Source organism: Pseudomonas sp. N-137 (genome assembly GCF_034555295.1).
In the GTDB taxonomy this organism is placed as follows: domain Bacteria; phylum Pseudomonadota; class Gammaproteobacteria; order Pseudomonadales; family Pseudomonadaceae; genus Aquipseudomonas; species Aquipseudomonas rhizophila.
This window is the reverse complement of sequence record NZ_JAXUDQ010000009.1, coordinates 109234-165173: the sequence shown is the minus strand read 5'-3', so window position 1 is coordinate 165173 and position 55940 is coordinate 109234. Positions and strand designations below refer to the sequence as shown.

54 protein-coding genes, 4 tRNA genes and 1 pseudogene (2 of these 59 only partly in view) are annotated in these 55940 nt (G+C 61.3%); 45 read left to right on the top strand and 14 right to left on the bottom strand.

Annotated elements, in window-relative coordinates; all coding sequences use genetic code 11:
- The 4 genes from T3A99_RS09520 to T3A99_RS09505 all read left to right on the top strand — a co-directional run.
- Positions 1–158, top strand: partial view of an alpha/beta fold hydrolase gene (locus T3A99_RS09520; protein WP_047230345.1) — the 3' portion only. Its footprint begins 637 nt before the window's first position; the window shows 158 of its 795 coding nt (coding positions 638–795); its start codon lies beyond the left edge, outside the window; its stop codon occupies positions 156–158.
- Entirely contained in the window at positions 155–1006 is an 852-nt protein-coding gene (locus T3A99_RS09515; RefSeq protein WP_047230346.1) for an alpha/beta hydrolase, read from the top strand. The genes T3A99_RS09520 and T3A99_RS09515 overlap by 4 nt, the downstream gene beginning before the upstream one ends.
- Before the next feature lie 143 nt (positions 1007–1149).
- Entirely contained in the window at positions 1150–1956 is an 807-nt protein-coding gene (locus tag T3A99_RS09510; protein WP_047230358.1) for a DUF4892 domain-containing protein, read from the top strand.
- Between the two features lie 62 nt (positions 1957–2018).
- Positions 2019–3056, top strand: coding sequence for an AI-2E family transporter (locus T3A99_RS09505; protein WP_047230347.1), 1038 nt, complete (start codon positions 2019–2021; stop codon positions 3054–3056).
- A gap of 117 nt (positions 3057–3173) precedes the next feature.
- Here the strand turns inward: T3A99_RS09505 and xopAW are convergent, their stop codons facing one another.
- The 3 genes from xopAW to T3A99_RS09490 all read right to left on the bottom strand — a co-directional run bounded on the left by xopAW (position 3174) and on the right by T3A99_RS09490 (position 5846).
- Positions 3174–3899, bottom strand: a complete 726-nt coding sequence (xopAW, locus tag T3A99_RS09500; RefSeq protein WP_139049443.1) for an EF-hand domain-containing protein — start codon at positions 3897–3899, stop codon at positions 3174–3176.
- Between the two features lie 145 nt (positions 3900–4044).
- Positions 4045–5088: a sensor histidine kinase gene (locus tag T3A99_RS09495; protein WP_173406682.1), complete on the bottom strand. Its 1044-nt coding sequence runs from the start codon at positions 5086–5088 to the stop codon at positions 4045–4047.
- On the bottom strand, positions 5088–5846 hold the full coding sequence (locus T3A99_RS09490) for a response regulator (RefSeq protein WP_047230350.1): 759 nt from the start codon (positions 5844–5846) through the stop codon (positions 5088–5090). The genes T3A99_RS09495 and T3A99_RS09490 overlap by 1 nt, the downstream gene beginning before the upstream one ends.
- Positions 5847–6137: 291 nt before the next feature.
- On the opposite strand from T3A99_RS09490, the gene pyrF reads away from it, so the two are divergent.
- The gene (gene pyrF, locus T3A99_RS09485; RefSeq protein ID WP_160893102.1) at positions 6138–6836 is read left to right on the top strand and encodes an orotidine-5'-phosphate decarboxylase; all 699 of its coding nucleotides are present in this window, start codon (positions 6138–6140) and stop codon (positions 6834–6836) included.
- Between the two features lie 121 nt (positions 6837–6957).
- Here the strand turns inward: pyrF and T3A99_RS09480 are convergent, their stop codons facing one another.
- Entirely contained in the window at positions 6958–7962 is a 1005-nt protein-coding gene (locus T3A99_RS09480) for an NADP-dependent oxidoreductase (protein ID WP_047230351.1), read from the bottom strand.
- 226 nt (positions 7963–8188) lie between these two features.
- Between T3A99_RS09480 and T3A99_RS09475 the strand changes: the two genes are divergently transcribed.
- The 4 genes and pseudogenes from T3A99_RS09475 (at position 8189) to T3A99_RS27850 (ending at position 12629) form a co-directional block, all read left to right on the top strand.
- Positions 8189–8950 carry an SDR family oxidoreductase gene (locus T3A99_RS09475; protein WP_160893097.1) on the top strand — a complete coding sequence of 254 codons (762 nt, stop codon included), beginning with the start codon at positions 8189–8191 and terminating at the stop codon, positions 8948–8950.
- Between the two features lie 206 nt (positions 8951–9156).
- Positions 9157–10554: a PLP-dependent aminotransferase family protein gene (locus T3A99_RS09470; protein WP_173406683.1), complete on the top strand. Its 1398-nt coding sequence runs from the start codon at positions 9157–9159 to the stop codon at positions 10552–10554.
- A 110-nt stretch (positions 10555–10664) separates the two neighbouring features.
- Positions 10665–11768 (top strand): annotated as a pseudogene (locus tag T3A99_RS27855) (HAMP domain-containing protein); the annotation flags it as partial.
- Positions 11748–12629 carry a methyl-accepting chemotaxis protein gene (locus T3A99_RS27850; protein ID WP_370695205.1) on the top strand — a complete coding sequence of 294 codons (882 nt, stop codon included), beginning with the start codon at positions 11748–11750 and terminating at the stop codon, positions 12627–12629. The pseudogene T3A99_RS27855 and the gene T3A99_RS27850, both read left to right, overlap by 21 nt.
- A 79-nt stretch (positions 12630–12708) precedes the next feature.
- Here the strand turns inward: T3A99_RS27850 and T3A99_RS09460 are convergent, their stop codons facing one another.
- Positions 12709–13467: a hypothetical protein gene (locus tag T3A99_RS09460; protein WP_076383820.1), complete on the bottom strand. Its 759-nt coding sequence runs from the start codon at positions 13465–13467 to the stop codon at positions 12709–12711.
- A 371-nt stretch (positions 13468–13838) separates the two neighbouring features.
- On the opposite strand from T3A99_RS09460, the gene T3A99_RS09455 reads away from it, so the two are divergent.
- The 4 genes from T3A99_RS09455 to T3A99_RS09440 all read left to right on the top strand — a co-directional run bounded on the left by T3A99_RS09455 (position 13839) and on the right by T3A99_RS09440 (position 14252).
- Positions 13839–13914, top strand: a tRNA-Glu gene (locus T3A99_RS09455).
- Positions 13915–13916: 2 nt separating this feature from the next.
- Positions 13917–13992: transfer RNA gene (locus T3A99_RS09450), tRNA-Gly, on the top strand.
- 105 nt (positions 13993–14097) lie between these two features.
- Positions 14098–14173 (top strand) — tRNA-Glu (locus T3A99_RS09445).
- Between the two features lie 3 nt (positions 14174–14176).
- Positions 14177–14252, top strand: a tRNA-Gly gene (locus T3A99_RS09440).
- Between the two features lie 59 nt (positions 14253–14311).
- Here the strand turns inward: T3A99_RS09440 and T3A99_RS09435 are convergent.
- Positions 14312–15181 (bottom strand): DNA-binding response regulator, encoded by an 870-nt coding sequence (locus tag T3A99_RS09435; RefSeq protein ID WP_047228158.1) that lies wholly within the window; start codon positions 15179–15181, stop codon positions 14312–14314.
- Between the two features lie 292 nt (positions 15182–15473).
- Here T3A99_RS09435 and T3A99_RS09430 point away from each other — a divergent pair, with 292 nt between their 5' ends.
- The 12 genes from T3A99_RS09430 to T3A99_RS09375 all read left to right on the top strand — a co-directional run bounded on the left by T3A99_RS09430 (position 15474) and on the right by T3A99_RS09375 (position 25758).
- Positions 15474–15668, top strand: coding sequence for a Flp family type IVb pilin (locus T3A99_RS09430; RefSeq protein WP_008070254.1), 195 nt, complete (start codon positions 15474–15476; stop codon positions 15666–15668).
- A 156-nt stretch (positions 15669–15824) separates the two neighbouring features.
- Positions 15825–16019, top strand: coding sequence for a Flp family type IVb pilin (locus T3A99_RS09425; RefSeq protein ID WP_047228300.1), 195 nt, complete (start codon positions 15825–15827; stop codon positions 16017–16019).
- Positions 16020–16045: 26 nt separating this feature from the next.
- Positions 16046–16576 carry an A24 family peptidase gene (locus T3A99_RS09420; protein ID WP_047228159.1) on the top strand — a complete coding sequence of 177 codons (531 nt, stop codon included), beginning with the start codon at positions 16046–16048 and terminating at the stop codon, positions 16574–16576.
- A 2-nt stretch (positions 16577–16578) separates the two neighbouring features.
- Positions 16579–17907, top strand: a complete 1329-nt coding sequence (locus T3A99_RS09415; RefSeq protein ID WP_047228160.1) for an ATPase AAA — start codon at positions 16579–16581, stop codon at positions 17905–17907.
- Between the two features lie 15 nt (positions 17908–17922).
- Positions 17923–18735, top strand: a complete 813-nt coding sequence (gene cpaB, locus T3A99_RS09410; RefSeq protein WP_047228161.1) for a Flp pilus assembly protein CpaB — start codon at positions 17923–17925, stop codon at positions 18733–18735.
- Positions 18736–18811: 76 nt separating this feature from the next.
- Positions 18812–20149 (top strand): TadE/TadG family type IV pilus assembly protein, encoded by a 1338-nt coding sequence (locus T3A99_RS09405; protein ID WP_416221548.1) that lies wholly within the window; start codon positions 18812–18814, stop codon positions 20147–20149.
- 8 nt (positions 20150–20157) lie between these two features.
- Positions 20158–20637 carry a TadE/TadG family type IV pilus assembly protein gene (locus tag T3A99_RS09400; protein WP_047228162.1) on the top strand — a complete coding sequence of 160 codons (480 nt, stop codon included), beginning with the start codon at positions 20158–20160 and terminating at the stop codon, positions 20635–20637.
- Complete coding sequence (locus T3A99_RS09395) at positions 20637–21131, top strand: TadE family protein (protein ID WP_322834242.1); 495 nt, start codon at positions 20637–20639, stop codon at positions 21129–21131. Before T3A99_RS09400 ends, T3A99_RS09395 begins: the two co-directional genes overlap by 1 nt.
- Positions 21125–22345 carry an AAA family ATPase gene (locus tag T3A99_RS09390; protein WP_047228164.1) on the top strand — a complete coding sequence of 407 codons (1221 nt, stop codon included), beginning with the start codon at positions 21125–21127 and terminating at the stop codon, positions 22343–22345. Before T3A99_RS09395 ends, T3A99_RS09390 begins: the two co-directional genes overlap by 7 nt.
- A 3-nt stretch (positions 22346–22348) precedes the next feature.
- A complete protein-coding gene (locus T3A99_RS09385; RefSeq protein WP_047228165.1) occupies positions 22349–23782 on the top strand; it encodes a CpaF family protein in 1434 nt (477 codons plus the stop codon).
- A complete protein-coding gene (locus T3A99_RS09380; RefSeq protein WP_047228166.1) occupies positions 23779–24765 on the top strand; it encodes a type II secretion system F family protein in 987 nt (328 codons plus the stop codon). The genes T3A99_RS09385 and T3A99_RS09380 overlap by 4 nt, the downstream gene beginning before the upstream one ends.
- A gap of 27 nt (positions 24766–24792) precedes the next feature.
- A complete protein-coding gene (locus T3A99_RS09375) occupies positions 24793–25758 on the top strand; it encodes a type II secretion system F family protein (RefSeq protein ID WP_047228167.1) in 966 nt (321 codons plus the stop codon).
- Between the two features lie 584 nt (positions 25759–26342).
- On the opposite strand, the gene T3A99_RS09370 is transcribed toward T3A99_RS09375, so the two are convergent.
- The 4 genes from T3A99_RS09370 to T3A99_RS09355 all read right to left on the bottom strand — a co-directional run bounded on the left by T3A99_RS09370 (position 26343) and on the right by T3A99_RS09355 (position 29673).
- Entirely contained in the window at positions 26343–26612 is a 270-nt protein-coding gene (locus T3A99_RS09370) for a DUF3613 domain-containing protein (RefSeq protein WP_047228168.1), read from the bottom strand.
- Positions 26613–26634: 22 nt separating this feature from the next.
- Positions 26635–27345, bottom strand: a complete 711-nt coding sequence (locus tag T3A99_RS09365) for a tetratricopeptide repeat protein (protein WP_047228169.1) — start codon at positions 27343–27345, stop codon at positions 26635–26637.
- 56 nt (positions 27346–27401) lie between these two features.
- Positions 27402–28625, bottom strand: coding sequence for a type II and III secretion system protein family protein (locus tag T3A99_RS09360; RefSeq protein ID WP_047228170.1), 1224 nt, complete (start codon positions 28623–28625; stop codon positions 27402–27404).
- 409 nt (positions 28626–29034) lie between these two features.
- Complete coding sequence (locus T3A99_RS09355; RefSeq protein WP_173406688.1) at positions 29035–29673, bottom strand: LysE family translocator; 639 nt, start codon at positions 29671–29673, stop codon at positions 29035–29037.
- Between the two features lie 163 nt (positions 29674–29836).
- Here T3A99_RS09355 and T3A99_RS09350 point away from each other — a divergent pair, with 163 nt between their 5' ends.
- Positions 29837–30793, top strand: a complete 957-nt coding sequence (locus T3A99_RS09350; RefSeq protein ID WP_322834241.1) for a LysR family transcriptional regulator — start codon at positions 29837–29839, stop codon at positions 30791–30793.
- Positions 30794–30823: 30 nt separating this feature from the next.
- Here T3A99_RS09350 and T3A99_RS09345 read toward each other — a convergent pair whose 3' ends face one another.
- Positions 30824–31231 (bottom strand): PA2817 family protein, encoded by a 408-nt coding sequence (locus tag T3A99_RS09345; RefSeq protein ID WP_047228173.1) that lies wholly within the window; start codon positions 31229–31231, stop codon positions 30824–30826.
- 88 nt (positions 31232–31319) lie between these two features.
- A complete protein-coding gene (locus T3A99_RS09340; RefSeq protein WP_322834240.1) occupies positions 31320–33767 on the bottom strand; it encodes an acyl-CoA dehydrogenase in 2448 nt (815 codons plus the stop codon).
- A 382-nt stretch (positions 33768–34149) separates the two neighbouring features.
- On the opposite strand from T3A99_RS09340, the gene T3A99_RS09335 reads away from it, so the two are divergent.
- The 4 genes from T3A99_RS09335 (at position 34150) to T3A99_RS09320 (ending at position 37320) form a co-directional block, all read left to right on the top strand.
- Complete coding sequence (locus T3A99_RS09335; protein ID WP_076383822.1) at positions 34150–34809, top strand: transglutaminase-like domain-containing protein; 660 nt, start codon at positions 34150–34152, stop codon at positions 34807–34809.
- A gap of 45 nt (positions 34810–34854) precedes the next feature.
- Positions 34855–35478: a glutathione S-transferase family protein gene (locus T3A99_RS09330; protein WP_047228176.1), complete on the top strand. Its 624-nt coding sequence runs from the start codon at positions 34855–34857 to the stop codon at positions 35476–35478.
- 133 nt (positions 35479–35611) lie between these two features.
- Entirely contained in the window at positions 35612–36544 is a 933-nt protein-coding gene (locus tag T3A99_RS09325) for an ABC transporter ATP-binding protein (RefSeq protein WP_047228177.1), read from the top strand.
- On the top strand, positions 36541–37320 hold the full coding sequence (locus T3A99_RS09320) for an ABC transporter permease (protein ID WP_047228178.1): 780 nt from the start codon (positions 36541–36543) through the stop codon (positions 37318–37320). The genes T3A99_RS09325 and T3A99_RS09320 overlap by 4 nt, the downstream gene beginning before the upstream one ends.
- Before the next feature lie 100 nt (positions 37321–37420).
- On the opposite strand, the gene T3A99_RS09315 is transcribed toward T3A99_RS09320, so the two are convergent.
- Positions 37421–37936: a DUF2062 domain-containing protein gene (locus T3A99_RS09315; protein WP_047228179.1), complete on the bottom strand. Its 516-nt coding sequence runs from the start codon at positions 37934–37936 to the stop codon at positions 37421–37423.
- 145 nt (positions 37937–38081) lie between these two features.
- Here T3A99_RS09315 and T3A99_RS09310 point away from each other — a divergent pair, with 145 nt between their 5' ends.
- The 12 genes from T3A99_RS09310 (at position 38082) to T3A99_RS09255 (ending at position 49566) form a co-directional block, all read left to right on the top strand.
- Complete coding sequence (locus T3A99_RS09310) at positions 38082–40322, top strand: DNA internalization-related competence protein ComEC/Rec2 (protein WP_322834239.1); 2241 nt, start codon at positions 38082–38084, stop codon at positions 40320–40322.
- Positions 40323–40424: 102 nt separating this feature from the next.
- Entirely contained in the window at positions 40425–41060 is a 636-nt protein-coding gene (locus T3A99_RS09305; RefSeq protein WP_177513903.1) for a MotA/TolQ/ExbB proton channel family protein, read from the top strand.
- Positions 41057–41485 (top strand): ExbD/TolR family protein, encoded by a 429-nt coding sequence (locus tag T3A99_RS09300; protein WP_047228182.1) that lies wholly within the window; start codon positions 41057–41059, stop codon positions 41483–41485. Before T3A99_RS09305 ends, T3A99_RS09300 begins: the two co-directional genes overlap by 4 nt.
- Positions 41485–42495 (top strand): tetraacyldisaccharide 4'-kinase, encoded by a 1011-nt coding sequence (gene lpxK, locus T3A99_RS09295; protein WP_076383825.1) that lies wholly within the window; start codon positions 41485–41487, stop codon positions 42493–42495. Before T3A99_RS09300 ends, lpxK begins: the two co-directional genes overlap by 1 nt.
- Before the next feature lie 23 nt (positions 42496–42518).
- The gene (locus T3A99_RS09290; RefSeq protein ID WP_003179363.1) at positions 42519–42704 is read left to right on the top strand and encodes a Trm112 family protein; all 186 of its coding nucleotides are present in this window, start codon (positions 42519–42521) and stop codon (positions 42702–42704) included.
- Positions 42701–43465 carry a 3-deoxy-manno-octulosonate cytidylyltransferase gene (gene kdsB, locus T3A99_RS09285; protein ID WP_076383826.1) on the top strand — a complete coding sequence of 255 codons (765 nt, stop codon included), beginning with the start codon at positions 42701–42703 and terminating at the stop codon, positions 43463–43465. Before T3A99_RS09290 ends, kdsB begins: the two co-directional genes overlap by 4 nt.
- Complete coding sequence (locus T3A99_RS09280; protein WP_092400061.1) at positions 43465–43929, top strand: low molecular weight protein-tyrosine-phosphatase; 465 nt, start codon at positions 43465–43467, stop codon at positions 43927–43929. The genes kdsB and T3A99_RS09280 overlap by 1 nt, the downstream gene beginning before the upstream one ends.
- Positions 43926–44945: a UDP-N-acetylmuramate dehydrogenase gene (gene murB, locus T3A99_RS09275; protein ID WP_047228186.1), complete on the top strand. Its 1020-nt coding sequence runs from the start codon at positions 43926–43928 to the stop codon at positions 44943–44945. The genes T3A99_RS09280 and murB overlap by 4 nt, the downstream gene beginning before the upstream one ends.
- Before the next feature lie 256 nt (positions 44946–45201).
- A complete protein-coding gene (locus T3A99_RS09270) occupies positions 45202–45672 on the top strand; it encodes a (2Fe-2S)-binding protein (protein WP_322834238.1) in 471 nt (156 codons plus the stop codon).
- Entirely contained in the window at positions 45669–47984 is a 2316-nt protein-coding gene (locus tag T3A99_RS09265) for a xanthine dehydrogenase family protein molybdopterin-binding subunit (protein WP_322834237.1), read from the top strand. The genes T3A99_RS09270 and T3A99_RS09265 overlap by 4 nt, the downstream gene beginning before the upstream one ends.
- Positions 47984–48955, top strand: coding sequence for an XdhC family protein (locus T3A99_RS09260; protein ID WP_322834236.1), 972 nt, complete (start codon positions 47984–47986; stop codon positions 48953–48955). The genes T3A99_RS09265 and T3A99_RS09260 overlap by 1 nt, the downstream gene beginning before the upstream one ends.
- A gap of 20 nt (positions 48956–48975) precedes the next feature.
- Entirely contained in the window at positions 48976–49566 is a 591-nt protein-coding gene (locus T3A99_RS09255) for a nucleotidyltransferase family protein (RefSeq protein WP_322834235.1), read from the top strand.
- A 308-nt stretch (positions 49567–49874) separates the two neighbouring features.
- Here T3A99_RS09255 and rne read toward each other — a convergent pair whose 3' ends face one another.
- Positions 49875–53069 carry a ribonuclease E gene (gene rne, locus T3A99_RS09250; RefSeq protein WP_173406694.1) on the bottom strand — a complete coding sequence of 1065 codons (3195 nt, stop codon included), beginning with the start codon at positions 53067–53069 and terminating at the stop codon, positions 49875–49877.
- Between the two features lie 699 nt (positions 53070–53768).
- On the opposite strand from rne, the gene rluC reads away from it, so the two are divergent.
- The 3 genes in view from rluC to T3A99_RS09235 are tightly spaced (at most 21 nt apart) and all read left to right on the top strand, a layout consistent with a single transcriptional unit that may run on beyond the window.
- Positions 53769–54725, top strand: a complete 957-nt coding sequence (gene rluC, locus T3A99_RS09245) for a 23S rRNA pseudouridine(955/2504/2580) synthase RluC (protein ID WP_047228192.1) — start codon at positions 53769–53771, stop codon at positions 54723–54725.
- On the top strand, positions 54715–55377 hold the full coding sequence (locus T3A99_RS09240) for an HAD-IA family hydrolase (protein ID WP_047228193.1): 663 nt from the start codon (positions 54715–54717) through the stop codon (positions 55375–55377). The genes rluC and T3A99_RS09240 overlap by 11 nt, the downstream gene beginning before the upstream one ends.
- A gap of 21 nt (positions 55378–55398) precedes the next feature.
- Positions 55399–55940: the 5' portion of a S49 family peptidase gene (locus T3A99_RS09235; protein ID WP_047228194.1), read on the top strand. Its footprint extends 448 nt past the window's final position; 542 of the gene's 990 nt are visible here — the first part of the coding sequence; the start codon lies at positions 55399–55401; its stop codon lies beyond the right edge, outside the window.

Below are 55940 nucleotides of genomic sequence, written 5' to 3'. Positions count from 1 at the left end.
GCGTGGTGATGCGCCATCACACCCGTTCGGTGGGTCGAATGCCCCATGGTGAATCCCTGAGCATGCCCGGCGGCCACATGTTTCCCCTGGAACGTCCGCAGGACACGGCCAGGTTGCTCAAGGATCTCTTTCAGCGCTGGGAAGGGCGCAGCTTATGAGTGGGGTTGAAGAAGTCCGTCTGAGCCTGCCCCACATTGAACTGGCGGCCCACCTGTTCGGGCCGGAGGATGGCCGGCCGGTGATCGCCTTGCACGGTTGGCTGGACAATGCGAACAGCTTCGCCCGGCTGGCTCCACGGCTTGAGGGCCTGCGGGTCATTGCACTGGACATGGCCGGTCACGGTCACTCCGGGCATCGCCCACCCGGTGCTGGCTATGCCCTGTGGGACTATGCCCATGATGTGCTGCAAGTCGCCGAACAACTGGGCCTGGCGCGTTTCGCCCTGCTGGGGCATTCCATGGGCGCCATCGTCTCGCTGGTGCTCGCCGGAGCCTTGCCCGACCGGGTCACGCACCTGGGGCTGATCGACGGGGTGATCCCTCCCACGGACAAAGGCGACAACGCCGCCGAGCGCATGGGCATGGCCCTGCAGGCGCAGCTGGATTTGCAACAAAAACGAAAACCGGTCTACAAAACCCTCGACCGGGCCATTGAGGCCCGGATGAAAGGCCTGGTGGCGGTCAGTCGCGAAGCCGCCGAATTGCTGGCCCAGCGCGGCCTGATGCCGGTGCCGGGAGGGTACACCTGGCGCACCGACAATCGCCTGACCTTGCCATCGCCGCTTCGCCTGACCGATGAGCAGGCCATGGCCTTCGTGGCGCGGGTCGCTTGCCCCGCGCATCTGGTGGTGGCTGCTGACGGCATGCTTGCCCGACACCCCGAGTTGCTGGAGCGTCTACCCTTCAGTCATGAACGGTTGCCCGGCGGTCATCATTTGCACCTGAACGACGAGGCTGGCGCCGCGCTTGTAGCAGACTGTTTCAATCGGTTCTTCACCGTTTCTTGACTTGCGCCTGGCAACTGTCGAGGCTGGGCGGGTTGAAAAAGGGAGACAACCATGACAGATCTCTGTTTAGCGGCCTCGCAGTGCATCGATGACACCGGCCTCACCCCAGAGACCCAGGCCATGCCGATCCGATGAAATTATCCATTCATTCACTCGCCTTGCTTACGCTGGCCTGCTTCAGCCCGGCATCGTTTGCCGCCGATGTTCCCGGCAGCCGGGACCTGGAGCGGGTGCCCCGCATGCCCGACGCGCAAATTGTCGATTACCGGCAAACCACTGACCTGGAACGAATTTATCCCCTGGGTTCGATCCGCAAGATCAGCGGCCAGTTGCGCTTCGATGGGCAGGTCGATGCCCGTGGCAACACCACGTCGGTGACTTACGAACTGCCGCCGGAACACTCCGCCATCCAGGCCTTTACCGCTGCCCGCGAAGCCTTGCAGAAGCAGGACGCGCAACTGTTGTTCTGGTGCCAGGCTCGTGATTGCGGCGAAAGCAGCCTGTGGGCCAACGAAGTGTTCGGCAATGCCAAGCTCTATGGTGCCGATAACGGTCAGTCTTATCTGCTGCTGCGCCTGGCGCCGCCCGCGGACAACACGCTGATTGCGCTGTATGGCATTACTCGCGGCAATCGCAAGGCCTACCTGCATGTCGAACAGTTCGAGGCAAACGCCTCGCTGGGGAACCTGCTGCCCACATCGGCCACGCTGTTGCGCCAGCTCAAGGACACCGGCGTGCTGGACTTGCCGCGTCTGGTCGGCGAACCGGACGAAACCTGGTTGCGCCTGCTATCCCGGGCGCTGAACCTGGACACGGGTCTTCGAGTCACTGTCGCCGGACCCCAGGCCGAGGCCTGGCGGCAAGCATTGATCGATCAGGGTGTCCGGGCGGCGCGAATGGAGGCCGCCAGGGGCGATGCGGCGGGCCTGCATCTTGAGCTGCTGCGTTAAGCTGTCTCGGGTGACGTGCTTCACGCCGTCAGCCCGGCCCTGTTTTTATTTCGAGACCTGACATGCTCAATAACGATCGGCTGTTGGTGCAGATCCTGCTCCTGGTGTTGTTCGGTGCAAGCTTCTGGGTGATGGCTCCGTTCTGGTCGGCGCTGTTCTGGGGCGCGGTGCTGGCGTTTGCCAGTTGGCCGCTGATGCGCCTGTTGACCCGCTGGGTCAATGGTCGTGAGTCGCTGGCGGCGGCTTTGCTGACCGTAGGCTGGATGGTGCTGGTGGCGGTGCCGCTGGTGTGGCTGGGCTTCAACCTGGCTGATCATGTACGCGACGCCACGGCATTTATCAAGAACGTGCAGGTCGATGGCCTGCCTGATCCCCCGGTATGGCTGGCGGGCTTACCGCTGGTGGGGGGGCGGTTGGTGGGCATCTGGAACAGCATCGATCAGCAAGGTGCAGCCATGATGGTGTCCGTCAGGCCGTACCTGGGTCAGGTCGGCAACTGGCTGCTGGCTCGCAGTGCCCAAATCGGCGGTGGCATTCTCGAACTGACCCTGAGCATTGTGTTCGTGTTCTTTTTTTACCGTGACGGCCCGCGCCTGGCGGTGTTCGTGCACGGGTTGCTGGAGCGTCTGATCGGCGACCGTGCCGGTTACTACATCGAACTGGTGGCCGGTACGGTGCAGCGTGTGGTCAACGGCGTGATCGGCACCGCGGCGGCCCAGGCGGTGCTGGCGCTGATTGGTTTCCTGATCGCTGGCGTACCGGGGGCATTGGTGCTGGGCATCGTCACCTTCCTGCTCAGCCTGATTCCCATGGGGCCGCCCCTGGTCTGGATCCCCGCCACGGCGTGGCTGGTGTGGAAGGGCGAATACGGGATGGCGGTGTTCCTGGGGATCTGGGGCACCTTCATCATCAGCGGTGTGGACAACGTGCTCAAACCCTACCTGATCAGCCGTGGCGGAAACCTGCCGTTGGTGATCGTATTGCTGGGGGTGTTCGGTGGCTTGATTGCCTTCGGCTTCATCGGACTGTTCATTGGCCCGACCCTGCTGGCGGTGGCCTACAGCTTGCTGACGGACTGGAGCAAGAGCCAGGCGCGATAACCTCACTCCTGAGACCAGCACCAACCTTTTTGTAGTGAGGGGATAGATCCCCTCGCCACCAATGGGCTTCGATCCAGCAGGCAAGCCTGGCTCTGAAAAACCAGGCTTGCCGGTCAATCACGTCGCCACGTTCAGGTATTTCCCCACGGGGGCGACATCATCCAGCGAGTATTGTCGACTGAGGTTGGCGATCATCCTGTTCAGCGCTTCACTGACATTGGTCTGGTCGGTGGAGCTGTCGCTGGTGCGGTTGGCCTGTACCGCGCTGGTCAGTTCGCTGGTGCCGGTGTTGCTCTGACCATCGGCGTCGAGCTGGCTGAACAACGCCTCACTGGAGGCCTGTTGTGGCGGTGGCGGGGGGAGGCTGGCGGCGAGTTCGTCGAGGCTGACGGTACCGTCTTCATTCTCGTCCAGGGCCGAGAACAGTTCCTGGCTGTCGGCAGTGCTGCCGGCGCTCGCCAGACCATTGCTCAGCTCCTCGCTACTTACCTCGCCATCACCGTCGGCGTCCAGTGCGCTGAGCAGCGCATCGGCCAGTTCGGTCGTCGGCGCCTGGTCCCGTGGCGGCGGAGGCGGTGGCGCCATCGCGGCTATCTCATCACTGCTCAGGTCGCCGCTACTGTCGCTGTCCAGGTCGCTGAAATTGTCGCTCAGGCTGACCAGGATGCCGTCGTCACTCTTCTGCGACAGGGCCGTGCTCAATTCTTCCTGATCGACCGAGCCGTCGGCGTTGCTGTCGAGTTTGCTGAGCAGCTCCTTTTGAAACTGCTGGCTGCGGGCACTGCTGGTCGCGGTACTGCTGGTGCTGGTATAGGGCGAGTAACTGCTGACGCTACCGATCATGGGCGCTCTCCTTGGGCTGGAATGCCGGTGGGTGCACCGGCTTATGCAGCGTCGGCGGGGCAGTTGTCGTGGGTGTGTGGAGTTTGTACCGGCGGGTGTACAAACTCAGCCCCCGACGCGGCTCCCACATGGGATTGAGGTGGTTTCAGGCGCGGGGCAAACGGATCACCGCCGTCAATCCGCCCCCTGGCGTTTCTTCCAGGCTCAATTGCCCGCCCAAGCGTTCGGCGGCTTCCCTGGCGATGGTCATGCCCAGGCCGACACCGCCGGAGTTGCGATTGCGTGAGCCTTCCAGGCGATAGAAGGGCTCGAACACTGCTTCGCGTTTATCCGCCGCAATCCCGGGGCCGTGGTCAATCACCCGAATCACTACCTGGTCGCGCTGGTCTTGCAGCGTAATCAACGCATGTCCGGCGTAGCGCAAGGCATTGTCCATGAGGTTGTTGATACACGAGCGCAACGCCATCGGCTGCACCTGTAACGGCGCGCAACCACCGCTGGCTTGCACGTCGGCACCCTGGTCCTGGGCGTTTTCGCTCAGCGATTCCACCAACGCCTGCACGTCCATCCATTGCAGCGCTTCGCTGGTGCGTTGCTCGTGCAGGTAGGTGAGGGTGGCGTCGAGCATGCCAATCATATCGTTCAGGTCCTGACGCATCTGGCCCTGCAGCTTGATGTCATCGATCTGTTCCAGGCGCAGCTTGAGCCGTGAAAGCGGAGTGCGCAGGTCATGGGATACCGCACCGAGCATGCGCGAACGCTGCTGCACCTGCTCGCGAATTCGCTGTTGCATGAGGTTGAACGTATGGGCAGCCTGGCGGGCCTCCCTAGGGCCGGTTTCTTCCAACGGTGGGCTGTCGAGGTTTTCGCTCAGGCGTTCGGCGGCATCGCTCAGGCGCTGGATAGGCAGGGTCAGCAGTTTGGCGCCGTACCAGGCGGCGACGATCAGGCACACAAACTGAAACGTCAGCGGTACCACCGGCCCACCGAACCATGGGCGCGCAGGGCGGTTGGGTGGGGGCCCCGTGGGCCCAGGGTGCTGGCCTTGCCGGGAAAATTCGGGGGGTGGCCCCAAAGGCGGTTTGTCGTATTGAGAAAACCAGACAAAGGCCAACAGGTGCGCCAGGACGATCGCCAGTAACAGCACGCCAAACAGGCGGCCGAACAAGGTGTCGAGGCGCAAGCGCATCAGCCGATGTCCCGGGCGTCGAACAGGTAGCCTTCGCCGCGCACGGTCTTGATCAGTTGCGGCGCCTTGGGGTCGTCACCCAGCTTTTGGCGCAGGCGCGAAACCAGCAGATCGATGCTGCGGTCGAACGCCTCGATGGAGCGCCCACGGGCGGCGTCCAGCAACTGTTCGCGGCTCAGTACCCGGCGCGGTCGTTCGATGAACACCCACAACAGCCGGAACTCGGCGTTGGACAGCGGCACCACCAGTCCGTCGGCGGAGATCAACTGGCGCAGTACGCTGTTGAGTCGCCAGTTATCGAAGCGAATATTGGCCCGTTGCTCGGTGCGGTCGTCGCGTACCCGGCGCAGGATCGTCTGGATCCGCGCCACCAGTTCCCTGGGTTCGAACGGCTTGGCCATGTAATCGTCGGCGCCCAGTTCCAGGCCGATGATGCGGTCGGTGGGCTCGCACCGGGCGGTGAGCATCAGGATCGGGATGTCCGATTCGGCGCGCAGCCAGCGACACAATTGCAAGCCGTCTTCGCCCGGCAGCATCAGGTCGAGCACAACCACGTCGAAATGCTCGGCCTGCATCGCCCGACGCATGGCCGCGCCATCGTTCACGCCGCTGGCGCGTATGTTGAAACGGGCCAGGTAATCGATCAGCAGCTCGCGGATCGGCACATCGTCATCGACGATCAACGCCCGGGTACTCCAGCGCTTGTCATCGTCGGGCGCTTTTTGATCGTCAGAATTTGCAACAGGGGTGTTCTGCATGGATGCATCATCTGCCAGATAGGCTGCCAACCGCAAAGAAGGCGGCGAGGTTGAGGCTTCAGCATAGGCTTCGTGCCGCTAGGCGTGAAGCGCTGAAAGGACGGGGGTGCGGCGCCAGACGGTAGCGTGCCGGCGTGTTGTGCGCGTGTCATGAGTGTATCGACTTCGACACAAAGGCCGGCATCGTCCATGCTGTCCGGGCGCGATGAGGATTTACCGATCATCGGGTCCCGCACGGGCGCTGGTTCCGCTACAATGCGCGCCGATTTCGACTTGCCTGAGAGCCCACTCATGTCCGCCTGCCAGACGCCCATCATCGTTGCCTTGGATTTCCCTACCCGTGACGCCGCCCTGAAGCTGGCCGACCAGTTGGACCCCAAGCTGTGCCGGGTCAAAGTCGGCAAGGAGCTGTTCACCAGTTGCGCTTCGGAAATTGTCGGGACCCTGCGTGACAAGGGTTTTGAAGTATTCCTGGATTTGAAATTCCACGATATTCCCAATACCACCGCCATGGCCGTCAAGGCGGCCGCCGAAATGGGGGTGTGGATGGTCAACGTGCATTGCTCCGGCGGCCTGCGCATGATGGCGGCCTGCCGTGAAGTGCTGGATCAGCGCAGCGGGCCGAAGCCGTTGCTGATCGGCGTGACCGTGCTGACCAGCATGGAGCGCGAGGACTTGGCCGGTATCGGCCTGGATATCGAGCCTCAGGAACAGGTGCTGCGCCTGGCGGCGCTGGCGCAGAAGGCTGGCCTGGACGGTCTGGTCTGCTCGGCCCTGGAGGCCAGCGCCCTGAAAGCGGCGCACCCGTCGCTGCAACTGGTGACGCCGGGGATTCGTCCGGCGGGCAGCGCCCAGGACGATCAACGCCGCATCCTGACCCCGCGTCAGGCACTGGATGCCGGTTCCGACTACCTGGTGATCGGCCGACCGATCAGCCAGGCGGCTGATCCGGCCAAGGCACTGGCGGCGGTAGTCGCCGAACTGGCCTGATCAGACCTGAAGATCCCTTGTGGGAGCGGGCTTGCTCGCGAAAGCGGTGTGTCAGTTGGCAAAAATGGCGCCTGACAATCCGCCTTCGCGAGCAAGCCCGCTCCCACAGGTGTTTTTGTGACTAGACCTTCAATACCAACTTCCCGAAATTCTCCCCACTGAACAATTTGGTCAGCGTCTCGGGGAATGTCTCCAGTCCTTCAACGATGTCTTCCTTGCTCTTGAGCTGCCCCTTGGCCATCCAGCCGGCCATTTCCTGCCCGGCGGCGGCGAACTGAGAGGCGTAGTCCATGACCACGAAGCCTTCCATGCGCGCCCGGTTGACCAGCAGCGACAGGTAGTTGGCCGGGCCTTTCACCGCTTCTTTGTTGTTGTACTGGCTGATCGCACCGCAGATCACTACGCGGGCCTTGAGGTTCAAGCGGCTGAGCACCGCATCGAGGATGTCGCCGCCGACGTTATCGAAGTACACATCCACGCCTTTGGGGCATTCGCGCTTGAGACCGGCATGGACGTCTTCATTCTTGTAGTCGATGGCACCATCGAAGCCCAGTTCATCGATCAGGAATTTGCATTTGTCGGCCCCGCCGGCGATGCCCACCACGCGGCAACCTTTGATCTTGGCGATCTGCCCGGCGATGCTGCCCACCGCACCGGCGGCACCCGAGAGCACTACTGTCTCGCCGGCCTTGGGCGCGCCCACGTCCAGCAGGGCGAAATAGGCGGTCATGCCGGTCATGCCCAATGCTGACAAGTAGCGCGGTAATGGCGCCAGTTTCGGATCGACCTTGTAGAAACCACGCGGCTCGCCGAGGAAATAATCCTGCACACCCAGCGCACCGTTGACGTAGTCACCGACCGCGAAGGCCGGGTTGTTCGAGGCGACTACCTGGCCTACGCCCAAGGCGCGCATCACTTCTCCAATGCCTACCGGCGGGATGTAAGACTTGCCTTCGTTCATCCAGCCGCGCATGGCCGGATCCAGGGACAGATATTCGTTCTTCACCAGAATCTGGCCGGCTGCCGGCTCGCCGACCGGTACTTGCTGATAGGTGAAAGTCTCGCGGGTCGCAGCGCCTACCGGGCGTTTGGCGAGCAGGAACTGGCGATTGGTCTGGGCAGTCATGGCTGGCACTCAAGATGAATGAAGCCTTGTTGATAGACCTTCGAAGCGTTTGTCGCAAGGTTTGCTGATGCAGCGAATGCAGTTCGATCGAGCCCAGTGATAATGGCGCCGGGGCCGTTATCACTGGCGCCCATGAATACTCAAACGGTAATTGGATAGTGCTGCCGCATCGTCCGGACCTGTGACTAGACTGGCGTCATCTCCCGCACTCTTCGAGGATTTGACAATGAGCATGACGTTTTCCGGACAGGTCGCCGTGGTCACGGGCGCAGCCGCGGGCATTGGCCGTGCGACGGCCCAGGCATTCGCGGCTGAGGGCCTGAAAGTGGTGGCGGCCGACCTGGACGAGGCGGGTGGCGAGGGCACAGTGCAGTCGATTCGTGAGGCGGGCGGTGAAGCGCTGTTCGTGCGCTGCGACGTAACGCTGGAAAGCGACGTGCAGAACCTGATGAGCGAAGTAATCAATGCCTATGGCCGGCTTGATTACGCCTTCAATAACGCCGGGATCGAAATCGAAAAGGGCAAGCTGGCCGACGGCACCCTCGATGAGTTCGACGCCATCATGGGCGTCAATGTGAAGGGCGTCTGGCTGTGCATGAAGTATCAATTGCCGTTGCTGCTGGCCCAAGGGGGCGGTGCCATCGTCAATACCGCCTCGGTGGCGGGGCTGGGGGCGGCGCCGAAGATGAGCATTTATGCAGCGTCCAAGCACGCGGTGATCGGCCTGACCAAATCGGCGGCGATTGAATACGCCAAGAAGAAAATCCGCGTGAACGCGGTTTGCCCGGCGGTAATCGACACCGACATGTTCCGTCGTGCCTATGAAGCGGATCCGAAAAAAGGTGAGTTCGCCAACGCCATGCACCCGGTAGGACGCATCGGCAAGGTCGAGGAGATCGCCAGCGCGGTGCTGTATTTGTGCAGCGATGGCGCTGCATTCACCACCGGTCATTCATTGGCGGTGGACGGCGGCGTCACGGCTTTCTGAAGAACGTTGTATTTAGCGTGTAGGACTAGGCCCGCACTTGTTGTGGGCTTTTTCTTTGGGGGTTAAAAATGCCCCGTGTCAGCCCCTGAATGTGTTTCAAAGGGTGAGAATCGACCGTTTTGGTGACGTTGTCGTACATCGTCCAGAGACGGCCTGTGCTTAACTGTTTCCAGAGATAAAACAGTTGCTTAGGAGCTTGGTTACTCATGGAGTTGAGAATCGACCGGCAGGCCCTGGTGCCTGTCGTGCAGCAAATTGTCGACGCGCTGGCCGGCTGGATTCGACAGGATGCGGTGCAACCGGGAACCCGACTGCCCTCCATTCGCCAATTGGCCCGGGAGAATCTGCTCAGTCAGTCCAGTGTCAACGAGGCGTGTGAACGCCTGGTGGCCCAAGGGGTGTTGGCGGCGCGCCATGGTTCGGGTTTTTTTGTCGCGCCGCCTCCGTCGTCCAGCTACGAGCCCTCCGACAAAGACTGGCTGGAAGACGTGCAGATCACCCAAGACAGCGTACCCCAGAACTCGCAGTGGGAGCTGAAGCTCGGCTGTGGAGGGCTGCCCGAGAGTTGGCGCGAAAGCGATGATCTGGGCTACGCGATCCGTCAGGTCACCCGCACCGATATGGCAGGGCTGTTCAGTTACAGTACGCCGATGGGGCTGCCCGCTCTGCGGGAGCAACTGTCCAGGCGCCTGAAACAATTCAATATCCACGCCGATAAAAACCTGATCCTGACCACCACGGGCGCGACCCACGGTCTGGACCTGATTGTGCGCACACTGCTTGAGCCTGGATGCTGCGTTGTGGTGGAGAGTCCGGGGTATTCGAAGCTGTTCGACCTGCTCAGGTTTCATGGCATCGACATGATCGAACTGCCCAGGACTCCGCGCGGCCCGGACGTCGATGCACTCCAATGTCTCTTGGCGACGCATCGGCCCAGCGCTCTGTTCGTCAACAGCGCCTGCCACAACCCGACCGGCAGCAGCCTGGCCCCGGCCGTGGCCCAGCAACTGCTGCAACTGGCGAAAAAACACGCCATGTTGGTGGTCGAAGACGATGTCTATGCCGACTTCCAGAACTCAACCCGGACCCGACTGGCAGCGCTGGATACCGACGTGGTGTACGTGGGCAGCTTCTCGAAAACCCTGAGCAGCTCATTGCGAGTCGGTTTCGTCGTGGCCGGATCGTCTGTCATCGCACGCTTGAGGGACGTCAAGGGCATTACCAGCATGGGCAGTTCACGCTTCTGTGAGTCAGTGCTGGCCAATCTTCTGGCCAGCGGCGCCTATCGCAAACTGGTCCAGCGTCAGCGCCAGCGTTTGAGTGCCGACATGGCAGCGGTGTTGCAGGTGCTGGAGGATGCGGATTGGGAAGTGTTTGGCAGGCCGGCCGGCGGGCTGTTCATTTGGGCGCGTCCACCGTTATGCGACTACGCTGCATTGCAGCGCTTGGCCAAGCGGTTCGGTGTGGTGCTTTCTTCTCGTACAGCGTTCAGCCCGTCGGGTGCTGTCAGCGACTGGCTGCGGATCAACGTGGCCCACGCCTGCGATTCGAGGGCCCAGGCATTCTTCCGCGCGGCGGCTCTGGATCGACCTCAATTGTCCTGAAAACGACGGCGCTGTAGCTTTTTGCCATTATTCCGACGCCAGCATCTTGTGTTACAGGGCATCTCGTTGCGAATCTGCAATCAACACACACTGGCAGAGGACTGGGCGCAATGATTTCGGCCGTGCAAAGACGTTTTGCCAACCTGGGTATGGCAAAGAAACTGGGCCTGGGGTTTGTCCTGGTGCTGCTGCTTACCGCCGTGGTGGCGGCCATCGGTGTCTGGTCCCTGCAGACCATCAGCTATCGTTTCGATGGCCTGAAACAGATGTCATCCCTCAATAGCGGCTTGCTCAAGGTCCGCCTGCTTGAGCAGGAATACGCCTTGCGCTCGGACCCGAAAACGGTCGATGCCTTGCGGCTGGGCGTGGACGGACTGATTGCCCAGGCCAACGAGCTCAAGGCGCAATCGGCGGCCAACGTGCCGGTGATGAACGACGTGGAGCAAGCCTTGGCGGCTTATCGCAAGGCGTTCGACGAATTCGTCGAGTTGAGCCAGAGCAAGGATCTGGCACTGGAAATGGCCAGTTGGTCAGTGTCCAGCGTTGCCAATAACCTGGATGTGCTGCAAGCGGGCCTGGCAGATGATGGCGCTTATACCCTGAAAGAGTCCGAAGGCAAGGAGGGCGGCGAGTTCATTGAGCAAGCCAATCAGGTCAGCGAAGTGTCTCGGTTGATGTTGCAGGCCATGAACGAAGCGCGGGTACGCCTGGATCAAAGCCGCAAAGGCTCTGAAGAGGGCGGCCAGGGCACTATCGAACAGGCCGAGCAAGCCATGAAGCAGGCCGAGGTGCTCAAGACCGCCGTCAAGGACCCGGGATACCAGACCGTGCTTAACGAAGTGGCCGGGCATATCGCTGGTTTCAACGAAAAACTCGCTGAATACACCGGGCTGCTGGCCCAGGAGAAAATCGTCTACCAGCAACTGCACGAGCGTGCCTCCCAGGTAGTGGAGCGGGTTGACCAGGCTTACACCGCCGAGGACGGTGCCATGCAGACGGAACTGAAGAAGAATTCGCTGCTGATCATCGGCTCGTCGGCCCTGGCGCTGCTGGTGGGACTGATTGCGGCCTGGGTCATTACCCGGTTGATCGTCGGGCCGTTGCGCAGCGTCATCCGTGTTGCACAGCAGATTGCCTCGGGCGACTTGAGTGCAACGGTGCAGGTGACGCGCCAGGATGAGATCGGTCAACTGATGCTCGCCATGCAACAGATGGGGGCGGGCCTGAGCAGTATCGTCAGCGGTTTGCAGGCCGGTATCGAACAGTTGGCCAACTCCGCCCAATCGCTGTCGGCCGTGACCGAGCAGACCAACCTGGAGGTCAGCAGCCAGAAGGAGGAGACCGAACAGGTCGCCACGGCCATGAACCAGATGACCGCCACCGTGCACGACGTGGCGCGCAATGCCGAAGAGGCGGCCCAAGCGGCCCAGACCGCCGACGATAAGGTTGAAAGCGGTCAGCAGGTGGTGCGTCAGAGCATGGTGCGCATTGAACAATTGGCCGACTCGGCCACTTCAGCCAGCAGCAGTATCGAAAGCCTCAGCGCTGAGATCCAGAACATTGGCACGGTGTTGAGCGTGATCAAGAGCGTGGCTGAGCAGACCAACTTGCTGGCGCTCAATGCGGCCATCGAAGCGGCCAGGGCCGGTGAGCAGGGCAGGGGCTTTGCGGTGGTGGCCGATGAAGTGCGGGCCTTGGCCAAGCGCACGCAACAGTCCACCGAGGAAATCGAACGCCTGGTGAGCGCCTTGCGCTCAGCAGCCCAGACCTCCGTGCAGCAGATCCAGAGCAGTGGCGAACTGGTGAAGATGGCGGTCAGTGATGCCCTGCAAACCGAAAGCGCCCTGGGGAGCATTGCGGCGGCGGTGTCGCTGATCCAGCAGATGAATCAGCAAATTGCGGCGGCGGCCGAGCAACAGAGTTCGGTGGCTGAAGAGATCAACCGCAGTGTCACCAGCATCCGCGCCAGTGCCGATCAATCTTCCCTGGCGATGCAGGGCAATGCCGCGTCGAGCATTGAGCTGGCGCAGCTAGGGGTTGAGCTCAAGGGGATGGTGGGGCATTTCAGGCTGTGAGCTGTCGACGGACCCTGTGTAGCGAGGGGATAAATCACCTCGCTACACAGGAGTCAGGCTTGAGAGCCTAACCCGAATATCAGTCGTAAACCTTCTTCTTCTTCCACTCGTCGTTTACTTCGGCGTCCTTCAGCCCTTCGGTCAACTGGTTGACTTCGCCTTCGACTGGCTGGGTGCTGGCCAGAACCATGGCATTGGCGCGGGCCAGGAGTTTTTCCAGGTAGTCCAGTTGTTCGGCATAGACCTGCGGTTCCTGTTGCTTGCGCAGGTACTGCACACCCCGTTCGAACGCCAGGCGGGCCTGCCCCGGTTGTTCTTGCTGCAAGGCGTGTTGGCCGAGATTATTGAAGAACTCGATGTGCAACAGCACCAGGATGTGTCGCACTTCGCGGATCCAGCGCTTGGCTTCGTTGGGCGGCAGGAAGCCATCCTGGGCGGCGCGGGTAATCTGACCGTGAAGGGCCTCGAGCAGAAACCGCACATCCTTGGCCTTGGCTTCGGTCTGGATCGGTGCCGGTGGGTTGTTCACCGGAATCGATTCACCCTGGGCGGCGAGTGCATTCAGTTCGTCCAGGCGCGCCTTGACCGCCGTATTGGTTTTCTCCAGGTTCAGCAGGCGCTGGCAGACGTTGATCTCAAGACGCGTGATCAACAGCTTCAGGGCCGGGGTCATCAATTGTCCGGGAAAGGTTTCAGTGAGCTCGCCACAACGACGCAAGCGGTCGTTGAGTTCAATCTTGGTACGGGCCTTTTCCAGCTTGTTGTTTTCCACCACATGGTTCATGTAGCCAATGGCGATCAACAGTGCGATCCCGGCTACGACGAGCAGGGTGATCATGAGTGGTGTCACCGGTAAGACCTCTTTATTGGGGTTCGCATATCAAGAGTGTAGTGGCTTGGCTTTTAAGCGCATAGGCCTGTGCGATGCGATTAGACAGGCGTGGCACTGCGTATGGAAGTGCGGCGAATATGGATGCACATTGCCACTATTTGTCGGACACGACTATAACGTCTTGGCGGATGACAGAATATAGGCGCCAGAGACCGGACGGGCAAAATGTGCGAACAGCCCCTAAACCGGGCGAAGTCATTGATTTAAATAAATTTATATCTGGGGGTTGACGACCCAGCAATCCATCCATAGAATGCGCGCCACTTACAGCGTAAAGCACTTAGCCAAACGCGATAAGCAGTGAATGTTGTACGTGTGTCCCCTTCGTCTAGTGGCCTAGGACACCGCCCTTTCACGGCGGTAACAGGGGTTCGAGTCCCCTAGGGGACGCCAATGCGGGAATAGCTCAGTTGGTAGAGCACGACCTTGCCAAGGTCGGGGTCGCGAGTTCGAGTCTCGTTTCCCGCTCCAATTTTAAACAGCGTTGCCTTCGGGCAGGGCTGAGTGAAACCAGAATCGATATCTTCGGGTGCGGATCTGGGCACTGGAACACACACCATGTGTTCCGGGCAGCGTGTCCCCTTCGTCTAGTGGCCTAGGACACCGCCCTTTCACGGCGGTAACAGGGGTTCGAGTCCCCTAGGGGACGCCATTTGCGGGAATAGCTCAGTTGGTAGAGCACGACCTTGCCAAGGTCGGGGTCGCGAGTTCGAGTCTCGTTTCCCGCTCCAAATTCAAAAAAACGCCGCTCATTGAGCGGCGTTTTTTTTCGTCCGTGAAAAAGCGCGCTTCAATCTTCGAGGCTCTCCACCAGGCTCTCAAGTGCGTCTGCACGCTCGTTTTCCGGCAGATCGGGAGCGGGAATCATTGTTCGCATCTGCCGCGCCAGGCGGTATTCACTGGGTGTGCAGTTGGCGTACTGCTTGAAGGCGCGGGCGAAGTAGGAGGGATCCTTGAACCCTGCCTCATAGCCGATGCTGGTGATAGGCATCTGGCTATTGTCGAGCAGTTCCTTGGCAAAGCTCATGCGTTTGTTCAGCACGTAATCGGTGAAGCCAAGCCCGTTGGCTTCCTTGAACACACGGCTGAAGCGAAACGTGGTCATGCCGCATCGCTTGGCCAGGTCCCGCTGATCGATGCTGTCGCGAAAATGCTGGTCGATGTACAGCATGATATGGCTCAGGGCCTGGTGTTTCTGGTGCCCCGAGGTCAGGCGGATGCTGTCTGGCAGGGTGGGCGCGTGGTCGATCAACGAAGTCTTGCGCGGGCCACAGGTGTGGCGGCGTAACTCGCATAATTGCACCAGGGCAGTCAGGTAGCGCTTCCTCTCTGTGGCTGACAGGGGCAGTACCATGTATTCCCACACACTCGAGCGCATGGCCCAGACCGCCAGTTCTTCGGAGTGCTGCACGGTGAACATGGTGATGGGAGTGGCAGGGACGGTGCGTTTGATCTCCAGCAACCGCCTCAGGCCCGGCGTATCCGGGCGATCGAAATGGATGCAGATCATGTCCGCCTGTTCCCCGCCGGGCAGCAGGGCATCTTTTGCCTGGGTGCAGTCGCAAGTGTCCTCGAACTGGCTGACAAGTTCCGGGGTGGACCGATCGTGAGTCAGATCGAACCACAACAGCTTTGGCTTTCTAGTCAGATTCGATGGCATGTGCTTACCACTCAGCGTTGCGACTGCCCTTAAGCTAGCAGTATTGCCAATGTGCCATCACTTCGCCGAATAATTTTTTATAAAAAGCCGGTTTTTTAAGCGCCGTATGCTCAGAACGCCAGAGCGCGAATCGTTGCGAGTTGCAATCGCAAGGCATGCCTGGCTCCCCCCGCAAAATAATCCTAGCGATGTGCAAAATCCTCCTAACGGCTATCCCCACCCGCTGACTAGGGTTGCATCAGGCAGTTGCAAATGTACTGCCTCTGAAAACAACCCTGATGAGGTGCGCAAAATGACTCTTCAAACAATCAAGGCTTCGGTGCTGAAGTTCGCCAAAGATGAAGACGGCCTGACCATTGTGGAATACGCCGTGGCCGGTGGGTTGATTACGGTGTTGGTGGCCGCCGCCTTCGTTCTTCTGGGCGGTGCCGTGAATACCAAGATCCGCGCGCTGTGCCAGGCCGTCAACGGCAACGTTGCCTGCTGATAGCGATAACTGCGCGGGGACACGGCAGCTTTCAAGGAAGCCTCGCTTGCGACTCTTTTGCTGTGAGTACAACGAATCACTCAAATGGACTTGGCGTTGTCCCCGACAACTCAGTTCATGGCGTTACAACCTTTATTCAAAGGTGAGGTGAAAAAAATGACTCTGCACACAATAAGAACTTCGATCAGCCGGTTCGCCAAAGATGAAGATGGCCTGACCATTGTGGAATACGCCGTCGCGGGAGGTTTGATCACGGTGTTGGTGGCGGCAGCCTTCGTTCTTCTGGGCGGCGCGGTGGACACCAAGATCCGTGCGCTGTGCCAGGCCGTCAACGGCAACGTGGCCTGCTAACGATAACTGCAACAGGGAGACGCGCCATGTCCATGGAATTGCTGGTGTCGACGGTGCTGCTGCTAGGACTGCTGGGTGTGGCGGTGGTGAGCGATTTGCTTCGCCACCGCATCCCCAACACGCTGGTCCTGTTGGGCCTGGCCTTGGGTTTGGCCGGTCAGACTTATACAGGCGGGATCAGCGGAACGGGCGACAGCCTGCTGGGCATGCTGGTCTGTTTTGCGCTGTTTTTGCCCATGTATGCGGTGGGTGGCATGGCCGCCGGAGACGTCAAGTTGATGGCCATGGTGGGCAGTTTCCTGCCGGTTCATTACGCATTGTGGGCTGCGCTGTTCAGCCTGATTGCTGGTGGCGTGTGCGGTTTTCTGATCGTGCTGGCCCGCGGTCAGTTGCTCCAGACCCTCCAGCGTTACTGGCTGATTGTGCGGGCCCAGGCTTACCTGGCACCTACCGCGGATGAAGTGGCCGGCAAACCTTTTCCTTATTCGATCGCGATCCTGATCGGCACCTTGAACAGCGTCTACTGGCAGCTGATTGCCGATGGCTGGGGAGTCTAGTCATGCACGTCATCAACGATAGTGATGCCTACCCCAGTGAACGGGAAGCGGTGCAACGCCTGGCACCTCAGCCATGCACGATTCAAGACACCGGCCTGACCGACAGTTTTCTCGGCGAGCTGGTCTGCAAGCATCTGCACGACGCCGGTGTGTTGGACCTGCCGCGGCTGGTGGAACGCCTGGCGCTGACCGGCGCGGTACTGGAAGAAGTCCTGGCGTTCCTGCGCAAGGACGGTCGTGTCGAAGTGCTCGGCCAGCTCGGGCAAACAAGTGTGCAGGCCTTGCGTTACGGCCTGACCGAACGTGGCCGCAGTGCCGCCCGCGATGCCCTGTCTCGCAGTGGCTATATCGGTGCGGCACCTTTTCCGGTGAGTAGCTATCGGTCCCTGATCAAGATCCAGACCATTCACCATGGGCGTATCACCGCCACCGACATGCAACGGGCCCTGGCCGGCATGGTGCTGTCGCAAGGCATGCTCGATCAGTTGGGTGTGGCACTGAATTCAGGGCGGGCGATCATGATTTACGGCCCGGCGGGCACGGGTAAGACCTATGTCAGCAGTCGTCTTATCCGGCTGTTCGCCGAGGCCATCTGGGTGCCCCATGCCATCGTCATCAATGAGTCGGTGATCGAGATCTATGACCCGCAAGTGCATCAGCGCCTGGATGACAAGAGTCAATCGAACAATCTGATGCTCAATGAAGGCATCGACCGTCGGCTGCTGTGCTGCAAACGCCCGATTGTCATCACGGGCGGCGAGTTGAACATGGAGCAGCTGGACGTTCGCTATGACCCCTTTACTCGCCAATACCAGGCCGCGTTGCAGCTCAAGGCCAGCAACGGCCTGTTCATCATCGATGACATGGGACGCCAGCGCATGGCCCCGGCCGAATTGCTCAATCGCTGGATCGTGCCGATGGAAGAGAAGCGCGACTTCATCAACCTGGGCGGCGGTCGCCATTGCGAATTGCCGTTCGATCTGGTCCTGGTGTTTTCCACCAACCTCAACCCCCTGGAACTGGCTGACGAGGCCTTTCTGCGCCGCATTGGCTACAAGGTGCAGTTCGGTTACCTCAAGCCCGAAGAATACGAGCGCATCTGGCGCCAGGAGTGCGAACGTCTGGGCATTCCCCATGACCCGCTGCTGGTGCGCTATGTGCTGCAGCAGCTTTATGCCGGCGAGGGCATGCCGCTGGTGCCTTGCCATCCCCGTGACCTGTTGAACATGGCGCTCGACCGCCAGCGTTACCTGGGCGGTTCCGGGCCCCTGTTGCCGCAAGAGCTGGAATGGGCCTGGCACAACTACTTCGTTCAGCTCGACTTCCTTTGAATCGGAGATACCGACATGAGCTCTCGTACGCTTTCGCTGATTGGCGTTTCCCTGGTAATGGGCCTGGGTGCCGCATGGATGGCTGACTCCTGGCTGAGCGCACGACTTAACGCCAAACCCGATGACCACTTGCGAAGTGTGGTGGTCGCCACCGTACCAATTCCCTTCGGGCAGATGGTCGAGGCCCAACAGGTCACGACCGTGCGCATGCCCATGGATACGATCCCGGACGATGCCTTTGACTCCAGCGAACAGGCCGTGGGCAAGATCGCAACGTTCGACATTCTGCGCGGTGACATCGTGCGGGGCGCGCGTCTGAGTGAGCACCTGGGTGGCAGCACCCTGGCGTCCCTGATCGATCCTGACAAACGCGCCATATCGGTACGGGTCGATGATGTGGTCGGTGTGGGTGGGTTCCTGTTGCCGGGGAACCGGGTCGACGTGCTGGCAACCAAGACCACCAGCGCCGGCAGTAACAACGCCGTGTCCCGGACCATTCTTGAAAACCTGCGGGTGCTGGCGGTGGATCAGACGGCGGGCACCGACAAGACCCAGCCGGTGGTGGTAAGGGCCGTGACGCTGGAAATGTCGGCCACTGAAGCGGAGGCCCTGGTGACTGCGCAGACCGAAGGCAAGTTGCAACTGGCCTTGCGTAACCCGCTGAACCTGGAGAAAAAAACCGTGGTCGTGGCGCCCCCTCCGGCTCCGGTGATGGCGGTGGCGACTGCTGCGGTGCCAAAGCCCGTAGTGCAGCGCAGCCCCAAAGCGCAGGCCAGCGGGATCACGGTGATCCGTGGAGTTGAAAGCAGCGTCGTCAACGTTCACTGAAACGCGTAGAAAAATGCCTGGTCCCTTCGGCCATGGCGATGCCGATCCTCACGTGTCGGCAAACGAGGGCTCGATCATGAATCCCAGTATCCGGCAGCCTGTCACTGCGACGCCTCGGCGCCAGGAAGGAGCAGTGAGTGTATTGATGGTGATCGCGTTAATGGCGATTTCCATGATGGCGGCATTGGCCCTGGATGGCGGACACATGCTGCTGAACAAGACCCGTCTGCAAAATGCCGTGGATGCCGCGGCCCTGAGCGGCGCCAAGACCCTGAGCCAGGTGACGGGAGGGCTCAACATGGCCAGCACGACTCGGGCCGCTGCCCTGGACACGCTGACACGCAATGCCGACGCTGCGGGCAACGCTGAACTGGCAACCGCTGTCGCCGGCAACCCGGCTGCGTTCGCCGCAGTGGAGTTGGCCAGCAGCGTTTATGGTCCGTTCTCCTATCCCGGGCCGGCGGATGCCAAATACGTGCGAGTGTCGGTGTCCAGCTATCGGTTGAGCGGTTTTTTCTGGAGTTTCGTTCAAACGATGGGCAGTGCCGGCCTGGGCAACAAGGCCGTGGCGGCGATCGCCACCGCAGGCCCCAGCCCGACGGCTCCGTGTGATCTGGCGCCCTTGATGGTCTGCGGCGACACCAGCCAATACGACCCGGCTGCCGGAAATTTCTGGAGTTACCGCTTTGGCGACCTGACGGTGCTGAAGACGGCCGCGGGCAACACGTCGCCCATTGGCCCGGGCAATTTCCAACTGCTCGATTTCGGCTCCGGCGGCAGTGCTGTGCGCGAAGACTTGGCGGGCGGCGGTTCGGTCTGCCGCAGTGTCGGGGACAACGTCCAGACCGCACCGGGCAACAAAGCCGGCCCGACTTCCCAGGGCTTGAACACGCGATTCGGTATCTATAACGGTCCGGTCAGTTCTTCGGACTATCCACCCGACCTGGTCACCACTTCGAGCAACCCGGCGATGACCTATAACGATTCGCTCTCCCAGGCGCAATACAAAGGACAGCCCATTACTTCGAGCAACGGCGATCTCTCGGCCGGCGGCGAGGCAATACTGGACTACAACGACTGGCGAACAGCGGTTGCCGCCTGTGTGGCCGGAGCTGGCAATGGCTGTGAGAGCAACGGGGTTTTCGAACGGCGGATGCTCAAGATCGTGATTGGTGACTGCACCGGCAAACTGAGCGGTTCTACCTCGATTCCTGTCCTGGGTTTTGGCTGCTACTTCGTCGTGCAACCAGTGAATGGCGGAGGTTCGGACTCCATCATCTTTGGTCAGTTCGTCCAGGAATGCGAAGGCGATAATGTGCCCGGCCCCACGCCGGTCAGCGATACCGGGCCGCAGGTCATTCAGCTCTACAAAACCTATCTCAACGGCAGCGGCACTCCGAGCACCGACTCGTAGGAGGCGTCATGAGACTTGCCCATTTCAAACCCGCGCAGGCCCAGCAAGGCGTGGCGCTGGTGGAGTTCACCCTGGTGCTGCCATTGTTGTTGCTGCTGTTGCTGGCTTTTGGCGAGTTCGGCCGCATGCTCTTCCAATACAACGTGCTGCTACAGGCCAGCCGTGATGCCAATCGATTCGTCGCCAGCCAGGCCTGGAATACCACCCTGGGCACCATTGCCCTGAACAACACGCTGCAGACCCAGACGAAAAACGTCGCGGTGTATGGCACCCCGAGCCAGGCCGGCACCGCTGTGGTGGCTGGGTTGACCACGGCTAACGTGGAGGTCGCGGCGGTGGGGGCTGACCATGTGCGTGTCACCATCACCTACACCTTTTGCCCGGTGATTGGAGCGGGCAATTGCGGCGGAACAATTCCCGGTTTTTTCGGCAGTGCCATTGCGCTGGGTATCCCACTGGTCGCGACCACCGTCATGAGGGCGTTGTGATGAACAACAAGCACATGCAAGGCACCTATATCGTGGAGTTCGCCTTCGTTGGCCTGCTGGTGTTCACCCTGCTGTTTGGCGTGGTGGAGATGGGCCGGCTGTATTTCACCGCCAATGCCTTGGATGAGGCCGCGCGGCGCGGTGCGCGTCTGGCGGCGGTGTGCAACATCAACGATCCGGTGGTGTTGCGCCGGGCCATCTTCAACGCCGCGACGGACGCAGGCACCAGCCAACTGATCAGCAGCCTCGCCACCTCGAACCTGGCGCTGACCTATCTGGATGTGAACGGCGCGGTGGTGGCGAACCCCGCCGACACGGTCAGCGCCAACGGCTTCCGCGCTATCCGTTACGTCCAGTTGAGCGTGCAGAACTTCGTTTTCAATCTGTTCATTCCTGGGTTTGGCGTGCCCATTACCTTGCCCACATTCAGGGCGACCTTGCCACGCGAAAGCCTTGGGCGTCATTCCGATTCCGGGGAGATCACACCATGCTGAATACCAGGGAAACTCCACTGTCGACCGTCACCGGCAAAGCCGGGCTGCGGTTACTGATCAGCAGCCGTGACGCTTCGTCCCTGCGCGACTTGCAATGCGTCTGCCAGCGCATGCCTTGCCTGGAAGTGAGCACGCGCCTGGTGAGCAACGGCCATGTCGATCCGCTCTATGGCCTGGAGCGGATGCCCGATCTGCTGTTGTTGCGGGTCAGTCACTTGTGGCGCGAAGAGCTGGCGGCGTTGCTGCAGCGGCCTGCCCATGAGCGTCCACCGATGCTGGTGTGCGGTCTGATGGGCGAGCAGGAAGGCATGCGGCTGGCAATGCAGGCCGGTGCCCGGGACGTGCTGCCCGAGCCTTTCGCCGAGACGGAACTGGTGGCCGCCCTGAATCGTCTGGTTGCGGAGGTCCGCGTCGGCCACGGCGCCGAGGGCAAGCTGGTCGCCGTGATCGGCGCCAAGGGTGGTTCCGGTGCAACGCTGGTGGCCTGCAATCTGGCCCAGCAACTCAGCGCCCAGGCAGGAACCACTCTGCTGCTGGATATGGACCTGCAATTTGGCAGCGTGACCCACTATCTGGATGTGGCCCAATCCCATAGCCATCTGCAAGTGCTGCAACAGGTCGAGGACCTGGACAGTATCGCCCTGCGGGGTTTTTGCAGCCACTTCAGTCCGACCCTGCACGTGCTGGGTGGCCGTAGCGGCGAGTTGTGCCTGCCACAGGACGCCCAGCCGGAACAACTCGACGCCTTGTTGCAATTGGCCCGTGCCAGCTATGACTGGGTGGTAGTGGACCTGCCGCGTCAGATCGACCACCTCACCGGCTCTGTGCTGGAGCAGGTCGACCGGGTCTACGTGGTGGTTCAACAAAGCGTCAGCCATCTGCGCGATGCCAGCGCCCTGGTGCGGATTCTTCGCGAGGACCTGGGCGTACGTGGGGACCAGTTGCAGGTGGTGGTCAACCGCTATGACAAGGCGGCTGCGGTCAGCCTCAAGGATGTCGCAGAAGCCCTGCGGTGCACCAACCTGTCGAAATTACCCAATGACTTCAACCTGGTCAGCCAGAGTCAGAACACTGGCGTGCCGTTGGGGCTGCATGCGCCGAGGGCGGCCATCACCGTTGCCCTGCGCGATTTGACCGAAGACCTGGTCGGTCACCAGATGGCCGCAGACAAAGGCCTGCTCAAACGTGCCTTCAACCGTTTTTTCGGGGGATGACCCATGATCAGCGACTTCCGCAACCGCTTGCGTAAACAGTCCGGTAAACCGGCCATTGAACTGGCTGGCGACAGCCTGCCGGATCCGACAGAGCAATTGATGGCCTGGGAACATGCCATCCCCGACGTGCTCTACGAAACCCGTAGTCAGGTCACCCCGGTGGAAGCCCAATGGCGGGAAAAAATCTACCAGCAACTGCTCAAGGTCATGGACCTGTCCTTGCTCGACTCCCTCGAGCAGGCCGAGGCGGCGAGGCAGATACGCGATATCTGCCAGCGTTTGCTCGATGAGCATTCGGCGCCGGTAAGCTCCGCCAGCCGTCAGTTGATCATCAAGCAGATCACCGACGAAGTGCTCGGGCTGGGGCCTTTGGAGCCGTTGCTGGCCGACCATAGCGTGTCCGACATCCTGGTCAACGGTTTTGCCTCGGTCTATGTCGAGCGCTTCGGCAAGCTGCAAAGAACCGACGTGCGCTTTCGCGACGACCAGCATCTGCTGAACATCATTGATCGCATCGTCTCCAGCCTGGGCCGGCGTATCGACGAGTCGTCCCCTTTGGTGGACGCCCGGCTCAAGGACGGCTCGCGGGTCAACGCAATCATCCCGCCACTGGCCATCGACGGTCCGAGCATGTCGATCCGTCGTTTTGCGGTGGACCTGCTCAACACTGACAGCCTGATCCAGGTGGGCACCATGACCCCAGCCATTGCCTTGTTGCTCAAGGCGATTGTCCGTGGGCGCTTGAATGTGCTGATTTCCGGCGGCACCGGCAGTGGCAAGACCACCATGCTCAACGTGCTGTCCAGTTTCATCCCCCACAACGAACGCATCGTTACCATCGAGGACTCGGCCGAACTGCAACTGCAGCAACCTCACGTGGTGCGCCTGGAAACCCGTCCTTCGAACATCGAGGGGCGCGGCGAGGTCAGCCAGCGGGAACTGGTGCGCAACAGCCTGCGGATGCGTCCGGACCGCATTGTCATCGGCGAAGTGCGCGGCGCCGAAGCGCTGGACATGCTCACCGCCATGAACACCGGCCACGATGGCTCGTTGACCACAATCCACGCCAATACCGCGCGCGATGCCTTGGGGCGAATCGAGAACATGGTGTCGATGACCGGCGCGACTTTTCCGATCAAGGCCATGCGTCAACAAATTGCCTCTGCCATCGATGTGGTGATCCAGCTGGAGCGTCAAGAAGACGGCAAACGTCGTGTGGTGAGCATGCAAGAGATCAACGGCATGGAAGGGGAGATCATCACCATGACCGAAATTTTCTCTTTCACGCGCCAAGGCATCGGGGAAAACGGCGAGGTGCTGGGGGATTATCGGCCCAGCGGCATGATCCCGGCCTTTCGCGACGTGTTGGCCAGGCGCGGCATCGAGTTGCCGCTGACCCTGTTCCGCCCTGAGTGGATGGAGGCTCGGACGTCATGAACAACATCCCCAGTGAGTTCATCCTGATTTTTCTCGCCATGGTGTTCATCGCCGTCTTCCTCCTGTCCCAGGGTGTGGTGGTGCCGGTGTTCGGCGAGGCCGGCAAAATGCGCAAGCGCATCCGTGGGCGCCTGCATGTGCTGGAGAAGGCCAACCATCTGCCCAACATGCAGACCGTGTTGCGGCAGAAGTACCTGACGCGCTTGTCGCCCCTGGAGGCCCGGCTTGAACAATTGCCGTTCATGGCCAACCTGACCCAGTTGATCGAGCAGGCCGGCCACGAATACCGGGCCTATCGGGTAATGGCGCTGGGCCTGGCCCTGGGCGTAGCGGCCGGTGCCGTGGTGTTGATGTTCTGGCCGGTGTGGTGGATGGCGCTGCTGGCGGCCTTTGCGGTGACCTGGCTGCCGGTGCTGAAGATCATGCGTGATCGTAGCAAGCGCTTCGCCGCCTTCGAGGAAGGCTTGCCGGATGCGCTGGACGCCATGTGCCGGGCCTTGCGCGCCGGGCACCCGTTCAACGAAACCCTGCGCCTGGTTGCCGAGGAGCACAGGGGGCCGGTCGCCCAGGAGTTCGGCATGACCTTCGCCGACATCAACTATGGCAACGATGTGCGCCGGGCCATGCTCGGGCTGTTGGAGCGCATGCCGAGCATGACGGTGATGATGCTGGTGACCTCCATACTTATCCACCGCGAAACCGGCGGCAATCTGACCGAAGTGCTGGAGCGCCTGAGCCGCTTGATCCGCGGGCGCTTCCGCTTCCAGCGCAAGATCCGGACCTTGTCGGCGGAAGGGCGCATGTCGGCCTGGGTGCTGGTGGCGATCCCTTTCGTGCTGGCGATCGCCATTGTGCTCACCAGCCCCAGCTACATGCCGGTGCTGATCAACGACCCTATAGGCCACAAGCTGATCATGTTCGCGTTCGGCGCCATGTTGCTGGGGATTCTCTGGATCCGAAAAATCATCCGGATCCAGGTTTAAGCGCCCTTGCGGCGAGAGGTATCAGTCATGGATTTTCTGCTCGGGTTGTTCAGTCGGTTTACGGGAAACGAGGAGGCGGCACGGCTGTTGTTCATCGCCGTGATCGGTCTCAGTACGGTACTGGCGGTCGTCGCCATGATCTTGCTGATGCTCGGCCTGCAGGACCCGGTGCAACGGCGTCTGGCGCTGATCAAGCGGGGATATTCCGGCAGCACGCAAGGGCAGGAGGCGCCAGGTAACCTGCAACTCTTGCTGGAGCGGGTCGGCCAGCGGTTCGCAGCGACTGACCCGGCCCAGGCCAGCGCCACCCTGACCCTGCTCACACACGCCGGCTACCGTTCCGCATCGGCGGTGCAGATGTACTGGGCCGTGCGCCTGATGCTGCCGTTGCTGCTGCTTGGCGTTACGTTACTGCTGCTGCCGCTGATCAAGGTGTCCTTGATTGTCGGTTTGCTGGTGGCGACCTTGATGGCGGGTATCGGATGGTTGCTGCCGGCGCTGTACGTCGGCAAGCGTAAGCAGGCGCGACAAGCGCGGCTGCGGGCGGCATTTCCCGATGCGCTGGACCTGATGGTGGTGTGCGTCGAGTCAGGCCTGGCTCTGCCCACCACCATAGAACGGGTGGCCGAAGAAATGTCGGTCAGCCAGGTTGAGCTGGCCGAAGAGCTGGCCCTGGTGAACGCGCAGATCCGCGCGGGTATCACCAGCACCGACGCTCTCAAGCAACTGGCCCTGCGCACCGGCCTGGATGATATCCAGGGCCTGGTCAGCCTGTTGGCCCAGAGCATCCGCTTCGGCACCAGCGTGGCCGACACCCTGCGTATCTACGCCGATGAGTTTCGTGACCGGCGCACCCAGGCGGCCGAGGAAATGGGGGCCAAAATCGGTACCAAGCTGATCTTTCCGCTGATCTTCTGCCTCTGGCCAAGCTTCTTCCTGGTCGCCATCGGCCCCGCCATGATTGGCGTGTTCAGGGCCTTTGGAAATATGTAGAGGGGCATACGGTCCCGGTTGTACAAGCCTGTGGCGAGGGAGCCTGCTCCCGCTCGAGCAGCGCTGCAGCCCCGGTTTGCGGCTGCTGCGCAGCCCAGCGGGAGCAAGCTCCCTCGCCACGATAGTGACAGTCTGAAAGCCAACACTCAGCCAGGGGTTATTTTTGATCGTTCCCACGCTCTGCGTGGGAATGCATCCCGTGACGCTCTGCGTCACCTTCCAGAAGCGGAACGCGGAGCGTCCCTGGCGACATTCCCACGCAGAAGCGTGGGAACGATCGAAGTCCATACCCAACCGAACTCCAACGCCCGTGGCGAGAGGGTTGAACCCCGCTGGGCCGCTTAGCGGTCCTGAAACCGGGGATTGGCGTCTCACCCATTGGCCGGACCCGCGCAAGACTCAGTTCGCATGGGCGGTTGCTTCCTGGAGGGCTGCGCAACCCGAGGGGATAGGGCCCCGCGCCACAAACAGGCGTGCTCGGCTTGATGCAAGGCAGAGCAAAAGATCGCAGCCTTCGAAAAGGCCTACACCGGATCGGATGTAGGCATTGTCGAAGGCTGCGATCTTTTGTTTTCCACTGTGTTTCAGTTGCTGCTGGTGATTTCCCCACCCGAGTCCTGTTCGAAGAATTCCGGGATCGGGTAATTGAAGCTATTGAGCCAGCGCTGCATGGCCAATTCCCGTTCGGTGGCCGAGGCGGTTTGCAGGTGGGTTGAGGCCACCACCCCGCGAATCTGCAGCTGCATCCAGCTCTCCGTGCCCTGTTGCGCAGCCGAAGAGGGGCCGGGTTCAATGGCCCAGGCGGTGGCGGACAGGCAAGTCATGCACACGATCAACAGTTGTCTGGTTTTCATCTCTTGGACTCCTCGTAAGGCGCTACTTGACCGCATCGGATGAGGCGTCGGCCACATCGCTCAAGCGGTTCGCGGGGGATGTCGCCCCGGCAGGGGCCGAGCCTCTGATTTTTTCCGCCCGGGCTTGAGCATCTGCCACTTGTTTGGGGCTCAGATTGGCCATGTTTGCCAGTTCGGCTGCCTGCTTCCAGTTGTCCTGGTAAATCAGCAGCGTCACCATGTTGAAGGCGGCCAGCGAGTCTGACTGTCTGAGCTCCATGGCGGTCATGAACTCGAAGCGGGCTTCAGGGATCCGTCGCTGATTGAGATAGACAACTCCCAGGTCATTGCGGATTTTTCCTTCGGTGGGGGACATTTTCACAGCGCGCTCAAGGTGTTCGGTGGCGCCAGCATGATCATGCCTGGCGGCAGCCAACTGGCCGAGGCCATGCTCGCCATCAGCGGCCAGGCAAGTGCCGAGCAGGCTCTGGTACAACGGCTCTGCCTCGTTACGTCCCATCAGACGCAGCACTCGCGCCTTGCGCAGGCGGACCTGGACCAGATCCTCCGGCAGACCTTCGAGGTTCGCCAGGCTGGCATACAAACGTCCGTCATTGGCCATGTCATCGGCCAGGTTCAGCGCCAGTTCCTGATCGGAGCCTGGCTTGGCGCAACTGGTCGGACGTGAAGCCACGCCGTTGCTGGCGCATCCGACCAGCAGCACCGTTGCGGCTATCGCGATCACCGCTTTCATTGAATGTCCCCTCGTATCAGGTTGAACACGTGGACGCTTGCACTTCAGGCCCCGGCTCATTGGGACAGCCCGTTACGGTTGTCGAACTCGCCGTTTTCAAGGAAGTACATGCGGTAGAAGTTCGGGTCGTAATTGCGCAGCTGTTCGCCCGGCAACGTTGGCAGTTGTGCGTCGGCGGCCAACGGTTGGACCAAGTGCGGCGTGACGATCATCAGCAGCTCGCGTTCTTCGCGATTGATGGAGTTATCGCGAAAGAACGCACCGAGAATCGGAACATCGCCCAACCCCGGTAATTTGTTCACCTGAGAGGCATTGCGCGTGCTGATCAGGCCGCTGATGACAAAGCTTTCGCCATCGGCCAGGGCAATACTGGTATCGGTACGGCGTACGGTGAGCGCCGGAACCAGCGTGCCAGCGATGTTCACCGCGTTGGTGAAATCCAGTTCACTGACTTCCGGTGCCACCTTGAGCATGATGCGGTTGGTTCCGACGACGGTGGGCGTCAAGGTCAGACGGATACCGAATTCCTTGTACTCGATGGACACGTTGTCGCTGCCGGCACTGGGCACCGGGATCGGCACTTCGCCGCCGGCCAGGAAGCTCGCGCTCTGCCCGCTCAGGGCCACCAGGCTCGGCCGCGCCAGGGTGTAGGCAAAGCCACTGCCTTCCAGCGCATTGATCATCAGCAGGGTTTGTCCGGTGGCAAAAGACAGGTTGAACATGTCGTTGTTGACCGGCAATGAAGGCCGCACCACGCCACCGATGGTGGGCAGGGTTCTCGGCGCGCCGAACAGGAAGTTGCCACGGCTGCCGAAAATAGAGGTTGAAGCTTCCTTGAGCTTGGTCCGACTGACTTCGACGAAACGGATGTCAGTCTGCACCTGGGCAAGCAGCATGGGGTCTTCGGAGGGTACGCTCGCGGCGCTGGTCAGTGCCGAGGTGGCTCTGCCTTTGACGAAGATCATGCTCTGGCGGGGGATTTTTGAGCAGGCCGTCCAGACCATCAGGCTGGTGGCCCCGGGCGCCAGGCCCGTAAGGATGAAGGCATCGCTGCCGCTGGGTTGCACGTCGGCAATTTTCGGGTCGCCCACTGCCAGCTTCGTTACGGGGGCCAGGATACGCAATTCGTTCTGAAGCCCTTGGCCAACCTCGAAGGTCGCCGGCAAATTGTCCAACTGAGCACAATTTGCCGTTGCGGCCTGGGCCGCTTCCAGGCCAAGGCCCATCCAGAACAGACCATGGATCAAGTGCTTTAAAGCGGGCGGGGTACGATAGCTCATGAAGTGATCCTCGACAGAGAGGCCGTCCCTAGGCTTAACAAATGCCTCGGATCACTTAAGGGGCCCGGGCTGCCCCTTGTATTGCACCAGACCATTGAGCGGCGGTGGTGACCGCCTCGTCGCTACAAGCGAGCGAGCGCATCCCACCGGCCTGACTGAATGGCAGGCAGCTTTCGAAAAAACTGTTTGAGCCCCGCGATACCGGGGTGACGAGCAGGGTGACCGGTGTTGATCGGGTCGCCCTAGGGGGTGATTTATTCACCGCCGTGCCCGCTTCTTTTTGAAGGTAGTTCATGCATGGCAAAGCGCCACGCCATAAACAAAAAAAAACGACTAAAAAGTGACGGGAGGGAAATTCTCGGCAAAGTCGCCGTCAATAATTTGTCTTTTGTGCGATTTCGGGACGTATTTACAGCGAAAGGATCAACCGTCCGGCAAACAGAATCAGGATGACGCCCATGGTCCGTTCGAACCAATGACCCATGCGCATGAACACTTCCCGTACCCGGGCGCTGGAAAAAAACAACGCGACGACGACAAACCACAGGGCATTCACCAGGCACATCCAGACCCCGTACAACGCCTGGATCTGCAGCGGTGTGGTGGTGCTGATCAGGGTGGTGAAGATGGCCAGGAAAAACAGCGTGGCTTTCGGGTTGGTGGCGTTGGTCAGAAACCCGGTGACAAACGCTTTGAATGGCGTTTGCCGGGCAGCGTTTTGATCGATGGGGTGTTCACCTTCAAGCGTGGATTTGGGTCTGCTGCGCAGCAGGCTGACGCCCAGGTAAAGAATGTAGGCACCGCCCACCACCTTGGCGACCATCAGCAACCAGGGGAAGGTGTGCATCAGCGCACCCACCCCGAGCAAGGTGTAGATCACATGCACCGAGATACCGGCGCCTATGCCCAACGCTGTGCAGATCCCGATCCAGCGGCCAAAACGGACGCTTTGGCGGATCGTCACGGCGAAATCAGGGCCGGGTGCGACCACCGCAAGAAAATGAACGGTGGCCAGGGCCAGGAATTCGCCCAGGTAGCTCGATAGCATTTCAACTCCGAACGGTCAGGGGCGCGGCAACGCGGCGCTAACCGATTAAAAAGAGAAAAGGCTCAGGTGCGGATATTCCATACCCGCATCGGAATGTGTGCGGGATTATAAGTTGTGTGTAAATTGATGATAATCCGTTCAAATTTCACAGGGCTTTTGCTCCATGAGCACAAATCAATCACTGGCCTTGCTCGCCGAAATGGCCATTTTCGTCAAGGTCGTGGAGACCGGCAGTTTCTCCGAAGCGGCCAGGCAATCAGGCGTGTCACCGTCGGCTGTCAGCCGAAGCATCACGCGTCTGGAAAAAGCCTTGGCGACCCGATTGCTGCAACGCACCACCCGCAAGCTGCGCTTGAGCGATGGCGGGGAAGAAGTGTTCAAGCGTTGTCGGGAAATGGTCGCCGCCGCCCGATCGGTGATGGAAATCAGTGGCCAGTTCGCCCATGAAGCCGAGGGGCGGATCCGGGTCAGCGTGCCCAAGGCGGTGGGGCGCTTTGTCATTCATCCCCACATAGCCGAGTTCTTGCGTCGTTACCCCAAGGTCGATGTGGAGTTACTGCTGGAGGATCGACAGGTCGATCTGATCGACGATCACGTTGACCTGGCGCTGCGGATCACCGACCAGCCGCCGGTCGGGCTGGTGGGACGTCAGTTGTTGACCATTGACCACCTGCTCTGCGCCACGCCGCGCTACCTGGCCGAGCACGGCATCCCCGAGCATCCCCACGACCTGCTGGAGCACAGCTGCATCTACCTGGGAGAAACCCCACACGACGCTCGCTGGAAATTCAGGAAAGGCACCAGGTCCGTCCACGTGGGCGTGCGTGGACGTTATGCCGCCAATCATACGGGCGTGCGGCTGGAGGCTGTCTTGCAGCACATTGGCATCGGCAGCTTGCCGTATTTCACCGCCCATCATGCGCTGGAGCAAGGCTTGATCGTGCAGGTGCTGGCGGATTGGACGTTCCTGGCCTCTTACCAGGGTGGTTTGTGGCTGCTGCATTCGCCTACCCGTTACCTGCCACCAAAGTTGCGGGTGTTCATTGATTATCTGGTGGAATGCCTGGAGAAGGAGCCTACTTTGAACAAGGCGGGCCACAAAAAAGGCCCGCCGGATTAACCGTGCGGGCCTTTGCATGACTGATCGCAATCAGTGCTTGCTGTCCTGATCCGACATCGCCAGCAATTGCTTTTCCTGGTTCCAGTCGAAGGGTTCGTCGTTTTGCTCGGCTTCGAAACGACGTTCTTCCAGAGCCTGGTACAAGGCGATTTCTTCGTCGGGCATGTAATGCAGGCAGTCACCGGCGAAGTACCACAGCAGGTCACGAGGCACCAGGTGGGCGATCTGTGGATAACGGACGATGACCTGGCACATCAGGTCCTGGCCCAGGTACTGGCTTTCGATCGGATCAACGGGCAACTGCGCGCGCAATTCGTCGAAGCGCTCCAGAAACAGGGCATGGCTTTCTTCGGGAACCTGGTCTGCCTCACCCACGGCGACCAGGATGCTGCGCAAGTGGTCAAGCAAGACAAGGTGATCGGCAACGACGTTGGACACGAGATAAGTCCTCAAGAGCAAAACGGGCGCAGGAGTATAAAGCGCTTGCGCCCGTTTTTACATGGCACAGAGCACAGGGTCGCCAGGATCAGCGGACCTTGTCCTCGGCGAGCGTGAGTTCCTCCTTGTCGAAATCATCCACGTCGATCACTTTACGTCGGGCCGCTTCGGCCTCGCGCAGGGTCTGGGCTTCGCCGGCCTGTAGCACGCCGGCTTCAAGGGCTGCGTCGATGACCTGTTCGCCTGGAGCGGGGTTGAGCTGACCCTGTTTGAGCGCGCCGTGCAGTTTCTTGTGCAGCGGGTGGGCCGCGGCGAGCAGGTCGCAAGCGTGCTGCAGCGCACCCACCGGATCGTCGACCGATTGCGGGCGATAGCAACCCTGTAGCAGCTCCTCGAGGGTCGGGTCGCCCTTGCCCCGGCCGATCACTGCAGCCACTTCAGCGTCCAGCCTGTCGCTCGGACCTCTGTGGCGACGGCCGAAGGGGAACACCACCACGCGCAACAGACCACCCAGCACCCGGTTCGGGAAGTTGTCCAGCAGTTCGTCCAGGGCCCGCTCCGCCTGGCCCAGGCTTTCTTCCATGGCCCAGGTGAACAGCGGTTCCATATGGTCCGGCGAGTCCAGGTCGTGGTAGCGCTTGAGCGCGGCGGAGGCGAGGTAGAGGTTGCTCAATACATCCCCAAGGCGCGCCGACAAGCGTTCGCGACGTTTGAGTTCACCGCCCAGCAGCATCATGCTCAGGTCCGCCAGCAGGGCGAATGCCGCCGCCTGCCGGTTGAGGGCGCGGAAATAACCCTGGCTCAAGGCGTTGCCGGGGGCGCTTTCGAAACGCCCCAGGCCCAGGTTCAGCACCAGGGTGCTGGCGGCGTTGCTGATGGCAAAACCGATGTGTTTGAGTAGCAACCCGTCGAATTCGATCAGCGCCTGGTCTTTGTCTTCACGCGTGGCCAAGGCCATTTCCTTGAGCACGAACGGATGGCAGCGAATCGCACCCTGGCCGAAGATCATCAGGTTACGTGACAGGATATTCGCGCCTTCGACCGTGATGAAGATCGGTGCACCTTGCCAGCTACGCCCCAGGTAGTTGTTGGGCCCCATGATGATGCCCTTGCCGCCGTGTACGTCCATGGCGTGGCTGATGCATTCGCGGCCGCGCTCGGTCAGGTGGTATTTGAGGATGGCCGACAGCACCGAAGGTTTTTCTCCCAGGTCCACCGCGTTGGCGGTCAGCATACGGGCGGCGTCCATCATCCAGGCGTTGCCACCGATACGGGCCATGGCCTCCTGAATACCTTCAAAGGCCGACAATGGCACGTTGAACTGCTCGCGTACCTGGGTGTACTGGCCGGTCACCAGGCTGGTGAACTTCGCCGCCCCGGTGCCCACAGCCGGCAGGGAAATCGACCGACCGACCGACAGGCAGTTCATCAGCATCATCCAGCCCTTGCCGAGCATGGGCTGGCCGCCGATGAGAAAGTCCAGCGGGATGAACACGTCCTTGCCCCAGTTCGGTCCGTTCATGAAAGCGGCGCCAAGGGGCAGGTGACGACGGCCGATATTGACGCCAGGGGTGTCGGTGGGAATCAGGGCGAGGCTGATGCCCAGGTCTTCTTCATCCCCCAGCAGGTGATCGGGGTCATAGGCCTTGAAGGCCAGGCCGAGGAGGGTGGCCACCGGTCCCAAGGTGATATAGCGCTTTTCCCAGTTCAGGCGCAGGCCCAGGGTTTCCTGACCTTCCCATTCGCCCTTGCAGATGATGCCGGTGTCGGGCATCGCCCCGGCGTCGGAGCCCGCCAGCGGCCCGGTCAGGGCGAAGCAGGGGATGTCGTCGCCGCGGGCCAACCGTGGCAGGTAGTGGTTGCGTTGTTCGTCGGTACCGTAGTGCAGCAGCAATTCGGCTGGGCCGAGGGAGTTGGGGACCATCACGGTGGAAGCCAGATCGCCGCTACGGGTGGCCAGTTTCATCGCCACCTGGGAGTGGGCATAGGCGGAGAAGCCCTTGCCTCCATATTCCTTGGGAATGATCAGCGCGAAAAAGCCGTGCTCCTTGATGTGTGCCCAGGCTGCGGGTGGCAGGTCCATGGCCTGACCGATCTGCCAGTCGCTGACCATGGCGCAGAGTTCTTCGGTGGGGCCGTCGAGGAAAGCCTGTTCCTCCTCGGTCAGTTGCACCTTGGGATAGGCCAGCAGCGTGTCCCAGTCCGGCCGGCCACTGAACAGTTCACCGTCCCACCACACCGTACCGGCGTCGATGGCGTCGCGCTCGGTTTCTGACATGGGGGGCAGGGTCTTCTGGAACCAGTTGAACATCGGCGCGCTGAAATACTTGCGGCGCAGGTCCGGCAGCAGCAGTGGAGCCGCGACGGCGGCGAGCGCGATCCAGAAGATCAGCATCAGCCAACCGGGAGCGGGGCTGAACAGGCTCATGGCCAGCAGGTAGGCTGCGATGATGCCCAGCGCGGGCAGCGGGGCGGTACGCCGATGCGCCAGCCAGGCTTTCCCGACAACCAGAACCAGTATCCACAACAACAGCATATGTAATCCTCCGTGAACCAGGGCAAAACCGACCCTCAGAGCTTAGACGGCATCTGCAAAACCGGCGGTCGGCGCGATGTGATTGATTTCGTGGGAAACCCTGGATGCATTGCGCCAGTCTGGTTGGCAACATCCGTGGGAAATCGTTCGTTAACAAAGTGAGAAAGCGCCATTGTTTGGCGTAAACGCCGTTATTACCGAGGGTGGGCTTTGGATAGACTCGAAGCAAGCCCTATAGGCGCTGCCGAAGGTGCGGGCCGCGTTCGGACGATCTCTTGATCTGTCTATCTTTCTCTCAGGGCTCGATGGTCCGGGAAAGATCGCCGCCTCGTTGCACTCGGCAGCTCCTACGGACGCAGGCGTTTTCCGTGAGGTCCTGACCATGCAGCAATACCTGAACCCCAGCCGCTTCATCGACAGCGATCACCCTGCGGTCATTGAGTTCGCCGAAACTCATCGCGGCACTGATCGCGACCCGCAGGCACAAGCAATCAGCCTGTATTACGCGGTGCGCGAGGCCGTGCGCTACAACCCCTATACCTTCAGCCGCGATCCGCAGACCCTGCGTGGCAGTTACGCACTGGCCTGCGGTGAAAGCTATTGTGTGCCCAAGGCGACCTTGCTGGCCGCTTGCGCCCGCCATTGTGGTATCCCGGCGCGCATCGGCCTGGCGGATGTGCGTAATCACTTGTCCACTGCACGCCTGCTGGAGTTGCTCAAGAGTGACGTGTTCGCCATGCACGGTTATACCGAGTTCTATCTGAACGAGCGCTGGGTCAAGGCCACGCCGGCCTTCAATCAAGGCTTGTGTGAGTTGTTCGATGTGGCACCCCTGGAATTCGATGGCCGCGAGGACAGCGTTTTCCACCCGTTCAATCGACAGGGCGCCAAGCTGATGGAGTACGTCACCGACCACGGCCAATTCGCCGATGTGCCCGAAGCGTTCTTCTTCGAGCACCTGGAAAAATGCTACCCGCACCTGTTCGGCGAGCAACTGCCGCCCCTGCTTGGCGACATGCAGGGCGATTTGAGTCGCGGCTGATCCGGCGTATGCTGCTGCGGCATTTATCCATCGGAGCAAGCCGTGATGCTGAAGATCTGGGGTCGGAAAAACTCATCGAATGTGCGCAAGGCGCTGTGGTGCGCCGAGGAGCTGGGGCTGGCCTACGAGGCCATCGACGCAGGGGGTGCGTTCGGCGTGGTGGACACGCCCGAGTATCGCGCCAAGAACCCCAACGGCCGTGTCCCGATGATCGAAGATGACGGTTTCGTGCTCTGGGAATCCAACACCATCGTGCGTTATCTGGCGTCTCGCCATGCTCCGGGTTCGGCCTGGTATCCGGCAGACCCCCAGGCTCGCGCCAGGGCTGAAAAATGGATGGACTGGACCACCTCCTCGTTTGCCGATCCGTTTCGCACCGTGTTCTGGGGCGTCTTGCGTACTCCCGCCGAGCAGCAGGACTGGGCGGCCATCCATGCGGCGATCAAGGTCTGCGATGGTTTGTTGGCGATGGCGGACCAGACGTTGAGCGAGCAACCCTACCTCTCCGGGGATGAAATCGGCATGGGCGATATTCCCTTGGGCAGTTTCATTTATGCCTGGTTCGAGATGCCCATCGAGCGGGCTGCGCTGCCTCATCTACAGGCCTGGTACGCCCGGCTGCAGCAGCGTCCGGCGTATCGCAAGGCGGTCATGACCGCGTTGACTTAATACTTACTATCGACACGCTTGACTGTACTTGTGCGGCGACGCCACGCACCATTGCCTTCGTGCGCCGTGGTTGTATTGCTCGCCGTGCGCCCTTATCTAATTGTTTCTTCCCCTTCTTGGTGCGTAATCCGATATGAGTTCCGCTCTGTCCATCCGGCAGCTAACCAAAACCTACGGCAACGGTTTCCAGGCCTTGAGTGGTATCGATCTGGACGTCGCCGAAGGTGATTTTTTCGCCTTGCTCGGCCCCAATGGAGCCGGCAAATCCACCACCATCGGCATTCTTTCAACCCTGGTGAACAAAACCAGCGGTACGGTGAATATCTTCGGTCATGATCTGGACCGTGAGCCCGCCGCTCTCAAGCGCTGCATCGGCGTGGTGCCCCAGGAGTTCAATTTCAACCAGTTCGAAAAGACCTTCGACATCGTCGTGACCCAGGCGGGTTACTACGGTATCCCGCCGAAGATCGCCAATGAGCGCGCCGAGAAATATCTGACTCAGCTGGGTTTGTGGGACAAGCGTGATGTGCCGTCCCGTTCATTGTCCGGCGGCATGAAGCGGCGCCTGATGATTGCCCGTGCCCTGGTCCATGAGCCGCGCCTGCTGATTCTCGACGAGCCGACCGCGGGTGTCGACATCGAGTTGCGTCGGTCGATGTGGACCTTTCTGACCGAGCTGAACCAGAAAGGCATCACCATCATCCTCACCACCCATTACCTGGAAGAGGCCGAGCAGCTGTGCCGCAACATCGGCATCATCGACCACGGCACCATCGTCGAGAACACCAGCATGCGACAGTTGCTCAGCCAACTGCATGTGGAGACGTTCCTGCTGGACCTGAAAAACGATCTGAAGGCCGCGCCGCAACTGATCGGCTATCCGGCCCGGCTGGTGGACCACCACACGCTGGAAGTCCAGGTGGATAAAACCGTCGGTATTACCGGCTTGTTCTCCCAACTGGCGCTGCAAAACATTGAAGTGCAGAGCCTGCGCAACAAAACCAATCGCCTCGAGGAGTTGTTCGTGTCTCTGGTGGAGAAAAATCTGGCGAAGGTGGCTGTATGAGTTCCGAACTGCGACCCAACCTCATCGCCCTCAATACCATCGTTTATCGCGAAGTCCGACGCTTCATGCGGATCTGGCCGCAGACCCTGCTGCCGCCGGCCATCACCATGGTTTTGTACTTCGTGATTTTCGGCAACCTGATCGGTCGGCAGATCGGCGACATGGGTGGCTTCACGTACATGGACTACATCGTACCGGGGCTGATCATGATGTCGGTGATCACCAACTCCTACGGTAACGTGGTCTCGAGTTTCTTCGGCAGCAAATTCCAGCGCTCGATCGAGGAACTGATGGTCTCGCCGGTTTCGCCCCATACGATCCTGATCGGCTACACCCTGGGCGGTGTATTGCGCGGGTTGGCGGTGGGCTTGATCGTGACCTTGCTGTCACTGTTCTTCACCGATCTGCAAGTGCACCATTTGGGCGTGACGATATTGGTGGTGGTGTTCACCGCCACGATCTTTTCGCTGCTGGGGTTCATCAATGCCGTGTTTGCGCGCAACTTCGATGACATTTCCATCATCCCGACGTTCGTGCTCACGCCACTGACTTACCTGGGCGGAGTGTTCTACTCGATCTCCCTGCTGCCACCGTTCTGGCAGACCGTGTCCCTGGCCAACCCGGTGCTGCACATGGTCAACGCGTTCCGCTACGGCATCCTTGGGGTGTCGGACATCCGGATCAGCGTCGCGATCACCTTCATGCTGGTGGCAACCGTGGTGCTCTATGTGGGATGTGCACGGCTGTTGGTCAGTGGGCGAGGGATGCGTACTTAGAACTCGGCAGGCGTGCTGACTGGTATACCGCTATCGCGAGCAGGCTCGCTCTTACATCGAAATGCAAAAGGCCTCCATTCACTGGAGGCCTTTTTGCATTTCACATCCGGCTTTTCTTGCGCCGTTTCCATTGCCGCGCCACCCACCAGCGCCAATAGATCATGGTCATGAAATAGGCGAGGGCGCCGAGCACCAGACCCGTCACCACCGACCCCAGCAAAAACGGCTGCCACAAGGTAGACAACTGGGTGGTGATCCATTCCCAGGTCAGTTCATCCGGTAACGTGCGGGCAGGCACATCCATCAACCAGGCCCCGGTCTGGTAGGTGCAGAAAAACACGGCGGGCATGGTGATGGGGTTGGTCAGCCAGACCAGGCTCACCGCAATCGGTATGTTGCCGCGTACGGTGATGGCCAGTGCCGCAGCCAGCAGCATCTGCAAAGGAATCGGCAAAAAGGCAGCGAACAGACCAACGGCCATGGCGCGTGCCACGGAGTGTCGATTGAGGTGCCAAAGGTTGGGGTCGTGCAGCAAGGAACCGAGAAAACGTAAGGACTTATGTTCCCGAATACTCGCTGGGTCAGGCATGTAACGTTTGAAAAGGCGCCGGGGCATAAGGCTTCTCGGTCGGTTCAAAGCGGTGAGGCCGCAAGTATGTCCGCATTCTACGGCTGACTGATTCAGACTTTGTGACAATTGTTAACGCGCACCGTGCCGTAGACCGACTATGCCTGAAGAGAAGACTCTCAAGGACAGGCTTATGCGCACAGGGATGGTCGCGCTTGCACTCGGGCTGCTGACCCCGGTTTTTTGCCCGGCGCTGCCGCCGCTGTGGCTGATTGCGGTCATGCCTGTGCTGGCGCTGATGGTTTTGCCGTTTCGAACTCATCCGCTGGGTTTTTTCCTGATCGGGCTGGCTTGGGCGTGTCTGTCGGCGCAACTGGCCCTGGACGATCGGTTGCCTGCCGCGCTGGATGGAGAAACCCGCTGGCTCGAAGGGCGCGTCGTCGGTTTACCGCAATATAACGAAGGTGTGGTGCGCTTTGAACTGACCGATGCCCATTCCCGCCGCACACGGCTGCCGTCGTCGATGCGCCTGGCCTGGTTCGGTGGACCGCCTGTGAGCAGCGGCGAACGTTGGCGATTGGCGGTAAAGCTCAAACGCCCCACCGGGCTACTGAACCCCCATGGCTTCGATTACCAGGCCTGGCTGTTGAGCCGCGGCATCGGCGCGACTGGCACGGTCAAGGACGGTCATCTCCGGCAACCTGCCCAAGGTGCCTGGCGCGACGGCGTGCGTCAGGCGCTGGCGCAAGTCGACGCCCAGGGCCGCTCCGGGGCGCTGGCGGCATTGGTCCTGGGGGACGGAGCTGGGCTGAGTCGTGATGACTGGCAGGTACTGCAAGACACCGGTACGGTCCATCTGCTGGTGATCTCCGGGCAGCACATCGGCCTGCTTGCCGCACTGGTGTACCTGCTGGTGGCAGGTGCGGCGCGCTATGGCATGTGGCCGGTGCGTCTGCCGTGGCTACCTTGGGCCTGCGCTCTGGCCTTTATCGCAGCCTTGGGTTACGGCTTGCTCGCCGGCTTCGAGGTGCCGGTGCGGCGCGCTTGCGCGATGATCGGCCTGGTGCTGCTGTGGCGTTTGCGTTACCGGCATCCGGACCCCTGGTGGGCGTGGCTGCTGGCTTTCAATGGGGTGCTGGTGTTCGATCCATTGGCCAGCCTGCGGCCAGGGTTCTGGCTGTCGTTCGCCGCGGTGGCGATCCTGATGTTTACTTTCGGCGCACGCTTGGGGCCCTGGCGCTGGTGGCAAACCTGGACCCGTGCCCAATGGTTGGTGGCAGTCGGACTGTGCCCGATCCTGTTGATATTGGGTTTGCCGATCAGCCTCAGCGGGCCTCTGGTGAACCTGGTGGCGGTGCCTTGGGTCAGCCTGCTGGTGTTGCCGCCGGCGCTGCTCGGTACGGCGTTGTTGCCGATGCCGTTCGTGGGTGAAGGGCTGCTTTGGATCGCCGGCGGGTTGCTCGATCTGCTCTTCAAGGGGCTGGCGCTGGTGGCCGGGCGAATACCGGCATGGGTGCCTGCGGCTATCCCCCTGTGGGTGTGGTGCATGGCCGCTCTGGGGGCTTTGTTACTGTTGCTGCCCAAAGGCGTGCCACTGCGGGTACTGGGATGGCCCATGGTACTGCTGGTGGTTTTCCCTCCGAGGGAGGATGTGCCTCCGGGGCAGGCCGAAATCTGGCAACTGGACGTGGGTCAAGGGTTGGCGGTGCTGGTACGCACCCGTCATCATGCCTTGCTTTACGACGCGGGGCCGCGCTTTGGCGAGGCCGACGCGGGTGAGCGCGTGGTGCTGCCGACCCTGCGCAAGCTGGGTGTCGCCGGGTTGGACCTGATGCTGCTCAGCCATGCCGACGCCGATCATGCCGGCGGCGCCCAAGCGGTGCGCAATGGCTTGCCAACGGTCCGGGTGGTCAGTGGCGACCCCGCCGCGTTGCCTGCCGCTTTGCAGGCAGAGGCGTGCGACAGTGGCGCGCGCTGGGAGTGGGACGGGGTCAGGTTCGAGCTGTGGCAATGGTCATCTGCCCTTGAAAGCAATCAGAGATCCTGCGTTCTGCTGGTCGAGGCCGGCGGTGAGCGGTTGCTGCTCACCGGAGACATCGATAGCCATGCCGAGCGCGCGTTGCTCGACGGGCCCCTGGCCGTGCCGGTCCAGTGGCTGGCGGCGCCCCATCACGGTAGCCGCAGTTCATCCTCGATGTTGCTGTTGTCGCGGCTCAAACCCCATTCGGTGTTGATCTCCCGTGGCCAGGGCAATGCGTTCGGCCATCCTCATCCGCGGGTGCTGGCTCGCTATCGCCGCTTGGGCATGGCGATCTACGACAGTGCCGAACAGGGTGCCATTCGTCTGCAACTGGGGGCTTTCGAAGCACCGCGCCTTCAGGCCGGCCAACGGCGCTACTGGCGCGACCCGCCGTCTGCGGGACCATGGCCGTAACCTTGACCCGGGTCATCCTCGACGACGGTGTTATCGGCGGGGCGGGCCTGCAAGGCGAGTCTGTATGATAAAGTGGCGCACTTTTTCGAGGGGGCTGTCACTGTGTGGGAATTGGTCAAATCCGGCGGCTGGATGATGTTGCCGATCATTCTGAGTTCCATCGTGGCGCTGGGAATCGTTGCCGAACGCCTGTGGACCCTGCGGGCCAGCCGCGTGACCCCGGAGCATTTGCTCGGGCAAGTCTGGGTCTGGATCAAGGACAAGAAACTGAACAAGGACCGGCTCAAGGAGCTGCGGGCCAGTTCACCGCTGGGTGAAATCCTCGCCGCGGGGCTGGCAAATTCCAAGCATGGTCGCGAGATCATGAAGGAATGCATCGAAGAAGCCGCCGCCCGGGTCATCCATGAGCTGGAGCGCTACATCAATGCCCTGGGCACAATTGCCGCCATGGCCCCGTTGCTGGGCCTGTTGGGCACGGTGCTGGGCATGATCGATATTTTCAGTTCGTTCACCGGCGCCGGCATGACCGCCAATGCCTCGGTGCTGGCAGGGGGGATTTCCAAGGCCTTGATCACCACGGCCGCCGGGTTGATGGTGGGGATTCCTTCGGTGTTTTTCCATCGCTTCCTGCAACGGCGCATCGATGAGTTGGTGGTGGGCATGGAGCAGGAGGCCATCAAGTTGGTCGAGGTGGTGCAAGGCGACCGTGACGTGGACCTGGCCGAGGGCAAGAAGTGAAATTCCGCCGCAAACCACGGGAAACCGTCGAGATCAACCTTGCGTCGCTGATTGACGTGGTGTTCATCCTGCTGCTGTTTTTCGTCGTGACCACCACCTTCACCCGGGAAACCCAGCTCAAGGTGGAACTGCCGGAAGCGGTCAGCGGCTCGCCTGCCGAAGACCAGCAACTCAAGAACCTGGAAGTCACGATCAGTGCCGAAGGGACGTTTTCGGTGAACAATCAGTTGCTGCCCAAGAGCGACCTGGCGAGTCTGATCGATGCGCTGCAGAAGGAGTCCGGCGGCGACACCAGTTTGCCGCTGTCCATCAGCGCCGACGGCAAGACCCCACATCAATCCGTCATCACCGCCATGGACGCGGCCGGCAAGCTCGGCTTCAGCCATCTGCGCATGACCACCGTCGAGGCGGCGCCGGCACCCTGATGGCCATGTCTGATCGATTGCTCGCCGCCTGGTACGAAGGTCACCCGGCCCTGACGCTGTTGCGACCACTGGAGTGGTTGTACCGTCGGGTGGTGATGGGCAAACGCGAGCGTTTTCTGGCGGGCGAAGGTGAGATTTACCAACCGCCCGTGCCGCTGGTGGTCGTGGGGAACATCACGGTTGGCGGCACCGGCAAGACCCCATTGATCCTGTGGATGATTGAGCATTGCCAGCGCCGTGGCCTGCGGGTCGGCGTGGTGAGCCGGGGTTATGGCGCCAAACCACCCCATTTGCCCTGGCGAGTCGAAGCCGGGCAGGGCGCCGACATCGCCGGTGATGAGCCACTGCTGATTGTCCAGCGCAGCGGCGTGCCATTGATGATCGATCCGGATCGCAGCCGGGCGGTCCAGGCGCTGCTGGAGACTCAACCGCTGGACCTGATCCTGTCCGACGACGGCATGCAACATTACCGCCTGGCTCGGGATCTTGAACTGGTGCTGATCGACAACGCCCGCGGCCTGGGCAATCGACGTTGTCTGCCTGCCGGTCCGCTGCGTGAACCCGTGGAGCGTCTGCAATCGGTCGATGCCGTGCTATTCAACGGCGCCAGCGCCGACCGCGAAGACGGCTTTGCCTTCGAGCTGCGACCCACGGCCCTGGTGAACCTGGCCAGCGGCGAACGGCGTCCACTGGACCATTTCCCGCCCGGCCAGGCCCTGCATGCCGTGGCCGGGATCGGCAATCCCCGGCGTTTCTTCAACACCCTCGAAACGCTACACTGGCGACCTATACCGCACGGGTTTGCCGACCACGCCCAATACAGCGCCCAGGCATTGAATTTCACGCCGTCGTTGCCGGTGGTCATGACGGAAAAGGACGCGGTCAAATGCCGAGCCTTCGCCGAGCCCCACTGGTGGTACCTGGCGGTGGATGCCGCGCCGTCGCCCGCCTTCGCGGACTGGTTCGATACCCAGTTGATGCGCCTGTTGCCGGATCGGCTTTTGCCTTAAACCATTTATCCAGGGAAATGTTCATGGACACCAAACTGCTCGACATTCTGGCCTGCCCGGTCTGCAAAGGCCCCCTCAAGCTCAGCGCCGACAAAACCGAGCTGATCAGCAAAGGCGCCGGCCTGGCCTATCCGATTCGCGATGGCATTCCGGTGATGCTCGAAAGCGAGGCCCGTACCCTGACCACCGACGAGCGCCTGGATAAATGACCGCAGCCTTTACCGTTGTCATTCCGTCGCGCTTTGCCTCGACGCGCCTGCCCGGCAAACCGTTGCTGTTGATCGCTGGCAAACCGATGATCCAGCACGTATGGGAACAGGCCTGCAAAAGCAGCGCCCAGCGCGTGGTAGTGGCGACCGACGATGCGCGCATCGTGGAAGCCTGCAAGGGCTTTGGCGCCGAAGTGGTACTGACTCGCGAGGATCACAACTCCGGAACTGATCGCCTGGCGGAAGTCGCCGCCAAGCTGGGCCTGGAACCCGACGCCATCGTGGTCAATGTGCAGGGCGATGAACCGTTGATCCCGTCCAGTGTGATCGATCAGGTTGCAAACAATCTGGCAGCCCATCCCGAAGCGCGCATGGCCACCCTGGCCGAGCCGATCGAGGATGTGCAAACCCTGTTCAACCCCAATGTGGTCAAGGTCGTCAGCGATCTCAATGGCCTGGCGCTGACCTTCAGCCGCGCCACCTTGCCCTGGGCTCGTGATGCATTCGCGCAAAGTCGGGACGTCATGCCTGACGGCGTACCGTACCGCCGCCACATCGGCATCTACGCTTACCGCGCCGGTTTCCTCCAGGATTTCGTCGCCTGGGGCCCGTGCTGGCTGGAAAACACCGAATCCCTGGAGCAACTGCGTGCCCTGTGGCACGGCGTGCGAATCCATGTCGCCGATGCGCTGATTGCTCCGCCGACCGGCGTCGACACCGTGGAAGACCTCGAGCGCGTTCGTCGCCTGCTGGAGGCCTGATGCGGGTTCTGTTTGTCTGCCTCGGCAACATCTGCCGATCACCCACCGCCGAAGGCATCCTGCGGCACAAGCTGCGCGAGGCCGGGCTGGCCGAGCAGGTGGAAGTCGCCTCCGCCGGTACCGGTGACTGGCACGTCGGCAAGGCCCCGGACAAGCGCAGCCAGGCTGCGGCCCTACGACGCGGCTATGACCTGTCGGCCCAGCGTGCCCGCCAGGTCAGCCGGGCCGATTTCGCCACTTATGACCTGATCCTGGCGATGGACGGCAGCAACCTGCGCAATCTAAAAGCCCTGCAACCGAGCAACGGCAGGGCCGAACTGGATCTGTTCCTGCGCCGCTACGAGGCTGAACTCGATGACGTGCCGGACCCGTACTACGACGGCGAACAGGGTTTCGAGCAAGTGCTGGACCTGATCGAGCGGGCCACGGACCGCCTGGTGATCGAATTGAAGGGGCGGCTATGACCTTGCAGGTGCGGGCCGGCGTCAGCCTCAAGCCGTTCAACAGCTTTGGCGTGGACGTCACCGCCCGGTTATTCGCCGAAGCTCACAGCGACGCCGATGTCCGCCAGGCGCTGGCCTATGCCAGCGCCAATGACGTGCCGTTGCTGGTGATCGGTGGCGGCAGCAACCTGCTGCTGACCGGTGATATCGACGCGCTGGTGTTGCGCATGGCCAGCCAAGGGATTCGTCTGCTCAGCGATGATGGCGAGCGGGTGCTGATCGAAGCCGAAGCAGGCGAACCGTGGCACCCCTTCGTCCAGTACACGCTGGCGCAAGGCTGGTCGGGGCTGGAGAACCTCAGCCTGATCCCAGGCACGGTGGGGGCCGCACCGATGCAAAACATCGGTGCCTACGGTGTGGAGATCAAGGATGTGTTCGCCGGCCTGACCGCCCTGGATCGGCAAACCGGCGAGCTGCACGATTTCACCCTGGAAGAATGCCGTTTCGCCTACCGCGACAGCCTGTTCAAGCAGCAAGCGGGTCGTTGGCTGATCCTGCGGGTGCGCTTTGCCCTCAGTCGCGCCGCGCATCTGCACCTGGAGTACGGCCCGGTCCGCCAGCGGTTGACCGAACTGGGCATCGAACAGGCGACTCCCTCGGATGTCAGCCGGGCCATCTGCAGCATCCGCAGTGAAAAGCTCCCTGACCCGGCGGTGCTGGGCAATGCCGGCAGTTTCTTCAAGAACCCGCTGGTGCCGGCTTCGCACGTCGCGCAACTCAAGCTTCAATACCCGGATCTGGTGGCTTATCCACAACCCCAAGGGCAGATGAAAATTGCCGCCGGTTGGTTGATCGAGCGGGCCGGCTGGAAGGGCTTTCGCGAAGGCGACGCGGGGGTGCATAAGTTGCAGGCGTTGGTGCTGGTCAACTACGGCTGCGCCACCGGGCCGCAATTGCTGGATCTGGCCCTGCGTATCCAGAAAGACATTGCCGAGCGTTTTCAGGTCAATCTGGAAATGGAGCCCAATCGGTACTGAACCTGGCTTTCACCGAGCGCCCTGCACAACCTCGCACAAGGATCATTTGTGCAGGATTGTGCAGGGCGTTTTGCTTAATCCTGGGTTAATTTAGTGAGCTAACGATGCGACCATCGCATCATTGAAGGCCCGGTGCAGACGTCTGCGTGTTTGCACAAGAGAGCCCGATTAGCCTGAGTCAGTCTGCGCCAACCGAACCGTTGTCCAAACGGCAGATTGCTCGACCCCATAATTCGATCACCGTGCGGGCGTGCCCATGATTACCTTGAAACTCAATGGAAAAGATCACCAACTGGATGTGACCGAGGACATGCCGCTGCTCTGGGCCATCCGAGATGTGGCCGGTTACAACGGCACCAAATTCGGCTGCGGCATGGGCCTGTGCGGCGCCTGTACCATTCACATCGACGGCGCCCCGGCGCGCAGTTGCATCACCCCGATCGGCTCGGTGAAAGGCCAGAACGTCACCACCATCGATGCCCTTCATGTCGACCCGGTCGGGCAAATTGTCCAGAAGGCCTGGCTCGATACCGCCGTGGCCCAGTGCGGCTACTGTCAGGGCGGGCAGATCATGTCCGCGACCGCCTTGCTCAAGAGCAATCCCAACCCGAGCGATGAGCAGATCGAAGAGGCCATGGTCGGCAACATCTGCCGTTGCGGCACTTATAACCGGATCAAGACTGCGATCCGCCAGGCGTCCACCCACCTGAAGGAGGCCAAGGCATGAGCCGCTTGCCCAATGATTTTGTGCTGAGCAACCTCAGCCGCCGTGGTTTCCTCAAAGGTGCGAGCGCCACGGGTGTGTTGGTGCTGGCCGCCAGTTGGGGCCTGCCGGACGCTTTTGCCGAGGACAAGAAGTTCGGCGGTGAGGGCATGCCCAATGGTGTGATCGACGACCCGCAGGTGTACGTGAGCATCGCCACCGATGGCAGCGTGACGGTGATCTGCAACCGTTCGGAAATGGGCCAGGGGGTGCGCACCAGCCTGACCATGGTGGTGGCCGATGAACTGGACGCTGACTGGGCGCAGGTCAAGGTGCGGCAGGCACCGGCGGATGAGGTGCGCTTCGGCAACCAGGACACCGATGGCTCGCGCAGTATGCGCCACTGGTACGAACCAATGCGTCGTTGCGGGGCCGCTGCCCGGACCATGCTGGAGCTGGCCGCCGCTGCCCAGTGGAATGTCCCGGCGAGTGAGTGTCGTGCCCAATTGCACAAAGTCGTGCACCAGCCTTCCGGTCGGGAACTGGGGTATGGCGCGTTGGCCGCCGCGGCCAGTGCCTTGCCAGTTCCCGCCCGTGACAGCCTGCGCCTCAAGCAACCTTCGGAGTTTCGCTACATCGGTAAGGAGTCGAGCCGGGCCATCGATGGCGAAGACGTCGTCAACGGGCGTGCCGTGTTCGGCGCCGATGTACATTTCGATGGCATGCTCTATGCCGTCGTGGCTCGCCCGCCAGTCTATGGTGGCAAGGTCAAGCGCGTGGACAGCAGCGCGGCGCTGAAAGTACCGGGCGTGGTCAAGGTGCTGCAGATCGAAGGACGTCCGCAGCCCTCCGAATTCCAGCCTCTGGGCGGCGTGGCGGTAGTGGCGAAAAACACCTGGGCGGCGATCAAGGGCCGCGAGGCGCTGAAAATTGAGTGGGATGACGGCCCGAATGCCGGCTATGACTCCGTCGCCTATCGCAAGGAACTGGAAGCCGCGGCCCTCAAGCCCGGGAAAGTCTTGCGCAACACTGGTGATCTGGACGACGCGCTGGCCAAGGCTGACGCAACCCTGGAGGCGTCCTATTACCTGCCGCACCTGTCGCAGTCGCCGATGGAGCCGATGGTCGCCGTCGCCCGGTTCAAGGATGGCCAGTGCGAAGCCTGGGCACCGAGCCAGGCGCCGCAGGTCACCCGTGAACGCGTCGCCGAACGGTTGGGGATCCCTTTCGACAAGGTTACCGTGCACATCACGCTGCTGGGCGGTGGTTTCGGGCGCAAGTCCAAGCCCGATTTCGTCCTCGAGGCGGCCGTGTTGGCCAAGGAGTTTCCAGGCCAGGCGGTGCGGGTGCAATGGACCCGCGAAGATGACATCCATCATTCGTATTTCCACACCGTATCGGCCGAATACCTCAAGGCTGGCCTGAACCAGGACGGGATGCCGTCCGGCTGGCTGCATCGCACCGTAGCCCCGAGCATTACCGCACTGTATGCACCGGGCATGACCCACGAAGCGCCGTTCGAAGTGGGCATGGGCGTGACCAACATGGCCTACGCAATTCCCAACATGCGCCTGGAGAACCCCGAAGCGGTGGCCCATACGAGGGTTGGCTGGTACCGCTCGGTGTCGAATATTCCCCACGGTTTTGCGATTCAGAGTTTCATCGACGAATTGGCCCACAAGGCCGGCCAGGATCCACTGGCGTATCACGTCAAATTGCTTGGCCCGGACCGTAAGATCGATCCGCGCACCTTGAATGAAGAATGGAACTACGGCGAATCCCCCGAGCTTTATCCCATCGATACGGCGCGGATCCGCACCGTGCTGGAAACCGCCGCCAAGGCCGCCGGTTGGGGCCGCAAACTGCCCAAGGGCCGTGGCCTGGGGCTGGCGGTGCACTACAGCTTCGTCACCTATGTGGCGGCAGCGCTGGAGGTGGAGGTCAAGGACGATGGTACGTTGATCGTGCACAAGGCCGATATTGCCGTGGACTGCGGCCCGCAGATCAACCCCGAGCGTATCCGTTCCCAGTTCGAAGGCGCCTGCGTCATGGGCCTGGGCAATGCGGTGGTGGGGGAGATCAGCTTCAAGGACGGCAAGGTCCAGCAAGACAACTTCCACATGTACGAAGTGGCACGCATGTCCCTGGCTCCCAAGGAGGTCGCGGTGCACTTGGTCACGCCGCCGGGCGAGGTGCCGTTGGGCGGTGTGGGTGAACCGGGTGTGCCGCCGATTGCGCCGGCGCTGTGCAACGCGATTTTCGCCGCCACCGGCAAGCGCATCCGCGAGCTGCCCGTGCGTTATCAGTTGCAGGGCTGGCAGCAGGCCAAAACCTGATGGACAGCGTTGATCTGAACGTCCTGCGCAGCGTGCTTGAGTGGCGCCGCGCCGGGCAGCGGGTGGTGTTGTTCACCGTGGTCCAGACTTGGGGCACGGCGCCGAGGCCGCCGGGGGCGATGCTGGCCCTGCGTGAAGACGGCGTGGTGATTGGCTCGGTATCGGGCGGTTGTGTCGAGGATGACCTGATCGCCCGGCTGCACGACGGGCGTATTCCGGCGGACGGTCCACCCGTGCAGCTCATCACCTATGGCGTGACTCGTGAGGAGGCGGCGCGCTTCGGCCTGCCGTGCGGCGGTACCTTGCGCCTGACCGAAGAACGGGTCGGCGATCCGCAATGGGTCGCGCAACTGCTGGAGCGCTGCGATGGCCATGAGATTGTCGCCCGTGAGCTGACCGTCGCCACAGGCGAAGTGCTGCTGACGCAGGCCAGCAAAACCGATGCGCTGGTATTCGACGGTCAAGTCCTGCGGGCCATCTACGGCCCGCGCTGGCGGCTGCTGTTGATCGGCGCGGGGCAACTGTCGCGTTATGTGGCAGAAATGGCCCGGTTGCTGGATTTCGAGGTGTTGATCTGCGATCCGCGCAAGGAATTTGTCTACGGTTGGGAAGAGCAGCATGGCCGCTTCGTTTCCGGCATGCCCGACGAAGCGGTGTTGAGCATCCAGACCGACGAGCGCACCGCCATTGTTGCCCTGACCCATGATCCACGATTGGACGATATGGCGCTCCTCACGGCCCTGGACTCCAAGGCGTTTTATGTCGGGGCCCTGGGCTCTCGGGTGAACAGCCAGAAGCGCCGGGATAACCTGGCTCAGCTAGGCTTGTCTGCACAGGCTATCGAACGGCTGCATGGGCCGATCGGTTTGCACATTGGCAGCCATACGCCGGCGGAAATTGCCTTGTCTTTGCTGGCTGAAATCGTGGCGATCAAGAATGGCGTCGAGTTGCGTCAGAAAAAGCCGCTGTAATCGGCGGGCGAGGAGACGGGATGACTGAATCGATTGGCGTGATCATTCTCGCGGCAGGATCGGGCAGCCGTTTCCGTCAGGTTGCAGGCCAGGACAAAGATAAGCTGCTGGCCGATTGCACGGGGCGTGACGGCGCTGTCCGATCGGTCATCGAGCAGGTGCTGGTGAACTTGCCGCCTTCTCTGGAAAAACGCGTGCTGGTGACCCGTGAGGACCGTCCACAGGCTATTCGCATGGCCCAGGCTTACGGGTGCAATTTTGTACAACTGGACTCGCCTGGCCTGGGTGACAGTATCGCTGCGGGTGTCCAGGCTTGCCCGGACCTGGATGGCTGGTTGATCGTGCTCGGTGATATGCCGTTCATCCTGCCGTCAAGCATCGAGCAGGTAGTGGCGCAGATCAGCGAAGATGGCATCAGTGTGCCGGTCCTGGCGGGTGAGTATGGGCATCCCGTGGGGTTTGGTCGTGTGTTTGGCCCGCAATTGATGGCATTGACCGCTGATCGCGGCGCCAAGGGGTTGTTTACCGGGGCGCGGGTGGTCGAGGTGGCAGTGGACGATCCTGGGGTGGTTTGGGATGTGGACGTGCCTGAAGCGCTGATCTTCAAGTAACAGCCGACGCGGATTCCTGTGGGGCAGGCAACATTGATACAAGCCGGGCCCGCGCTATCGCGAGTAGGCTCGCTCCCACACTGAATTTCGATGGTCGCCAGATTTATGCCCGCCGCCAATCTCCTGTGGGAGCGAGCCTGCTCGCGATAGCGCTGCGTCAGCTTGCATCAAGGGTGGACGCCGGGCCATGTTCGTCAGCAAGCCCGCTCCACACCATCCAGCTTCCAACACTCATGTAACTAAGTCTGAAGACATAAAAAAGCCCCGCCTGGCGTCAACCAGGCGGGGCTTTTTACTGGGCGGTGGAATCAGGCGTGAGGTTTAGGCTCGTGCTCTTTTTCCAGGGCTTCAGTGTGGCGAGGTGCGACTTCTTCAGCGGAGTGCTGAGGTTCGTCGATCACCGGCGCCGATTCAGCGGGAGCGGGTTCGCTGGTGGTTTCAGCGACCGGGGCAGGGGCTGCCTCGATTGCTTGCTCCACGGGTGCTGGCTCAGCGGCAGGCGCTTGAGCAGCGGCAGCGGCAGCTTGTTCGGCTTCCTTCTGCAGACGCTCGGCTTCACGCTTGCGACGACGCACTTCACGCGGATCGTTCGGAGCACGACCGTTGGGGGTCAGGGCGCTGGCAGGGGCAGGCGCCTCCACCTCTACCGGGGCTGGAGCTTCGGCAACCACAGGCGCTTGAACCGCTGGAGCTGGCTCGACCACGACCGGCTCGGCTGCTTTCACGGCTTCTGCTGCCGGCTCGGCTTCGACGACGGCTGGCTCGGCGTGCCAGTTGAACGCGGTCTGTTCTTCGCGAACCGGCTCCGGCGCTTTTTCCTCGATCACAGCTTCGATCACAGGTTCAGCGGCAACCACAGGTTGCTCGATGACAGGTGCAGGCTCGGAAACTGCTTCTGCCTGAGGCTCGGCTTCACGAACCGGGGCGAGTTCCACTTCTGGCGAAGCGGTGGTTTCTACCGGGGTAGTGGCTTCGACCACAGGCGCTTCAACCGGTGCGTTTTCCACCACGGCGGTAGCGCGCTCGGCCTGTTCGTGAGCCTCGGCTTCAGCGGGGGCGCTGATCGAGCTGCTGGCAACCGCGGCGGTGACGGCCAGGCCGGCGGCCAGGTCGGCAGCGCTTGGCGCTTCGGCGTTCTCGGCGGATTCGGAGGCTTCCGAACCTTCGATCACATTGCCGTTGGCGTCGCGTTGACGCTCACGACGGTTGCTGCGGCGACGCTGCCCACGGGAGCGGCGGCGTGGACGATCGCCTTCGGCGTTGTCCTGACCGTCTTCCTGCAGTTGCTCTTCGCTGTTCAGTACTTCCTCTTCGCTGGCAACGGCAGCCTGCTCGGCGCGTGGTTGACGCTCTTCACGTGGCGGACGCGGTGCGCGCTCTTCGCGAGGCTGACGGGCCGGACGCTCTTCAGCGGTGGCGGCAGCAGCGGCGGGAGCGGCATCCAGCGGTTCGCGCAGCTCGCGAACACGTTCTTCACGCTCGCCACGTGGCTTGCGATCTTCACGAGGCGCGCGGGGTTGGCGCTCTTCACGCGGCGGACGCGGCGCGCGTTCTTCGCGGGCTACGGCTGGCGCTTCCTCGCGGGCTTCGCGAGGCTGGCGTTCTTCACGTGGCTCACGTGGTGCGCGCTCTTCACGCGGCGCACGTTCTTCACGGGGTTTACGCTCCTCGTCACGACGACCGTTGCGGTTGCGGGTCTGCTGACGACCATTGCGACGTTCTTCGTTGCGGGCTGGACGCTCGGTAGCCGCTGGCTTGGCGACAACGGTCGGCGCAGCCGGCTCTTCCTTGGTGGCGAACAGGCTGACCAGGGATTTCACCAGGCCTTTGAACAGGCTTGGTTCAGGTGCGGCGGCAGGTGCCGGTGCCGGCGCGGCTGCTTCGGTCGGAACCGGTGCATTGGCGCGGGCTGGAGCCGTCTTGACCGCAGCTTCCTGGCGAACCAGGGTGCGAGTGGCGGCAGCCGGCTGCACTTCTTCCACTTCGGCAGCGGCAGCAGCGATTTCGTAGCTGGACTGATTGGTGTGGGCTTCCGGGCTGTCATCACGCAGGCGCTGCACTTCGAAGTGCGGCGTCTCGAGGTGATCGTTCGGCAGGATGACGATACGGGCGCGGGTGCGCAGTTCGATCTTGGTGATCGAGTTGCGTTTTTCGTTGAGCAGGAACGCAGCCACCGGGATCGGCACCTGGGCGCGAACTTCGGCGGTGCGGTCTTTCAGGGCTTCTTCTTCGATCAGGCGCAGGATCGCCAGGGACAGCGACTCGACGTCACGGATGATGCCGGTGCCGTTGCAACGCGGGCAGACGATGCCGCTGCTCTCGCCCAAAGAAGGACGCAGGCGCTGACGGGACATTTCCAGCAGGCCGAAGCGCGAGATGCGACCGACCTGTACGCGGGCGCGGTCGGCTTCCAGGCACTCACGGACCTTCTCTTCCACGGCGCGCTGGTTCTTGGCCGGGGTCATGTCGATGAAGTCGATGACGATCAGGCCGCCGATGTCGCGCAGGCGCAACTGACGGGCGATTTCTTCGGCGGCTTCAAGGTTGGTCTGCAGGGCGGTTTCTTCGATGTCGCTGCCTTTGGTGGCGCGCGCCGAGTTGATGTCGATGGACACCAGGGCTTCGGTCGGATCGATGACGATGGAGCCGCCGGACGGCAGTTCGACGACGCGCTGGAACGCGGTCTCGATCTGGCTTTCGATCTGGAAACGGTTGAACAGCGGAACGCTGTCTTCGTAGAGCTTGATCTTGCTGGCGTACTGCGGCATGACCTGGCGGATGAAGGTCAGGGCTTCGTCCTGGGCTTCAACGCTGTCGATCAACACTTCGCCGATGTCCTGGCGCAGGTAATCGCGGATCGCGCGGATGATGACATTGCTTTCCTGATAGATCAGGAACGGCGCGGAGCGATCCAGCGAGGCTTCCTTGATGGCGGTCCACAGTTGCAGCAGGTAGTCGAGGTCCCACTGCATTTCTTCGCTGCTGCGGCCAAGGCCGGCGGTGCGAACGATCAGGCCCATGTCGGCTGGGGCAACCAGGCCGTTGAGGGCTTCGCGCAGTTCATTGCGCTCTTCGCCTTCGATGCGGCGGGAGATACCACCGGCGCGAGGGTTGTTCGGCATCAGGACCAGGTAACGGCCCGCCAGGCTGATGAAGGTGGTCAGGGCTGCGCCCTTGTTGCCACGCTCTTCTTTTTCGACCTGGACGATGACTTCCTGGCCTTCGCTCAGGACGTCCTTGATGTTGACGCGGCCTTCAGGGGCCTTCTTGAAGTATTCGCGGGAGATTTCTTTGAGGGGCAGGAAGCCGTGGCGCTCGGAGCCGAAATCGACAAAGGCAGCCTCAAGGCTTGGTTCGATGCGAGTAATCCGGCCTTTATAGATGTTGGCCTTCTTCTGCTCGCGTGCACCGGATTCGATATCCAGGTCGTAGAGGCGCTGGCCGTCTACCAGTGCAACACGCAACTCTTCGGGTTGAGTTGCGTTAATCAGCATTCTTTTCATGTAGTACCGTCGGTTTCCGGGCTGCCGGAAACGGCGTTCGGCACACACGACTTCTCACGGTCGGTGTCAGGTGCGTCATGGAAGTGGCCGGGCCATTCCAGTGTCCAGCGAGTTCGACCCAATGATGGCGAAGTCGCGACGGACGCGTCCTGCTTGCTGGCTGTTCAAGCACTCAGTCAGGAGGAGGAATCAACCGGCGCCTGTGGACGAGATGAAGCGTCTAAATATAAGCCTAGTGCTACACAGTCCGACGGTTGTACATCTCCACCCTACACGTATCCCTGATAATCGGGTGCTGCCGCGCGCAGAATCCGCAGCGGGTTGGCATTTACCGTGAGCTCCGAAAGGGGAGGTCACGCATCATGGCTAATTTAGGCGTTGTTTCCGAAGCTCTCGCTCGGGGTCGTCTACCGGTGACTGCACTTTGTGAACTGGCCGTGAATGTGGCGCGCAAGGCGAGTCAAAACTCTGCTTTGCCGCGTATTTCAGGCCTCATGTCACCTGCGCTCGTTACACCTGCAAACTCTGCCGTTATCTAGCAAAAGCCCCGTAGGACGGCCTCTCGTCCTCGTGAATTGCGTTGGTCAGGGCCGGTTTTTGACCGTTAGTCCGCTGTCCGGCCGCTTTTGGCGGCGTTCGCGACTATAGCAGCAATGATTAAGTGCTTCAATTCCATAAAAAATTGTTATCATCGCCGCCATGACGACTACTGCCCCTTCGACCCCTGGCGTTCAACTGCTCGAGGTCTCGCCGGAATATGCCGGCCAACGAATCGATAACTTCCTTCTAGCCCGACTCAAAGGCGTGCCCAAGACCTTGATCTATCGCATTTTGCGCAAGGGTGAAGTGCGGGTGAACAAAGGACGGATCAAGCCCGAATACAAGCTTCAGGCGGGCGATATCGTGCGCGTGCCGCCGGTTCGCGTGCCCGAGCGCGATGAGCCCGTGCCCCTGGCCCAAGGCCTGTTGCAGCGCCTGGAAGCCTCGATCGTCTTCGAAGACAAGGCGCTGATCGTGCTCAACAAGCCTGCGGGCATTGCGGTTCACGGCGGCAGCGGCCTGAATTTCGGCGTGATCGAGGCCTTTCGTCAGTTGCGCCCCGACGCCAAGGAGCTGGAGTTGGTCCATCGCCTGGATCGCGACACCTCCGGCCTGCTGATGATCGCCAAGAAACGCAGCATGTTGCGGCATTTGCATGAGCAATTGCGCGGCGATGGCGTCGACAAGCGCTACATGGCGCTGGTGCGGGGACGTTGGGATACCTCCATCAAGCAAGTTCGGGCGCCGTTGCTCAAGAGCAACCTGCGTTCCGGCGAGCGCATGGTGGAAGTCAACGAAGAAGGCAAGGAGGCCTTGACAGTGTTCAAGGTCCTGCGCCGCTTCGGTGATTTCGCCACCATGGTCGAAGCCAAGCCGGTGACTGGCCGCACCCACCAGATTCGCGTCCATACGCTACATGCCGGGCATTGCATCGCTGGGGACAGCAAGTACGGCGATGACGACTTCACCCGGGAAATCCGTGATCTGGGTGGCAAGCGCCTGTTTCTCCATGCCTACATGTTGACCGTGCCGTTGCCCGATGGTGGTGAGCTGAAATTGCAGGCTCCCGTGGATGAAATGTGGGCCAAGACCGTGGAGCGGTTGAGTGCATCCTGAATACAAGCTGCTGATCTTCGATTGGGATGGCACTCTGGCGAACTCCATCGGTCGGATCGTGGAGGCAATGCATGCCGCCTCTGATCGTGCAGGTTTTGCCAGGTGTGATGATTTTGCCGTGAAGGGCATCATCGGCCTCGGCTTGCCGGAAGCGATCCGCAGTCTGTACCCGGAGATCAGTGACCCTGAGCTTCTGGTTTTTCGCCAGTATTACGCTGATCACTACATTGCGCTGGAGGCTGAGCCTTCGCCGTTGTTTGACGGTGTGGTAGACACTCTTGAAACCTTGAGGGGCGAGGGGTATCGCTTGGCTGTCGCCACCGGCAAGGCGCGTCGCGGGCTGGATCGGGTGCTGAAATCCCATGGCTGGGACGATTATTTCGATATCACCCGGGCTGCGGACGAAACGGCCAGTAAGCCGCATCCGCTGATGCTCGAGCAAATCCTGGCTCACTGCGGCATGCAGCCGGAACAGGCGTTGATGGTGGGGGATTCCTCGTTCGACCTGCAGATGGCGCGCAACGCCGGTATGGGGTCGGTTGCGGTGAGCTACGGCGCGCAGACGATCGCGGCGCTGCAAGCCTTCGAACCGCAGTTGGCGATCGATCATTTTCCTGAGTTGCACGCCTGGCTGAGCCGGCGGGCCAATTAAGTTTTTGCTGGGGATACTTGCATGACCGACGAATGGAAGGCACCGGCCAAGGCGAGCGCCGAGAACGGTGACGACAAAAGCTGGAAGCTGTTGGAGAAGACCTTGCTGGCCGGTGTGCAGGAGCAGCGTCGTTCCCGCCGCTGGGGCATTTTCTTCAAGCTGCTGACGTTCGTTTATCTCTTTGTCGCGCTATTGCTGTTCACGCCCCTGTTCGACATGGAAAAAAGCGCCGTGCGGGGTTCTGCGTACACCGCATTGATCGACATCGAAGGCATGATTGCCCATAAGGAGCCTGCCAGCGCGGACAATATCGTCGGTAGCCTGCGGGCTGCTTTCGAAGATCCCAAGGTCAAGGGTGTGATCTTGCGCATCAACAGTCCGGGTGGCAGCCCGGTGCAGTCGGGTTATGTCTATGACGAGATCGTCCGGTTGCGCGCGTTGCACCCGAACACCAAGGTCTACGCGGTCATTTCCGATCTGGGGGCTTCCGGTGCGTACTATATTGCCAGCGCGGCCGATCAGATCTATGCCGACAAGGCGAGCCTGGTGGGCTCCATTGGCGT

Coding starts and splice junctions, on each gene's coding strand:
- T3A99_RS09515 (WP_047230346.1), top strand. CDS start 155: ATGAGTGGGGTTGAAGAAGTCCGTCTGAGCCTGCCCCACATTGAACTG.
- T3A99_RS09505 (WP_047230347.1), top strand. CDS start 2,019: ATGCTCAATAACGATCGGCTGTTGGTGCAGATCCTGCTCCTGGTGTTG.
- xopAW (WP_139049443.1), bottom strand. CDS start 3,899: ATGATCGGTAGCGTCAGCAGTTACTCGCCCTATACCAGCACCAGCAGT.
- T3A99_RS09495 (WP_173406682.1), bottom strand. CDS start 5,088: ATGCGCTTGCGCCTCGACACCTTGTTCGGCCGCCTGTTTGGCGTGCTG.
- T3A99_RS09490 (WP_047230350.1), bottom strand. CDS start 5,846: ATGCAGAACACCCCTGTTGCAAATTCTGACGATCAAAAAGCGCCCGAC.
- pyrF (WP_160893102.1), top strand. CDS start 6,138: ATGTCCGCCTGCCAGACGCCCATCATCGTTGCCTTGGATTTCCCTACC.
- T3A99_RS09480 (WP_047230351.1), bottom strand. CDS start 7,962: ATGACTGCCCAGACCAATCGCCAGTTCCTGCTCGCCAAACGCCCGGTA.
- T3A99_RS09475 (WP_160893097.1), top strand. CDS start 8,189: ATGAGCATGACGTTTTCCGGACAGGTCGCCGTGGTCACGGGCGCAGCC.
- T3A99_RS09470 (WP_173406683.1), top strand. CDS start 9,157: ATGGAGTTGAGAATCGACCGGCAGGCCCTGGTGCCTGTCGTGCAGCAA.
- T3A99_RS27850 (WP_370695205.1), top strand. CDS start 11,748: ATGCTCGCCATGCAACAGATGGGGGCGGGCCTGAGCAGTATCGTCAGC.
- T3A99_RS09460 (WP_076383820.1), bottom strand. CDS start 13,467: ATGATCACCCTGCTCGTCGTAGCCGGGATCGCACTGTTGATCGCCATT.
- T3A99_RS09435 (WP_047228158.1), bottom strand. CDS start 15,181: ATGCCATCGAATCTGACTAGAAAGCCAAAGCTGTTGTGGTTCGATCTG.
- T3A99_RS09430 (WP_008070254.1), top strand. CDS start 15,474: ATGACTCTTCAAACAATCAAGGCTTCGGTGCTGAAGTTCGCCAAAGAT.
- T3A99_RS09425 (WP_047228300.1), top strand. CDS start 15,825: ATGACTCTGCACACAATAAGAACTTCGATCAGCCGGTTCGCCAAAGAT.
- T3A99_RS09420 (WP_047228159.1), top strand. CDS start 16,046: ATGTCCATGGAATTGCTGGTGTCGACGGTGCTGCTGCTAGGACTGCTG.
- T3A99_RS09415 (WP_047228160.1), top strand. CDS start 16,579: ATGCACGTCATCAACGATAGTGATGCCTACCCCAGTGAACGGGAAGCG.
- cpaB (WP_047228161.1), top strand. CDS start 17,923: ATGAGCTCTCGTACGCTTTCGCTGATTGGCGTTTCCCTGGTAATGGGC.
- T3A99_RS09405 (WP_416221548.1), top strand. CDS start 18,812: ATGAATCCCAGTATCCGGCAGCCTGTCACTGCGACGCCTCGGCGCCAG.
- T3A99_RS09400 (WP_047228162.1), top strand. CDS start 20,158: ATGAGACTTGCCCATTTCAAACCCGCGCAGGCCCAGCAAGGCGTGGCG.
- T3A99_RS09395 (WP_322834242.1), top strand. CDS start 20,637: ATGAACAACAAGCACATGCAAGGCACCTATATCGTGGAGTTCGCCTTC.
- T3A99_RS09390 (WP_047228164.1), top strand. CDS start 21,125: ATGCTGAATACCAGGGAAACTCCACTGTCGACCGTCACCGGCAAAGCC.
- T3A99_RS09385 (WP_047228165.1), top strand. CDS start 22,349: ATGATCAGCGACTTCCGCAACCGCTTGCGTAAACAGTCCGGTAAACCG.
- T3A99_RS09380 (WP_047228166.1), top strand. CDS start 23,779: ATGAACAACATCCCCAGTGAGTTCATCCTGATTTTTCTCGCCATGGTG.
- T3A99_RS09375 (WP_047228167.1), top strand. CDS start 24,793: ATGGATTTTCTGCTCGGGTTGTTCAGTCGGTTTACGGGAAACGAGGAG.
- T3A99_RS09370 (WP_047228168.1), bottom strand. CDS start 26,612: ATGAAAACCAGACAACTGTTGATCGTGTGCATGACTTGCCTGTCCGCC.
- T3A99_RS09365 (WP_047228169.1), bottom strand. CDS start 27,345: ATGAAAGCGGTGATCGCGATAGCCGCAACGGTGCTGCTGGTCGGATGC.
- T3A99_RS09360 (WP_047228170.1), bottom strand. CDS start 28,625: ATGAGCTATCGTACCCCGCCCGCTTTAAAGCACTTGATCCATGGTCTG.
- T3A99_RS09355 (WP_173406688.1), bottom strand. CDS start 29,673: ATGCTATCGAGCTACCTGGGCGAATTCCTGGCCCTGGCCACCGTTCAT.
- T3A99_RS09350 (WP_322834241.1), top strand. CDS start 29,837: ATGAGCACAAATCAATCACTGGCCTTGCTCGCCGAAATGGCCATTTTC.
- T3A99_RS09340 (WP_322834240.1), bottom strand. CDS start 33,767: ATGCTGTTGTTGTGGATACTGGTTCTGGTTGTCGGGAAAGCCTGGCTG.
- T3A99_RS09335 (WP_076383822.1), top strand. CDS start 34,150: ATGCAGCAATACCTGAACCCCAGCCGCTTCATCGACAGCGATCACCCT.
- T3A99_RS09330 (WP_047228176.1), top strand. CDS start 34,855: ATGCTGAAGATCTGGGGTCGGAAAAACTCATCGAATGTGCGCAAGGCG.
- T3A99_RS09325 (WP_047228177.1), top strand. CDS start 35,612: ATGAGTTCCGCTCTGTCCATCCGGCAGCTAACCAAAACCTACGGCAAC.
- T3A99_RS09320 (WP_047228178.1), top strand. CDS start 36,541: ATGAGTTCCGAACTGCGACCCAACCTCATCGCCCTCAATACCATCGTT.
- T3A99_RS09315 (WP_047228179.1), bottom strand. CDS start 37,936: ATGCCCCGGCGCCTTTTCAAACGTTACATGCCTGACCCAGCGAGTATT.
- T3A99_RS09310 (WP_322834239.1), top strand. CDS start 38,082: ATGCGCACAGGGATGGTCGCGCTTGCACTCGGGCTGCTGACCCCGGTT.
- lpxK (WP_076383825.1), top strand. CDS start 41,485: ATGGCCATGTCTGATCGATTGCTCGCCGCCTGGTACGAAGGTCACCCG.
- T3A99_RS09290 (WP_003179363.1), top strand. CDS start 42,519: ATGGACACCAAACTGCTCGACATTCTGGCCTGCCCGGTCTGCAAAGGC.
- kdsB (WP_076383826.1), top strand. CDS start 42,701: ATGACCGCAGCCTTTACCGTTGTCATTCCGTCGCGCTTTGCCTCGACG.
- T3A99_RS09280 (WP_092400061.1), top strand. CDS start 43,465: ATGCGGGTTCTGTTTGTCTGCCTCGGCAACATCTGCCGATCACCCACC.
- murB (WP_047228186.1), top strand. CDS start 43,926: ATGACCTTGCAGGTGCGGGCCGGCGTCAGCCTCAAGCCGTTCAACAGC.
- T3A99_RS09270 (WP_322834238.1), top strand. CDS start 45,202: ATGATTACCTTGAAACTCAATGGAAAAGATCACCAACTGGATGTGACC.
- T3A99_RS09265 (WP_322834237.1), top strand. CDS start 45,669: ATGAGCCGCTTGCCCAATGATTTTGTGCTGAGCAACCTCAGCCGCCGT.
- T3A99_RS09260 (WP_322834236.1), top strand. CDS start 47,984: ATGGACAGCGTTGATCTGAACGTCCTGCGCAGCGTGCTTGAGTGGCGC.
- T3A99_RS09255 (WP_322834235.1), top strand. CDS start 48,976: ATGACTGAATCGATTGGCGTGATCATTCTCGCGGCAGGATCGGGCAGC.
- rne (WP_173406694.1), bottom strand. CDS start 53,069: ATGAAAAGAATGCTGATTAACGCAACTCAACCCGAAGAGTTGCGTGTT.
- rluC (WP_047228192.1), top strand. CDS start 53,769: ATGACGACTACTGCCCCTTCGACCCCTGGCGTTCAACTGCTCGAGGTC.